The organism is Antarctobacter aquimaris (assembly GCF_900184945.1).
GTDB lineage: Bacteria > Pseudomonadota > Alphaproteobacteria > Rhodobacterales > Rhodobacteraceae > Maliponia > Maliponia aquimaris.
In genome coordinates, this window is the sequence record NZ_FXYF01000020.1 from 1 (window position 1) to 55,842 (window position 55,842).

At 68.5% G+C, this 55,842-nt stretch carries 51 protein-coding genes (1 of these 51 only partly in view); 29 read left to right on the plus strand and 22 right to left on the minus strand.

What is annotated here, in order from left to right; translation table 11 throughout:
* The first annotated feature begins 247 nt into the window (after positions 1 to 247).
* Positions 248 to 1,165: a dihydrodipicolinate synthase family protein gene (locus MAA8898_RS22830; RefSeq protein ID WP_094023338.1), complete on the plus strand. Its 918-nt coding sequence runs from the start codon at positions 248 to 250 to the stop codon at positions 1,163 to 1,165.
* 18 nt (positions 1,166 to 1,183) lie between these two features.
* On the opposite strand, the gene MAA8898_RS22835 is transcribed toward MAA8898_RS22830, so the two are convergent.
* Complete coding sequence (locus tag MAA8898_RS22835; protein ID WP_094023339.1) at positions 1,184 to 2,119, minus strand: LysR family transcriptional regulator; 936 nt, start codon at positions 2,117 to 2,119, stop codon at positions 1,184 to 1,186.
* Between the two features lie 114 nt (positions 2,120 to 2,233).
* Here MAA8898_RS22835 and MAA8898_RS22840 point away from each other — a divergent pair, with 114 nt between their 5' ends.
* Complete coding sequence (locus MAA8898_RS22840; RefSeq protein WP_094023340.1) at positions 2,234 to 2,686, plus strand: cupin domain-containing protein; 453 nt, start codon at positions 2,234 to 2,236, stop codon at positions 2,684 to 2,686.
* Complete coding sequence (locus MAA8898_RS22845; protein ID WP_094023341.1) at positions 2,683 to 3,489, plus strand: glutathione S-transferase family protein; 807 nt, start codon at positions 2,683 to 2,685, stop codon at positions 3,487 to 3,489. Before MAA8898_RS22840 ends, MAA8898_RS22845 begins: the two co-directional genes overlap by 4 nt.
* On the opposite strand, the gene MAA8898_RS22850 is transcribed toward MAA8898_RS22845, so the two are convergent.
* The 17 genes from MAA8898_RS22850 to MAA8898_RS22930 all read right to left on the minus strand — a co-directional run bounded on the left by MAA8898_RS22850 (position 3,475) and on the right by MAA8898_RS22930 (position 20,276).
* Positions 3,475 to 4,287: a methyltransferase domain-containing protein gene (locus MAA8898_RS22850; protein WP_176445289.1), complete on the minus strand. Its 813-nt coding sequence runs from the start codon at positions 4,285 to 4,287 to the stop codon at positions 3,475 to 3,477. The two genes, MAA8898_RS22845 and MAA8898_RS22850, sit on opposite strands and share 15 nt — an antisense overlap.
* A gap of 273 nt (positions 4,288 to 4,560) precedes the next feature.
* Positions 4,561 to 5,550, minus strand: a complete 990-nt coding sequence (locus MAA8898_RS22855) for an ABC transporter ATP-binding protein (protein ID WP_094023343.1) — start codon at positions 5,548 to 5,550, stop codon at positions 4,561 to 4,563.
* Complete coding sequence (locus tag MAA8898_RS22860; RefSeq protein ID WP_094023344.1) at positions 5,547 to 6,500, minus strand: ABC transporter ATP-binding protein; 954 nt, start codon at positions 6,498 to 6,500, stop codon at positions 5,547 to 5,549. The genes MAA8898_RS22855 and MAA8898_RS22860 overlap by 4 nt, the downstream gene beginning before the upstream one ends.
* Positions 6,497 to 7,432, minus strand: a complete 936-nt coding sequence (locus tag MAA8898_RS22865; protein WP_245853589.1) for an ABC transporter permease — start codon at positions 7,430 to 7,432, stop codon at positions 6,497 to 6,499. Before MAA8898_RS22865 ends, MAA8898_RS22860 begins: the two co-directional genes overlap by 4 nt.
* Positions 7,429 to 8,358, minus strand: a complete 930-nt coding sequence (locus MAA8898_RS22870; RefSeq protein ID WP_094023345.1) for an ABC transporter permease subunit — start codon at positions 8,356 to 8,358, stop codon at positions 7,429 to 7,431. The genes MAA8898_RS22865 and MAA8898_RS22870 overlap by 4 nt, the downstream gene beginning before the upstream one ends.
* A 63-nt stretch (positions 8,359 to 8,421) precedes the next feature.
* Positions 8,422 to 10,038, minus strand: a complete 1,617-nt coding sequence (locus tag MAA8898_RS22875) for a peptide ABC transporter substrate-binding protein (RefSeq protein WP_094023346.1) — start codon at positions 10,036 to 10,038, stop codon at positions 8,422 to 8,424.
* 150 nt (positions 10,039 to 10,188) lie between these two features.
* Complete coding sequence (locus tag MAA8898_RS22880) at positions 10,189 to 10,950, minus strand: hypothetical protein (protein WP_094023347.1); 762 nt, start codon at positions 10,948 to 10,950, stop codon at positions 10,189 to 10,191.
* On the minus strand, positions 10,947 to 11,294 hold the full coding sequence (locus tag MAA8898_RS22885) for a hypothetical protein (protein WP_094023348.1): 348 nt from the start codon (positions 11,292 to 11,294) through the stop codon (positions 10,947 to 10,949). Before MAA8898_RS22885 ends, MAA8898_RS22880 begins: the two co-directional genes overlap by 4 nt.
* Before the next feature lie 60 nt (positions 11,295 to 11,354).
* Positions 11,355 to 12,236, minus strand: coding sequence for a GTPase (locus MAA8898_RS22890; protein ID WP_094023349.1), 882 nt, complete (start codon positions 12,234 to 12,236; stop codon positions 11,355 to 11,357).
* Positions 12,233 to 14,242 (minus strand): dynamin family protein, encoded by a 2,010-nt coding sequence (locus MAA8898_RS22895; protein WP_176445290.1) that lies wholly within the window; start codon positions 14,240 to 14,242, stop codon positions 12,233 to 12,235. The genes MAA8898_RS22890 and MAA8898_RS22895 overlap by 4 nt, the downstream gene beginning before the upstream one ends.
* 41 nt (positions 14,243 to 14,283) lie before the next feature.
* Complete coding sequence (locus MAA8898_RS22900) at positions 14,284 to 15,426, minus strand: hypothetical protein (RefSeq protein ID WP_094023351.1); 1,143 nt, start codon at positions 15,424 to 15,426, stop codon at positions 14,284 to 14,286.
* Positions 15,423 to 16,331, minus strand: a complete 909-nt coding sequence (locus MAA8898_RS22905; RefSeq protein WP_176445291.1) for a PP2C family protein-serine/threonine phosphatase — start codon at positions 16,329 to 16,331, stop codon at positions 15,423 to 15,425. Before MAA8898_RS22905 ends, MAA8898_RS22900 begins: the two co-directional genes overlap by 4 nt.
* Positions 16,324 to 17,256: an FHA domain-containing protein gene (locus MAA8898_RS22910; protein ID WP_141194929.1), complete on the minus strand. Its 933-nt coding sequence runs from the start codon at positions 17,254 to 17,256 to the stop codon at positions 16,324 to 16,326. Before MAA8898_RS22910 ends, MAA8898_RS22905 begins: the two co-directional genes overlap by 8 nt.
* A gap of 16 nt (positions 17,257 to 17,272) precedes the next feature.
* A complete protein-coding gene (locus MAA8898_RS22915) occupies positions 17,273 to 18,580 on the minus strand; it encodes a serine/threonine-protein kinase (RefSeq protein WP_094023354.1) in 1,308 nt (435 codons plus the stop codon).
* 225 nt (positions 18,581 to 18,805) lie between these two features.
* Positions 18,806 to 19,105, minus strand: coding sequence for a hypothetical protein (locus tag MAA8898_RS22920; protein WP_141194930.1), 300 nt, complete (start codon positions 19,103 to 19,105; stop codon positions 18,806 to 18,808).
* A gap of 200 nt (positions 19,106 to 19,305) precedes the next feature.
* The gene (locus MAA8898_RS22925) at positions 19,306 to 19,914 is read right to left on the minus strand and encodes a DedA family protein (protein WP_094023356.1); all 609 of its coding nucleotides are present in this window, start codon (positions 19,912 to 19,914) and stop codon (positions 19,306 to 19,308) included.
* Positions 19,911 to 20,276 carry a hypothetical protein gene (locus MAA8898_RS22930; protein WP_094023357.1) on the minus strand — a complete coding sequence of 122 codons (366 nt, stop codon included), beginning with the start codon at positions 20,274 to 20,276 and terminating at the stop codon, positions 19,911 to 19,913. The genes MAA8898_RS22925 and MAA8898_RS22930 overlap by 4 nt, the downstream gene beginning before the upstream one ends.
* Before the next feature lie 176 nt (positions 20,277 to 20,452).
* Here MAA8898_RS22930 and MAA8898_RS22935 point away from each other — a divergent pair, with 176 nt between their 5' ends.
* Complete coding sequence (locus MAA8898_RS22935) at positions 20,453 to 22,117, plus strand: thiamine pyrophosphate-dependent enzyme (protein WP_094023358.1); 1,665 nt, start codon at positions 20,453 to 20,455, stop codon at positions 22,115 to 22,117.
* Positions 22,118 to 22,131: 14 nt separating this feature from the next.
* On the opposite strand, the gene MAA8898_RS22940 is transcribed toward MAA8898_RS22935, so the two are convergent.
* A complete protein-coding gene (locus tag MAA8898_RS22940) occupies positions 22,132 to 22,692 on the minus strand; it encodes a Hint domain-containing protein (protein ID WP_176445292.1) in 561 nt (186 codons plus the stop codon).
* Positions 22,693 to 22,865: 173 nt separating this feature from the next.
* The gene (locus MAA8898_RS22945; RefSeq protein ID WP_094023360.1) at positions 22,866 to 23,681 is read right to left on the minus strand and encodes an IclR family transcriptional regulator; all 816 of its coding nucleotides are present in this window, start codon (positions 23,679 to 23,681) and stop codon (positions 22,866 to 22,868) included.
* Positions 23,682 to 23,860: 179 nt separating this feature from the next.
* On the opposite strand from MAA8898_RS22945, the gene bhcA reads away from it, so the two are divergent.
* The 6 genes from bhcA (at position 23,861) to MAA8898_RS22975 (ending at position 31,293) form a co-directional block, all read left to right on the plus strand.
* Positions 23,861 to 25,051 (plus strand): L-aspartate--glyoxylate aminotransferase BhcA, encoded by a 1,191-nt coding sequence (gene bhcA, locus MAA8898_RS22950; RefSeq protein ID WP_094023361.1) that lies wholly within the window; start codon positions 23,861 to 23,863, stop codon positions 25,049 to 25,051.
* An 11-nt stretch (positions 25,052 to 25,062) separates the two neighbouring features.
* Positions 25,063 to 26,037: a beta-hydroxyaspartate dehydratase BhcB gene (gene bhcB, locus MAA8898_RS22955; protein ID WP_094023362.1), complete on the plus strand. Its 975-nt coding sequence runs from the start codon at positions 25,063 to 25,065 to the stop codon at positions 26,035 to 26,037.
* A 126-nt stretch (positions 26,038 to 26,163) separates the two neighbouring features.
* Positions 26,164 to 27,327 (plus strand): 3-hydroxy-D-aspartate aldolase BhcC, encoded by a 1,164-nt coding sequence (gene bhcC, locus MAA8898_RS22960; RefSeq protein WP_094023363.1) that lies wholly within the window; start codon positions 26,164 to 26,166, stop codon positions 27,325 to 27,327.
* 74 nt (positions 27,328 to 27,401) lie between these two features.
* Complete coding sequence (gene bhcD, locus MAA8898_RS22965; protein WP_094023364.1) at positions 27,402 to 28,394, plus strand: iminosuccinate reductase BhcD; 993 nt, start codon at positions 27,402 to 27,404, stop codon at positions 28,392 to 28,394.
* Positions 28,395 to 28,590: 196 nt separating this feature from the next.
* Positions 28,591 to 29,940, plus strand: coding sequence for a glutamine synthetase family protein (locus tag MAA8898_RS22970; protein ID WP_094023365.1), 1,350 nt, complete (start codon positions 28,591 to 28,593; stop codon positions 29,938 to 29,940).
* Between the two features lie 207 nt (positions 29,941 to 30,147).
* Positions 30,148 to 31,293, plus strand: a complete 1,146-nt coding sequence (locus MAA8898_RS22975) for an iron-containing alcohol dehydrogenase (protein ID WP_094023366.1) — start codon at positions 30,148 to 30,150, stop codon at positions 31,291 to 31,293.
* 313 nt (positions 31,294 to 31,606) lie between these two features.
* Here MAA8898_RS22975 and MAA8898_RS22980 read toward each other — a convergent pair whose 3' ends face one another.
* Positions 31,607 to 33,013, minus strand: a complete 1,407-nt coding sequence (locus MAA8898_RS22980; protein ID WP_094023367.1) for a helix-turn-helix domain-containing protein — start codon at positions 33,011 to 33,013, stop codon at positions 31,607 to 31,609.
* A 165-nt stretch (positions 33,014 to 33,178) separates the two neighbouring features.
* On the opposite strand from MAA8898_RS22980, the gene MAA8898_RS22985 reads away from it, so the two are divergent.
* From MAA8898_RS22985 to MAA8898_RS23010, 6 genes are all read left to right on the plus strand, one after another.
* Positions 33,179 to 34,162, plus strand: a complete 984-nt coding sequence (locus tag MAA8898_RS22985) for a Bug family tripartite tricarboxylate transporter substrate binding protein (protein WP_094023368.1) — start codon at positions 33,179 to 33,181, stop codon at positions 34,160 to 34,162.
* A 76-nt stretch (positions 34,163 to 34,238) separates the two neighbouring features.
* Positions 34,239 to 34,727, plus strand: a complete 489-nt coding sequence (locus MAA8898_RS22990) for a tripartite tricarboxylate transporter TctB family protein (protein WP_094023369.1) — start codon at positions 34,239 to 34,241, stop codon at positions 34,725 to 34,727.
* Positions 34,728 to 34,739: 12 nt separating this feature from the next.
* Positions 34,740 to 36,257: a tripartite tricarboxylate transporter permease gene (locus MAA8898_RS22995; protein ID WP_094023370.1), complete on the plus strand. Its 1,518-nt coding sequence runs from the start codon at positions 34,740 to 34,742 to the stop codon at positions 36,255 to 36,257.
* 33 nt (positions 36,258 to 36,290) lie between these two features.
* Entirely contained in the window at positions 36,291 to 37,814 is a 1,524-nt protein-coding gene (locus MAA8898_RS23000) for an acyl--CoA ligase (RefSeq protein ID WP_094023371.1), read from the plus strand.
* Positions 37,815 to 37,924: 110 nt separating this feature from the next.
* A complete protein-coding gene (locus MAA8898_RS23005) occupies positions 37,925 to 38,905 on the plus strand; it encodes a 2-dehydropantoate 2-reductase (protein WP_094023372.1) in 981 nt (326 codons plus the stop codon).
* Positions 38,898 to 39,878, plus strand: a complete 981-nt coding sequence (locus MAA8898_RS23010) for a 2-hydroxyacid dehydrogenase (RefSeq protein ID WP_094023373.1) — start codon at positions 38,898 to 38,900, stop codon at positions 39,876 to 39,878. Before MAA8898_RS23005 ends, MAA8898_RS23010 begins: the two co-directional genes overlap by 8 nt.
* Before the next feature lie 35 nt (positions 39,879 to 39,913).
* Here the strand turns inward: MAA8898_RS23010 and MAA8898_RS23015 are convergent, their stop codons facing one another.
* A complete protein-coding gene (locus MAA8898_RS23015; protein WP_094023374.1) occupies positions 39,914 to 40,945 on the minus strand; it encodes a Gfo/Idh/MocA family protein in 1,032 nt (343 codons plus the stop codon).
* A gap of 93 nt (positions 40,946 to 41,038) precedes the next feature.
* Here MAA8898_RS23015 and MAA8898_RS23020 point away from each other — a divergent pair, with 93 nt between their 5' ends.
* From MAA8898_RS23020 to boxB, 13 genes are all read left to right on the plus strand, one after another.
* On the plus strand, positions 41,039 to 41,329 hold the full coding sequence (locus MAA8898_RS23020) for a putative quinol monooxygenase (protein ID WP_094023375.1): 291 nt from the start codon (positions 41,039 to 41,041) through the stop codon (positions 41,327 to 41,329).
* Positions 41,326 to 42,138 (plus strand): N-acyl homoserine lactonase family protein, encoded by an 813-nt coding sequence (locus MAA8898_RS23025; RefSeq protein WP_094023376.1) that lies wholly within the window; start codon positions 41,326 to 41,328, stop codon positions 42,136 to 42,138. Before MAA8898_RS23020 ends, MAA8898_RS23025 begins: the two co-directional genes overlap by 4 nt.
* A gap of 170 nt (positions 42,139 to 42,308) precedes the next feature.
* Positions 42,309 to 43,301 carry an inositol 2-dehydrogenase gene (gene iolG, locus MAA8898_RS23030; RefSeq protein WP_094023399.1) on the plus strand — a complete coding sequence of 331 codons (993 nt, stop codon included), beginning with the start codon at positions 42,309 to 42,311 and terminating at the stop codon, positions 43,299 to 43,301.
* A 521-nt stretch (positions 43,302 to 43,822) separates the two neighbouring features.
* The gene (locus tag MAA8898_RS23035) at positions 43,823 to 44,878 is read left to right on the plus strand and encodes a TRAP transporter substrate-binding protein (RefSeq protein ID WP_094023377.1); all 1,056 of its coding nucleotides are present in this window, start codon (positions 43,823 to 43,825) and stop codon (positions 44,876 to 44,878) included.
* A gap of 66 nt (positions 44,879 to 44,944) precedes the next feature.
* Entirely contained in the window at positions 44,945 to 45,550 is a 606-nt protein-coding gene (locus tag MAA8898_RS23040; protein WP_176445293.1) for a TRAP transporter small permease, read from the plus strand.
* Positions 45,547 to 46,863 (plus strand): TRAP transporter large permease, encoded by a 1,317-nt coding sequence (locus MAA8898_RS23045; RefSeq protein ID WP_094023378.1) that lies wholly within the window; start codon positions 45,547 to 45,549, stop codon positions 46,861 to 46,863. Before MAA8898_RS23040 ends, MAA8898_RS23045 begins: the two co-directional genes overlap by 4 nt.
* 92 nt (positions 46,864 to 46,955) lie before the next feature.
* A complete protein-coding gene (locus MAA8898_RS23050; protein WP_094023379.1) occupies positions 46,956 to 47,717 on the plus strand; it encodes an SDR family NAD(P)-dependent oxidoreductase in 762 nt (253 codons plus the stop codon).
* A 9-nt stretch (positions 47,718 to 47,726) separates the two neighbouring features.
* Entirely contained in the window at positions 47,727 to 49,514 is a 1,788-nt protein-coding gene (locus MAA8898_RS23055) for a feruloyl-CoA synthase (RefSeq protein WP_094023380.1), read from the plus strand.
* A 191-nt stretch (positions 49,515 to 49,705) separates the two neighbouring features.
* Positions 49,706 to 51,247, plus strand: a complete 1,542-nt coding sequence (locus MAA8898_RS23060) for a benzoate-CoA ligase family protein (RefSeq protein ID WP_094023381.1) — start codon at positions 49,706 to 49,708, stop codon at positions 51,245 to 51,247.
* Positions 51,247 to 52,065, plus strand: coding sequence for an alpha/beta fold hydrolase (locus MAA8898_RS23065; protein ID WP_094023382.1), 819 nt, complete (start codon positions 51,247 to 51,249; stop codon positions 52,063 to 52,065). The genes MAA8898_RS23060 and MAA8898_RS23065 overlap by 1 nt, the downstream gene beginning before the upstream one ends.
* A gap of 6 nt (positions 52,066 to 52,071) precedes the next feature.
* Positions 52,072 to 52,497 (plus strand): DUF309 domain-containing protein, encoded by a 426-nt coding sequence (locus tag MAA8898_RS23070; RefSeq protein WP_094023383.1) that lies wholly within the window; start codon positions 52,072 to 52,074, stop codon positions 52,495 to 52,497.
* Between the two features lie 126 nt (positions 52,498 to 52,623).
* Complete coding sequence (boxC, locus tag MAA8898_RS23075; RefSeq protein ID WP_094023384.1) at positions 52,624 to 54,285, plus strand: 2,3-epoxybenzoyl-CoA dihydrolase; 1,662 nt, start codon at positions 52,624 to 52,626, stop codon at positions 54,283 to 54,285.
* Positions 54,286 to 54,416: 131 nt separating this feature from the next.
* Positions 54,417 to 55,842: the 5' portion of a benzoyl-CoA 2,3-epoxidase subunit BoxB gene (boxB, locus tag MAA8898_RS23080; protein WP_094023385.1), read on the plus strand. The gene runs 26 nt beyond the window's last position; 1,426 of the gene's 1,452 nt are visible here — the first part of the coding sequence; it begins with the start codon at positions 54,417 to 54,419; its stop codon lies beyond the right edge, outside the window.

Sequence of the window (55,842 nt, forward strand, 5' to 3'; positions counted from 1 at the left end):
GAAGACGCGATCGGTGGGGGGTCGAGAACCGCGGCGTCGCGCGCGAGCTCGCGCGCCCGGCGGACGGGGGGGCGCGCACCGCCCAGCGGGGGGGGGCGGGGGGCCCCCACCCGCGGGCCCCCCCCCCCCCCCCCCCCGCGGCCCCCCGGCGGGGCCGCCCCCCCCCGCCGAGGTCGACAGGCGGGCGCGGGACTGCGACATCCTGGGGCAGGCGGCGCGGCCGCAAGGTGCAAGAAAGGACATCACGATGAAGGATCGATTGACCGGGATACTCCCCGTGGCGCCGACGCCGTTTTACGCCGACGGTCGCGTCGACGAGGAAGGGATGCGCCGTGTGCTCGATTGCATGATCGACCAGGGCTCGGACGCGATCTGTATCCTTGCCAACTACTCCGAACAGTTCGTGCTGTCGGACGCCGAGCGTGCCTTGTTGACCCGTTTGTGCCTGGAACACGTCGCCGGAAGGGTGCCGGTGATCGTCACGATCAGCCATTTCTACACCGGGATCGTGGTCGCCCGCGCGCGCGAGGCGCAGGCGATGGGCGCGGCGATGCTGATGATGATGCCGCCCTACCATGGCGTCGGGCTGGTGCCGCCCGAGGCGCGGATCGTCGAGCATTTCCAGGCGGTGTCGGACGCGGTGACGATCCCGATCATGGTGCAGGACGCGCCGTTGTCGGGCGTGACGCTGCCGGTGCCCGTGCTGGCGCGCATGGCGCGCGAGATCGAGAATGTCAGCTACTTCAAGATCGAGACGCCCTTTGCCGCCGACAAGCTGGCGGCGCTGATCGCGGCCGGGGGCGCGGACATCATCGGGCCGTTTGACGGCGAGGAGGCGGTCACGCTGCTGGCGGACCTCGATGCGGGCTGCACCGGCACCATGAGTTCGGCCCTGTTTCCCGAACAGATCCGCCCCATCGTGACGGACTACCTGGCCGGCAACGCGCAGGCCGCGCTGGCGCAATGGGCGCGCTGCCTGCCGCTGATCAACCACGAGAACCGCCAGTGCGGGCTGCGCGCGACCAAGGCGGTGATGATGGCGGGCGGGGTGATCGGCTCGGACCACGTGCGCCATCCGCTGAGTCCCCTGTCCGACCGGACGCGGGCGCGGCTGTTGCAGCTGGCGGGGGATCTCGATGTGATCGCGCTGCGCTGGGGCAACTGACTGGCGCCGCCCGCGGGGTCACGCCCCCGGCGCCTCCAGCTCTTGCAGCAGGGCAAAGACCTGGGTCCGCATCCAGCGGGCGAGGGGGGCAGAGTCCGCGCGGCGGTGCCAGATGCCGACGATCTGCGCCGGGGGCAGCGGCATTGGCGGGGTGAAGACCCGCAGGCCCAGGCTGGCCGCCACCGCGCGCGCCAGTTGCAGCGGCACCAGCGCGATCAACTCGCTGGCAGCGACCACCCGGCAGACGCCGGAAAACACCGGCACCGTCATCGCCACCCGCCGGGCGCGCCCGACGCGCGCGAGGGCCGCGTCGCCCATGGCGCTGAGGTTGCCCTCGGGCGAGAACAGCACGTGGGAGAGGGCGCAGAAGGTGTCCATCGGCATCGTGCTGCCCTCCTCCAACCCGTCCAGCGCAGGGTGACCGGCCCGCGCGATCACCACGAAGGGGGATCGGAACAGCGGCTGATGGGCGATCCAGCCGGGCAGGGGCGTGTCCGGGATCAGCGCCAGGTCCGCCGGGTAGTGCTCGAGACTGGCGACGTAGTCCTGCGGCACCAGGTCCACCAGTTGCGCGCGCAGGCCCGGTGCCTCGCGGCTCAGCAGCGCGCCCAGCCGGGGCATCAGCAGTTCGGCAAAGAAATCGCTTCCTGCGATGCGAAACGAACCCTCCGCCGTGGCGGGGTCAAAGGCCTGCGGCGGCGCAAGCAGCGCCTCGATCCGCGCCAGTTCATCAGCCAGCCCGTCGCGCAGCGTCTCGGCGTGGGAGGTCGGCACCAGCCGGTTGCCCTGCCGCACGAACAGCGGATCGCACAGCGCGTGCCGCAGCCGCCCCTGCGCGCCCGACACCGCCGGCTGCGACAGGCCCAGACGTGCCCCGGCCTTGACCGTCGATCCGTCGCGGAACAGCGCATCCAGCACGCGCAGCAGGTTCAGGTCGAAGGTGGCGAAATTCATCTGGCCGATAGCCTTTATCCCAAACGGCGATTTGAACGATACCCTGATGCCCTGCTAGGCTGGATGTCAACGAAGGCGCCTTCGGCCCCCCGTGACCCGCTGAGGACCGACACCATGAAAGACCTTGCCTCCCAGACCGGCACGCTGGCGTGGGATGGCACGCTTTACCGCACCCTGCTGCGCTCCGAGGACAGCGGCGGCGCCCTGTCCATCGTCGACAGCCTGTCCCCTGTCGGCAGCGGCCCGCCGCGCCATGTCCACCATGCCGAGGACGAGACATTCGTCATGCTCTCGGGCACCTGCAAGCTGTGGATCGCCGGGCAGGAGCGGCTGGCCGGGCCGGGCGACAGCGTCTTTGTCCCGCGCGGCACCGAGCACAGTTTTGTCGTCGTCGGCACCGAGCCCAGCCGACACCTGGTGATCCTGACGCCGGGTGGCTTCGAAGGCTTCTTTGCCGAAATGGCGGCGGGCCAGCTCCGCATCCCGCAGGACATGGCGACCATCGGCGCGGCCGCCGCGCGCCACAACCTCAGCTTTACCGGACCACCACTGGAGCCGCAGTCATGACCGATACGCCGACCGTCTACCATATCCCCGTCTGCCCCTTTTCCCAGCGGCTGGAGATCCTGCTGGCCCTGCGGGACCAGCAGGACGCCGTCCGCTTCGAGGTGGTCGACATCACCCGCCCGCGCGATCCCGCACTTCTGGCCAAGACACGCGGCACCACGGCGCTGCCGGTGCTGGAGACGCCGGGCGGGGTCATCCTCAAGGAAAGCCTGGTGATCCTGCGCTACCTCGACGAGGTACTGCCGGGGCCGCGCCTGCGCCGCGCCGATCCGCTGGAACACGCGGTGGAATCCATGCTGATCGTCAAGGAAGGCCCGTTCACGATGGCCGGCTATCTCTGGGTCATGAACCAGGATCCCGACGCACGCGGGGCGCACCGCGACAAGATGCTGGCGCTCTACCGCGACCTTGACGGTTTCCTGCGCGCGGAGGGCGCCGGGGGGCCGTGGCTGTTCGACGAATTCGGCCTGGCCGAGGCGGTTTTCACGCCGATCTTCATGCGGTTCTGGTTTCTCGGGTATTACGAGGGGTTCGACCTGCCCTCCGACGATGCCTATGCCCGGGTGCGGGACTGGCGGGCCGCCTGCATGGCGCATCCCGCCGCGCAGCAGGTGACGGAGGAGCAGATCGTCAAGCTTTACCACGATTACGCGCTGGGTGCGGGCAACGGCGCGTTGGTGCCGGGACGCAGCGTGTCGAGCTTTGCCTTCGATCCGCCCTGGCAGGACCGGCCCTGGCCGCCGCGCGACAAATACGCCGGGACGGCGACCGACGCGGCGCTGGGGTTGCTACGCCTCGGTTAGGGCAGGTTTGAGGGCGATGGCGCTGATGAAGAGGATCGCGCCGTAGAACGTCCCGTTGGCCACCCGCAGCGCGGTCTCGGCCTTGAACCCCGAGGCAAGCTCGCCTCCGCATTCGCCCGCGCGTTCCGCCGCGTCCACGCTCCGGGCCATGAGCGACTCGATATAGTCGGGCCGGTCGGTCTGCACAAAGCCGTGCGCGGTGCTGCGCAGCCCCTCGAACCCGGCGTCTGCCAGAAGGCGGGGAAGCCGGCGCATGATGTACGGATCGTGGATCAGGTTGCGCTGGGCGGCTTGCATGACCGCCTGCAACGGGTCCCTGTCGAACAGCGCCACGGTGTTGGTCGCATAGTCCCCGTCAAAGATCGCCAGGGTGCCGCCCGGTCGCAGCACGCGAAACGCTTCGGCCAGCGCGGCCTCGGGCGCGTCGAGGTGCGAATAGACCGTATGCGCCACCACCACGTCAAAACCCGCGTCGGCCTGTCCGGTGGCGACAGCATCGCCAGGAACGAAATTGACGCCGTCGCGGTGCGCGAACCGCTGGCGGGCGCGGGCGAGCAGGCCCGGAGACGGATCCACCGCTGTCACCTTCGCCGGACCGGCGGCCTCAAGCAGCAGTTCGGTGCTGGCGCCGTTGCCGCAGCCGATCTCGAGGAACTCGGCCCCGTGCGGCAGCGCGCCCATGTAGCGGGCGCAGATGTCCCGCATGGCGGGGTCGTTGGCGCGGGCATCCATCGACGTGGCGATGGCGTCCAGCATCGTGTCGGGCTGGTCGGAAATTGTCAGGTAGAGGTCGGGCATGGCCTGTCCTTTCCGCCTCAGGATAGAGGCAAATGCCACGTCTGTCAGGAAAACACCCGTTGCGCCGGTAGGGCGAAGCCGTGCCCGCCGGGTCCGCAACGCCGGCACTGGGGAAGGACAGCACATGCCCGCGATGACCGAGCGTTCACTCGGTGGCCGATCCTGCGGTTTGGGATGCCGATCCTGCGGCTTGGGATGTTCCTGGCCCCATAAGCCGCCCGCGCGACTGAGTCCGCTGCGCGCGGCCCCGCTTGCTCTGACCTTTCGGGAACCTCAGGCCGGCTCTGTCGCGTTTTCCAGCAGGCAGGCGACCTTGCGCCCGTCCCGCGTCACCAGCGGCGGGCGGATCGTGGCGCAGTCCGGTATCCGCTTGGGGCAGCGCGACTGGAACAGGCAGCCCGCGGGCAGGTCCATCGGGCTGGGCAGGTCGCCGGTCAGCAGTTGCGGCACAGCCTTGCGGCGCGGATCGGGTACCGGCACCGCCGACAGCAGCGCCTGCGTGTAGGGGTGGCGCGGTGTCGCCACCAGGTCAGCCGCCGGGGCCATCTCCATCATGCCGCCGACATACATCACCAGGATGTCGTCCGAGATGTGGCGGACCACGCTCAGGTCATGCGCGACAAAGATCAGCGTCAGCTCCATCTCGGCCTGCAAGGCCCGCAACAGGTTGATCACCTGCGCCTGGATCGACACGTCCAGCGCCGACACCGGCTCGTCGCACAGCAGGATCTGCGGCCGCGACACCAGCGCGCGGGCGATGCCGATGCGCTGGCACTGGCCGCCGGAAAACTCGTGCGGAAAGCGGTTCATGTTGGCCCGCGCGATGCCCACGCGATCCAGCATGGCCTTGACCGCCTCGCGCCGTTGCTCGGCACCCAGGTCAGGGCGGAAGTAAAGCAGCGGTTCGGCCACGATCTCGCGAATGGTCATGCGCGGGTTGAGCGAGGCCATCGGGTCCTGAAAGATCATCTGCATCCGGCGGCGCAGGCGTTGCAGGTCGGCGCGGCTGCGGTAGTTCACCTGCTGCCCGTCCAGCGTGACTGTCCCCGAGGAATGCGGCCCCAGCCCGGCGATGGCGCGGATCAGGGTGGACTTGCCGCAGCCGGACTCGCCCACGATGCCCAGCACCCGGCCCGGCATCAGGTCAAAGCTGACGCCGTTGACCGCCCGCAGCAGGCGCGGCGGCGACCAGGGAAAGCGTTTGCCCCGGTGCACGGGAAAGGTGACGTGCAGATCGTCTACCGAGAGGATGGGCGTGGTCATGTCAGCTCCTCCACCGGGCGCAGGCAGGCGCGGCCACCGACGAGTTCGGGCAGGGTGGTGTGGCAGGCGTCGACCGCATCGGCGCAGCGCGGCGCAAAGGGGCAGGCCCTGGGCGCGGCGGTCTGGCTGGGCGGGCTGCCGGGGATCGCCGCCAGGTCCGTGCCGCCGTCGGTGATGCGCGGCACCGCGCGCAGCAGGCCCCGCGTGTAGGGGTGCCCCGGCGCATCGAACAGCTGCAACGTGGGTGCGGCCTCCATGATGCGCCCGCCGTAGAGCACCACGGTGTCGTCGCAAAAGCCTGCCACCACGCCCAGGTCGTGGGTGATCAGCAGGATCGCGGTGCCCATGTCGCGCTGGATCTCGTCCAGCAGCGCCATGATCTGCGCCTGCACGGTGACGTCCAGCGCGGTGGTCGGCTCGTCCGCCAGGATCAGCCGCGGCTTGCAGATCAGCGCCATGGCGATGACGATCCGCTGCCGCATCCCGCCGGAAAACTCGTGCGGGTAGGCGTGCAGGCGATTGCGTGCATCGGGGATGCGCACCGCGTCCATCACCTCCAGCGCGCGGCGGCGCGACTCCGTGCGGCTGGTCCCCTCGTGTAGTTCCACCACCTCGCCCAGCTGGCGTTCGATGGTCATGTAGGGATTGAGCGAGCTCATCGGGTCCTGGAAGATCAGCGCGATCTCCCTGGCGCGGATGCGGTTCAGCTGCGACTGCGGCAGGCCGATCAGGTTGCGCCCGCCGTAGAGGACCTGGCCCTCGGTCTCGGCGTTGCGGGCCAGCAGCCCCATGATGGCCAGCGCGATCTGGCTCTTGCCCGATCCGCTCTCGCCGACCATGGCCAGTTTCTGCCCCTCGGCCACGTCAAAGCTGACGTCGTTGACAGCGTGTACCTTGCCGTCGCCGGTGCGGAAGCGGATCTTCAGGTTCTGGACGGACAGCAGGGTCATCGCCGGTCCTTCGGGTCGAGGGCGTCGCGCAAACCGTCGCCGATGTAGTAGAGCGAGACCTGCGCGATGACGAAGAAGGCCGCCGGAAAGGCCAGCTGCCACAGCGTGCCGAATGTCATGGTCTTGGCCCCTTCGGAGATCAGCGCGCCCCAGCTGGTGTTCGGCTCCTGGATGCCGACGCCGAGGAAGGACACCAGGCTTTCGGCCATGATCACCTCGGGGATGACGATGGAGGTGTAGATCACGATCACCCACAGGATGTTGGGCGCCAGGTGCTTGAAGATGATGGCGAGGTCGGACATCCCCAGCATCCGCGCGGCATCCACGAATTCGCGGTTCTTCAGCATCATGACCTGGCCGCGCACGATCAACAGGCCCGAAGTCCAGTTCACGATGATGATGACCAGGATCATCTGCGACAGCGAGCGGCCAAAGAAGGCCTGCCAGACCACGAAGAAGATGATGTAGGGGATCGAGATCCAGATGGTGTAAAAGCCCATCACGATCTGGTCGAACTTGCCGCCGAAATAGCCCGCCAGCGCGCCGATGGTGGCGCCCAGCAGCACCGCGATGGGCCCGGCGACAAAGCCCACCATCAGCGAGGTGCGCGAGCCCTGCACGACGCGGGCGTAAAGGTCGCGGCCCAGTTCGTCGACGCCGAACCAGTGGCCGTTTTCCAGGCTGGGGCCGCCCTCGGTCTTGATCAGGCCCAGCAGGTTCCAGTCGATCTCCTCGTAGCTCCAGCGCGCAAAGGCGTGGCCGAAGACCGCGAACAGCACGAGGCCGACCAGCATGAAGACCGAAAAGACCGCCAGCCGGTGGCCCAGGAAACGGCGCCCGGCGTCGGCCCAGAAGGACCGCGAGACGACCATCTCTCCGGCCACGGTCTCGGCGAACTCGGGCGAATTCAGGCGTTTGCGGGCGCTGGTCACAGGTTGCTCCTCACCTTGGGGTCGATCCAGGCGTACATCAGGTCCAGCATCAGGTTCAGCGTGAAGGTCAGCAGGCTGTAGAGGATCGCGAGACCCAGCAGCATGGCGTAGTCGCGGCTGTAGGCGCCGTCGATGAAGTCCTGGCCGATGCCGCCGGTGGAAAAGAACACGTCGATGAAGACGGACCCGGTGATCATGTAGACGAACACCGGCCCCATGTAGGTCAGCGTCGGCAGCAGCGCCGGTTTCAGCGCGTGGCGCCAGATGATGGTGCGCTGCGGCAGGCCCTTGGCGCGGGCGGTCAGGATGAAGGGGGCGTTCAGCACCTCCAGCATCGAGCCGCGCGTCAGCCGCGCGACGCCCGCCATGTAGGAGGTGCCCAGGGCTATGGCCGGCATGACGATGTACTGCCATTGCCCGCCGTTCCAGCCGCCGCCCGGCAGCAGCCCCCAGGACAGGGTGAACAGCAGCACCAGGATCGGCGCCAGCACGAAGTTGGGAAAGATCTGGCTGAAGATGGCGAGGCCCGTCATCGCGTAGTCCCAGAAGCTGTTCTGCTTCAGCGCGGCGATGATGCCCAGCGCGATGCCCAGCACCAGGACAAAGACCGCCGACCAGAACCCATAGGTCAGCGTCACCGGAAAACCCTGCGCGATCACGTCGTTCACCGTGCGGTCCTTCTGCGCGAAGGAGGGGCCGAAGTCGAAGTGAAAGACGATGTTCTTGATGTAGGTCCAGAGCTGCACGTACAGCGGATCGTCCATGCCGTAGCGTTCCAGCACGTTCTGCATGACGGCGGGCGGCAGCGGTTTTTCCGAGGTGAACGGCCCGCCGGGGGCGAGTCGCATCAGGTAGAAAGAGAAGATGATCAGCACCAGCAGCGTCGGGATCACCGCCAGCAGGCGGCGCAGGGTGTAGTTGAACATGACAACCTCGCAAAGCCCTCCGCCCGAGCGGGGCGGAGGGCCTGTCGGTTCGGGAAACCGGGGTTACTCGGCGACCTTGTAGAGGTCCTTGGCGTACCAGGTCTGCTCGACGTTATCGACCGGCCAGCCCTTGATCGAGCTGTCCAGCATCATGTTGGTCGAGTAGTGGTAGATCGGGATCACCGGCATCTCGTCGGCGAGGATCTGCTCGACCTCCGAGTAGAGCGGGTTGGTGTTCTGCGAGGATTTCGCCTGGGCCATCAGCTCGTCCACGCGGGCATCGTTGAACTTGCCGTCGTTGTAGCCCGACTGCGAGGTCAGGAGGTCGAGGAAGGTGGAGGCCTCGTTGTAGTCGCCGCACCATGCACCGCGGGCCAGTTCAAAGTTCTGGTTGCCGCGGGTTTCCAGGAACACTTTCCATTCCTGGTTCTCCAGCGTCACCTCGATACCCAGCTTCTGCTTCCACATCTGGCTGGCCACGATGGCGATCTGCTGGTGCGCGTCGGAGGTGTTGTAGAGGTAGGTGAAGGACAGCGGCGTGCCGCCCGGACCATAGCCCGCCTCGGCCAGCAATTCCTTGGCCTTGGCGTCGCGCTCGGCCTGGGTCATGTTGGCATAGGCCACCTCGGGGATCTCGAAGCCGTCGGTCGCACCGGGGGTGAAGGTATAGGCCGGGAACTGGCCACCCTGCAACACCCGCTCGACGATCACGTCGCGGTCCAGCGCATAGGACAGCGCCTGGCGCACACGCGCGTCCTGGAACGGCTCGGGGCCGCTCTTGAGGTTGAAGGTCATGTAGTAGTTGCACAGGCGGGGCAGGGCATAGGCCTCGTCAGGGAACTCTTCCTTCAGGGTGGGGTACTGGCCGGTCGGGATCTCGGTCTTTTCGACCTCGCCCGCGCGCCAGCGGGTCAGGGCCTGCGCGTCGTCGCCGATGACCAGCGTCACGACCCTGTCGAGCACGGTCTTGTCGTTGTCCCAGTAGTTCACGTTGCGCTCGCGCACGGAACGTTCCTTGGGCACGTGCTCGGTCAGGACATAGGCGCCGTTCGACACGATGTTGCCGGGGCGGGTCCATTCGGCGCCATGCGCTTCGATCGCCCATTTCGGCGCCGGGAAGGTGGTGGCGTGGCTGACCATCTTGGCGAAATAGGGCAGCGGCTGGCTCAGCTTGACCACCAGCGTGTGGTCGTCGGGGGCCGAAACGCCCAGGTCGGTGATCGGCTTTTCGCCGGCGATGATCGCCGCGCCGTTCTCGATCGACATCAGCTCCATGTACCAGGCGTAGGGCGAGGCCAGCGCCGGGTCGACCGCGCGCTGCCAGGCGTAGACGAAATCGCCCGCCGTCACCGGCTTGCCGTCCGACCACTTGGCATCGTCGCGCAGGGTAAAGGTGTAGGTCATGTTGTCGTCGCTGACCGAATGGCTCAGCGCGACGCCGGGGACGATCTCGCCCTCGGCGTTCTGGTTGTAGAGCCCCTCGAACAGGTCGCGCACGACCTCGGAGCCGTTCACGTCCTCGACCACCTGAGGGTCGAAAGACGAGAATTCGTCAAGCACGCGGTAGGTAAAGACCTGCTCGCCTGCCAGTTGCGTGCCCTCGGGCACGTCGGCGGCAAAGGCTGCCGTCATCAGCGTGGAAGACAGCAGGATCGGGATAAGAAGTGAGCGATGTTTCATGAGACTCCCCTTTGTTCGGTTTCGGTCTGCGCGCTTTGTTGTTTTACGTTCAGCGTGCCCGAGATGGGAAGCCATGCAAAGCCTTTTCTGGGAAAGCGCAAGCCCGCCGTAAGGTCAGCCTGTTGCGACCCGTACAATCGGAGCGTGCGCCTACTCGGCGAGCGGGACCAGGCTGTGCGGCATCCCGGCCCAGAACCCGGCGAGATCCGCTGCGGTGCCCGCCTCGAACACCAGCGCGCGGGGGCCGCCCGCGGTGCGCGTCAGGCCCAGCGTGACCGCGCCTGCATCCAGAAACAGCATCTCGTCCGCTTGCAGCGATGCCGCCGGACCGTCCGGCTGCGCCAGCACCGCCGACAGTGTTTCCAGAAAGGCGTCCGTCAGCGCCGGGGCAGGGTGCAGCACCTGCGGGGCCGCGTCCGGGGTCAGGATCGCCAGCAGCATGTCCTCGGCCGCCTGCTGGAACCAGTCCAGCGGGTCGGGGACCACCGTCGTGAAAGGGGCGATTCCCAGCCGCGACAGCAGCAGGTCCGCGGGGAGTCCCGAGTGCAGGGGATCGGGCGGCGTGTCGGGCCGCGCGTGACGCACCTCCAGCACCTGGCCGCCGGGAAGGACGGCCCGCAGCCCATCGGCCAGCGCGTCGAGGTCCGCCGGGGTCAACGGACGCCCGCTGAGGCGGTCCAACGGTGGCGGGGCGTGCAGCAGGCGCAGCAGGTTGCCGCCCGCCGCTTCGGCCACCAGACAGGGCTGGTCGTCGGCGCGGACGGTCAGACGGCGCGGCGCGATGCAGCCGCGCAGGGCATGGGCCACAAGGCCCGCAGCCTCTTCGGGTGAGGCGGGGCAGGACAGCGGCGGGCGCGTGCCGTGCCCGGCGGCGCGGGCCAGCAGCGCGGCAAGCTCGGCTCGATCGCTCATGCCCCGGACTCCGCCTCAGTCCACAGTGCCTCAGCCGCGGCGATGGTGTCGGCGAGGTCCGAACCGGGGGCCACCAGGCAACACAGCGCCTCGTCCCCGCCGGCGGGCGCGCGCAGAAAGACCCGCGTGCCCGGCGCACCGGCAACACAGGCCAGCCGCGCCTGCAGTGGCGGACCGAGGTCGAACAGCGTGGCCGCCTCGGCGCAGAGCGCGTCAAGACGTTCCTGCCCCGGCCGGATCGCGGCATCGGAGGCCAGCACCGTGCCGGCCGTCACATCGACAAGCGCAACCAGCTCGCAGTCGGGACAGCGGGCGCGGAAACGGGCGAGGGCATCGGGTGTCATGGGGTCGGGCCTCCATGACAGGTAATGCCCCGGATCGGGTTAAGACCGCCTTACCGCGGGCTAATGCGGTCGCGCTTCGGCGCGCGCTGTCTCGCCGTCCGGTCGCGCGCGGGTGATGCGGCGCGGCACGATCTTGCCGGGGCGCGCCGCCGGAGCGGGCAGGGCGGCCGGCGCTGCCACGGGTTCCGGCGGTCGTAACGCGGCGGGCTCCGGCGGTCGCGATGCGGCGGGGCGCGGCGCGGGCGGCGGCGCCTCCAGCCCGTCCAGCGCGTGGCAGAGGAACTGCACCAGTGCCGCGGCGCCGCTGTCGGCCAGCGCCGCGTCATCGTCGCGCGCGGCCAGCGCCTGGGTCAGCGCGATCGGCAGCACCTCGCGGAACAGCGGCCCGGCCTCGGCCTTGACCCGCGCCAGCACGCGGGCGCGGTCACGCTCGGTCTGCAACTTGTCCCAGCGGGTGATCAGCAGCAGGCTCTTGGTCCAGAGCTGCGGCGGCACCTGTTCCCACAGCGCGGCCTCGGACTGGCGCCAGGCCTGGTTGGCGGGGGTGCACCAGATCACCAGGTCGACCTGCGGCAGATACTCCTGCCAGAAGTCCGGCACCATGTTCGGGTCCGAGGTGCCGGGCATGTCGATCAACTCGCAGGCGTGCAGCAGGTCCGCCTCCAGCGTGACCGAGATCATCCGCGTGTCGCCCGGGCGCACGCCGCGCCAGTCGTCCAGCGGCAGGGGCATCGCGTCGCCCTCGGCGGTGATCCTCTGCGCCTGCGGTGCGCCGGCGCGATACCAGACCGGCGGCAGCTGCGTCGCCGTGACCTGCACGGGCGAACTGTCCTGACCCAGCAGCAGGTTGGCCAGCGTGCTCTTGCCGGCGCTGAACTCGCCCATCAGGGCGATGCGGGGGGTGCGGTTCGGCGATGTCTCGGGGACGATGTGGGATGTCATGGCGCGGACCTCAGGGTGCGTTGCGGAGCGGGTGGACGCGGGCGGGCGGTGGCGGCCTCGCTGGCCAGGCCCAGCACGATGTCGCGCTGGTTCTGGACAAAGGCGGAGAGCGTGCCGCGCACCTCCTGCGCAAAGGGCAGGGCGCAGTCGCGTTCCAGCGCGGCGACGATGGGCAGGGTTTCCTCGTGGATCAGGTGGGCAAAGCCCTCGGCAAAGGCCTGGTAACCGCGCTGGCGGCGCCAGAAACGCGACCACCAGCTGCCGCGCAGGTCCAGCGCGATGGTCTGGCCCAGCCCCACCGGCGCGGGCGCCTGCGGCAGCGGCGGCGGGGCGATGGGATGCGCGCCCTCGGGCAGGCCGAAGGCGTGCTGGTAGAGCGCGCCGATGTCCGCCGCCGCCGCCTGCATGACCTCGGCCCCCGCCTTGCCCGCGCCCTGAGCAAAGACGGTGTAGGCGGTGCGCAACAGCATCCGCAGGCCGGAGGGGTCATAAGTCCAGACGTCGCCCTCTCCGAACTGTTCGAGGTGCTTGACCAGCGATCCGGTCGCCCGCCCCAGAAAGGCGCGGCGGGCATTGTCGGCACGCCCCGAAAAGGCTTCGTGCACCTTGGCCAGCCGCGATTCCAGCGCGGCGCAGGCGCGGTCCTCGATCTGGTCCAACTGCTGCGCGATCTCCTGCGGGGTCAGGCGCGCCTGGCGGACCCGCAGCGGCCCTTCCTGCCGCGCCACGCCCTGCGCGGCAAGACCCGCGCGCAGGTTGCCGATGGCGACCGACAGGCTGTCTTCCAGCCGCGCGCCGGCACTCTGCTCGATCCGCTCGGCGATGGCCTGGCCCAGGGCGGGCAGTCCCGAGAGATGCCAGACGATCTCTTGCGGCGGCAGGTGCGCCAGCCCGCCGTCGACATGCGCCTCGGCCCAGCCGACCAGCGCCTGCGCGCTGTCCGGGCCCAGCGAGTCGAAGGTGCCGGCCACCGCGTGCTGCGCCCAGTGGCCGCTGCCAAAGATCAGTTGCGCGTCCTGTGGTCCGTCAAAGGTCTTGAGCGTTTCGGTGATGCTGGCGCGGATCTCGGGGACCGCCGCCACCGGTTCTGCCAACTCGTCGATGCGATTGACAAAGATGATGACGTCGCGCGCCTTGACGTTCGAGATCAACCGGATCAGCCCGAGGTCGACCGAGGACAGCGCCTGCTGGGCCGACAGGACCACCACGCACAGCCGGCTGCCGCGCAGCGCGTTGATGGTGATCTGCTCGCGGATCATGAAGGTGTCGTTCACCCCCGGCGTGTCGCGCAGGCACAGGCCCAGCGGCAGGTCCGGTCCGGGGAACCACAGTTCGGCCGCGCGGGTGATGTCGGCAAAGCGGCCCTGTTCGCGGCTGCTGCCCGCCTCTTCCCAGAAATCGTCGCCCAGGCAGACGTAGCGCTGGATCAGCTCCTCGTCAAAGCTGTCGTAGTCGTGCGTCTGGCCCAGCAGCATCTGGAACTTGCGCCCCAGCCGCGCCTTGGACTTTTCCCGCATGGCGTCCAGCTGCGCACGGACCTTCTCCAGCTCGTCCTCGGCCCCGGCGCGGGCGGCGATCTCGCCCACGCGGCCGCCCTGGCGGATCAGGTGATCCCATTCCTCGTTGGTGAAGAACCGAAAGGCGGCGCGGCGGTCGGCCGGGCGGCCGCGCGGCTGGAGGTGCAGCGAGGTCACGACCGAGGTCCAGGGGTTCACGTCGGCCGGCAGCAGGCCGGACCAGCCGCACATCGCGTTGACCAGCGTGGTCTTGCCCGCCTTGACCTGGCCGATCAGCGTCACGCTGGGATCGAACTCGCGGATCTGGCGGCGCAGGTCGCGCGCCTGGTGCGCGATCGAGGCCTCGTCCGACTGGGCGATCTCGATCAGCTGCTTGTCCAGCAGGGCCAGGCGCCCGGCCAGCGGCTCCAGCCCGCCAAAGGCGCAAAGCGCCGCGCCGTCCGCCTGCGTGGCGGGGTCCGTCCTGTGCTGCCTGTCGTGCGTTGTCATCATGCTGTTCCCTGGTGTTCCTGTTGTGCTCCCGCGCCTCCTCACGCGGCGAGCCTCTCCTCGATGCCCGTCCTGACCTGCACCAGCAGCCGCGCCGCGTCCGTGACCTGCCCCGCGCCGCCCTCGATGCGCAGCAGCAGCGCCAGGTCACGCGCTTCGGCCACGTCGTCACCCAGGTCGGGCCAGCGGTCCGAGAGGTGCGAAAGATCGGCGCAGCGCCCGGCCAGGGTCTCGAAGACCTCTTCGAAGGCGCTCAGCAGCCTGTCCGGATCGTCCGCCGCCAGGGCCAGTTCCTGCCGCAGGTCCTCGGCCGCGCGGCGCAGCAGGTGCAGGAGGCGGCCGAGTTCGGCGCGCGCTTCCGGATCTGCTTCGGGTCTGCTGGCGGCGGCCAGCGGCACGACCTGCGGCGGCGGGGTCGGCTCCTTTGCCGGTTCGGCATGCGTGGCGGCGGCATGGCGTGCCAGGAACAACTGCGCTCCGTGCAGGTCCTGGGTCGCCGCTTCGTCGATGATATCGGCGAGGTGGGCCCTGAGCTTGTCCATGCCGCCCGGTTCCGCCGGGTCGATCCGAAAGGCGGTGTCAAAGCCGTCGTCGGTCGCGCGCAGGCGGGGCGGGGCCTCTGACCCGGTCAGCAGCAGGACGGCGTGGTTGCGCAGGCTGTCCGGCGCGGCGTGCCAGACCTGCCGTTCGGCCGGGTGCCAGGCGCGGCTGCACCACAGCAGGATATCGACCCGCGGCGCGGCCCAGCGCAGCCCGGCGGCCAGGTCCTGCGCCGAGTCGTCGGTGGCCAGCAGCAACAGCCGCCGCCCCGCCAGCCCCGGCGCGGGTGAGGTCAGGCGCAGGTAGACGGGCCGCTGCCGCAGCAGCGCCGCCGTCGGCGCGCCATCGACCACCAGCAGGCTGCTGTCCGCCAGCGTGGCCCTCAGACCGGGCCGGTCGCCTGGCAGGACCTCCAGCGTCGGCACGTCAAGCCGGGGGTCGGCCAGCGTGTCGCCGGCGAGTGCGTTCAGAAGCGCGCGCTTGCCCGCGCCGGGCAGGCCGACAAGGCCGATCCGGACCGGCGCGCGCAGCTTGTCGATCAGCGTCGTGCAGGTCGCGGCGGCGCGCGGCGACAGCGCGTCCCCGGCGCCCAGGGCCTGCAACCGGTCCAGGGTTTCGGTGCGGAGCGAAGGCAGCGAGGTCATAACCGCGTCCCCCGCGTCATGGCGCGCAGCCCGTCGCCCCAGGCCCCGGCCGCGCGGCCCAGGAGGCCGCGCAGCGGCAGGGCAAGGGCCGACAGCCGGGCGGTCAGCGGCGGGGCAGAGGGGGGGGCGGCGCTGACCCGGATCACCACGACCGACACATTGTCCTGATCCGGCGCGGCCTTGGCCCCGACGGCCGCCACCAGCGCGCGGGCGATCGCGGCGCTGCCGTGGCCGGCGTGACGCGCGACCAGTTTGGCGATCTCGGCCGACCGCAGCACGTTCAGCCCATCGCTGGCCAGCAGCACCGTGTCCTCCGCCCGCAGGGCCAGCGCCTGATCGGGGCAGTCGATGCGCGGGATCTGCCGCCCGGTGACGGCCGAGGTCAGGCAATGGCGGTGCGGATGGCTGCGCGCGGCGGACTGGTCCATCGCGCCCTGTGCCACCATCAGGTCCAGTTGCGCGGCCATCGAGTGCAGCTGGTTCAGTTGTTTCACGCTGCCGCCCCGGCACAGGTAGAGCAGGCTGTCACCGACCGAGAGCCAGCGCAGCCGACCTTCGTCCAGAACCACCGACACCAGCGTGCCGCCGGTATCGTCGCTGATGCAGCCGGCGCCGATGTGCTGGTGCAGGCGGGTGTTGGCGCTGTCCAGCGCGGCGCGGAACAGCGCGTCGCCGCCGCGCTGCGTCAGCGGCTGGCGTGCGGCGGACAGGAACAGCTCGCCGAACATCTCGCTGACCAGGATGCGGCTGGCCAGGTCGCCGTCGTCGTGCCCGCCCATGCCGTCCGACAGCACGGCGATGCCGGGACCTTCGCCGCCGGGGACATGCGCGATCAGCGCGTCCTCCTGGCGCTGGCGGTCGCCGATGTGCTGGGCCGTCGCGGCCTCGGCGACCAGCTCAGGCATCGTCGTCCCCGGCATCCGCGGCCCATGAAAAGCCACCGGTGCAGAAGGCGACAAAGCGCAACACGGTCTTGCCGATGCGGATGGTGTCGCCGTCGTTCAGGTCTTCGGTCGACAGCAGCGGCCGGTCGTTCAGCCGCACGATGTTGGCCTTGCCGCCATGGCCGACATAGGCGCGGTTGTCCTCGTCGTCGTAGGCGATGCAGAGGTGCCGCTCGCGCGAGATGGTGGCATCGCCGAAATCCAGCGACACGGTCTGGCCGGGGTCGCGCCCCACGGTCGACAGGCCCGCCGTCAGGGTGAACGACGCGCCGCGGCCCGGTCCGTCGACCACCACCAGCCAGCCGATCGGAAACCAGGGGTCCGATCCGGCGGCGGCCGAGGTTGCGGGCGCGGTGTCGAACAGGTCCTGGCCCGAGGCTTCGGCGTGAAAGCCCAGCAGCCGCGTCTTGACCCGCTGCGAGGCGGGGCGGGCAGGCTGCGAGGTGGCGCGCGGCGCGCTCATGGCGGCGGCGCTGCGCGCCAGCGCCGAAGCGGGGGCCTCGGGGGCCGGGGCGGTCGCGGGGTCTTCGGGGTCGATGTCCCAGATCCGCGGCGTGCCGGACGCGGCGGGCGGGGTGGCATCGGGTTCGTCGGACAGGTCCAGCAGCCCGCCGATGTCGTCGATCTCGGGTGCGTCCTGTTCCGGCGGCAGCCATTCCTGGCGCGGGCTGGGCCTGGGCCGTTCGGGGCGCGGTACGTGGTTGCGCGCGGCGCGGGCCGTTTCGAGGTCGCTGTGGCGGGGCGGGGTTTGCCGCTCCTGCGCCAGGCGGTCCTGCAACCGCTCCCAATCGTCCAGCGGTTCGGGGGCGTCCCTGTCGCCGGTGTCTTCGACAAGCGGACCCGAGACCGGCCGCCGTCGCGCGATGAGATCCTTGATGCCCCGCATGGTCTGGTGCCTCCGGTCAAGCGTTGGATTGCATGGATCGCCGTGCGCCGCGTCCCGACCAGGGCAGCAGCGCCGACAGCGAGAAGCGCCGCGTGCGCCGCGGTGCCGGTTCGGGGTCGTCGTCGAGATCGGGCGCGGCCTCGGCGGCTTCGGCGGCCTCGGTCTTGGCGGCATCGCGCCATTGCGCCGGGTCCTCGTTCAGGATGGCCCAGTACTCGCGTTCCTTGGCGCGCTTTTCGGCCTCCGGGTCGACGACCCGGGCCGGGCTGCGCCGGGCGTCGGGCCGGGCGGCATCGGCGGCGATGGCCTCGTGGTTGCTGGCCACCATCTCGGCGATCTTCATCTCGATCTCGCTGTCCACCGGCGCGCCCTGCGGCTGGAACGTGACCGAGGGCAGCCGCCCGGAGAGCGCCGCCAGCCAGTCGTCCGCGCTTTGCAGGCGATCCTTGGCGAACAGGTTCAGGCAGGTGTCGATGGCGCGCAACAGGCGGGCGTCATGTTCCGGATACCGCCCCGACAGCGGGCGAAAGGGATCGGGCTTCTGCTCGGCCACCGAGGCCAGGCGCAGGCTGCTGTGCGGCGGCGGGCGGCCCTCGATCAGGTGCACGAAGGTGGCGGCCAGCGCGTAAAGGTCGCTGGAGCGCGATTGCGCGCTGCCGGCGATATAGAATTCCTGCGGCGAGTAGCCGTCCTTGACCGTGTGGACACGCGACAGCACGCGGCTGGCCTGGCTGGCGCTCTGCCGCGCGGCGCCGAAGTCGATCAGCACAGGGGTGCCCAGCGTGTCCAGCAGGATGTTGTCGGGTGAGATGTCGCGATGCAGGATGCCGTTGCGGTGCACGTAGCTGAGCGCCTGCAACAGCAGCACCGCCAGTTCGCGGATCGCGGCCGGGTCCAGCGCGCCGGGGGATTGGTCGAGCAGGTCGAAGAGATCGGTGCCCTCGACGAAATCCAGCGCCATGTAGGCGGTCCCGTTGGCCTGAAAGATCTGGTGCACGCCGACGATGTTGGGGTGCTGAAGCTTGGCCAGCGCGCGCGCCTCTTTCTGGAACAGGTCGACGGCGCGGGTGAAATCCACGTCGAAGGCCTGCGACCGCAGGCGGACCGTCTCGCCGGAGCGGCAGCAGATCGCGTTGGGAAAGCATTCCTTGATCACCACCTTGCGGCCCAGGCTGTCGCGGGCGAGGTAAGTGATCCCGAATCCGCCGGAATTCAGGTATTTGTCGATCACGTATTGGCCATTGCACAGCGTGGTGCCGGGCGGCAGGCCATCACCGGTGACCCGCGCGGACTCGGCGGGCGGCATGGTCGACTGGTGTGTCATGTGCGGACCCTCCTTTCCATTCAGGCGGCGGACGGGCAGGGGCGGCGATGCGCCGGACCCGCGGCGTCCCGGGGTTCAGATGGCATGCGAATGTCGGCTGACGGGCGGTTGAATGAAGGCCAAAATACGTCGCTTTTAGACGATATATTTCAAGGGTTTGTCAAATTGAGCGCAGTTCGCCGCAGAGGCCGCGCCTGCCCCTCGGGACGGTGTGTCCGGGCGTGGTCAGCCCGTACCGGGCCGATCTTTGGCGCGTGCGTCCAGCCGCGCGAGCGCGTCGCGCAGCAGGTCCACGCGCACACGGTACTGGTGATCGGGCTTCACCGTCGCCGGCGTGTCGAGACCGAGCAACCCGAAGACCTGGTGCAAGTGTCGCCCCGACAGCTGCGTGTACTCCGGGTCCTGCCCGGTCAGCGCGTTGACCAACCGCCCGCCGATCCAATGAGCGCGCCTTGCCGCGTTCCCGGCCTCGTTGATCCGGACCTTGAGCACCTGCGTCAGCGCGGCGTCGTCGAGCGGGGGCAAGTCAGAGGCGCGGCGGGCCGGCGCAAGCAGGGACGCCAGGCGATCGGCACGGCCTCGGGGCCTGTTCGGGCCCTCACCGGTTTCGGGGTCCGGGAATGGCCGCCCTTTGCGCGCCATGTCGACCTCTCGGGATACCTGTGGAGTCCCCTGCGAGGATACACCGGGGCAGGGCGTTTGCCCAACTCCCTTTCCTTCTGCCGTCAGGGTCGGCCTGCGCCGCGCCCGCGCCGCAGTTTGAGCGCGATCAGGATGACCAGGATCAGCGCAGCCCCGGCAGAGGCGAACAGCCCCGACCAGTCGGTCACCAGCGCGGTCAACTCGTCCAGCCGCGTACCGAAGGCAAAGCCCAGCGTGATATAGGCGGTGACCCAGATCGTCTCGCCCGCCACGTCCCACAGGGTAAAGCGCCAGCGCTCCAGCCGGGCCGCCCCGGCGATCAGGTTGACCCAGGGGCCCAGCGGCGCGAACAGCCAGGTGGACAGGAACACGCCCAGCCCGCCCCAGCGGCGCACGGTCTCCTCCGCGCGGGCGATCAGTCCTGCGCGGCCGCTGCGCCGGGCGATGGCGGCGATCAGCGGCGGACCGCCCCAGCGGCCGAGGTGAAAGCCGGTCTGGTCCCCCGCCACGGCGGCCAGCCACGCGGTGCCCAGCACCTGCCAGAACACCAGGTCGCCGGCGGCGGAAAAGGCGCCCGCCGCCAGCATCACCACCGCCGTCGGGATGGGAAACGCGAGGCACGACAGAAAGGCCGAGGCCGCCACCACCCAGAGGCCATAGGTCGAGACGAGGGCGAACAGCGTCTCGGTCATGGGTGGGCCTCGCGGTGCGCGGCGATGGCGGCGTCCAGCGCGGCGATCAGGTCATCGAGCGGCACGCCACGTTCATCGGCCAGCTGTTGCAGCGTCACCCGGCGCCCCGATCCGTCACGCGGCAGCGCCAGCGTCTGGCCCACCAGCTCGGGCGGGACGTGCCAGGACATGGCCACGAAACGCGGGCTCATCCAGCCGGCCAGGGGCACGTCGCGGTGTTCCGGATCGCCCCAGTAGAGCGCCCCGAGCGCCAGCCGGACCGCGAAAAAGCCCACCAGCACCAGCGCCGCCACCAGGCCCAGCGTCAGCACCGGCGCCTCCTGCCAGAGGCGTTTCACGAACGACGGTTTGCGCGCGGCCATCTTCCTGTCCTCCTGCAACTGCCCATGGCTTGCGCGAAGCGGCGGTCAAAGGCAATCCCGGGTGCGGGAAAAGGCGATCCGCACGCAGCCGGTTTCCTCTGCCGCGCAGGAGGGGTACATATCGCCAAACGCCCCCCGTGGGCCCGTACTTTCGACCCCTACAGAGGACCGCAGACATGACACGCACCGGCGGACAGCTTCTTGTCGATTGCCTCGTCGCGCTGGGCGCGACCAAGAGTTTCGGCGTGCCCGGCGAAAGCTACCTTGCCGTGCTGGACGCGCTGCACGACACCGCCGGCCAGCTGGATTTCGTGCTGTGCCGCAACGAGGGCGGTGCCGCCTTCATGGCCGCCGCCTGGGGCAAGCTGACGCGCTCTCCGGGCATCTGCCTCGTCACCCGGGGGCCGGGGGTGACCAATGCCTCGATCGGCATCCACACCGCGATGCAGGACAGCGCGCCGATGATCGTCTTTGTCGGCCAGGTCGGCACCGACATGAAGGGGCGCGAGGCGTTCCAGGAAATCGACTACCGCGCGGTCTTTGGCAGCATGGCGAAATGGGCGGTCGAGATCGACCAGGTGGACCGCATCCCCGAGATCCTCGCCCGCGCGTGGAAGACGGCGCTGACCGGCCGCCCCGGCCCGGTGGTCATCGCGCTGCCCGAGGACATGCTGACCGATGTGACCGGGGTCGCGCCGCTGTCCGGCCCCGCCGACATCCGCGAACCGGCGCCCGACGCCGCAACCATGGAGGATGTCGCGCGCCTGCTGGCGGGATCGGAGCGGCCGCTGATCCTGATGGGCGGCTGCAACTGGACCGAGGCGGGGCAGGCCGCGCTGCAAGCCTTTGCCGAAGGCTCGGACATCCCGGTGGTCGCGGCGTTCCGTTTCCAGGACCAGTTCGACAACTTCTCGCCGGTCTTCGCAGGCGAGGCCGGGGTGGGCATGCCGCCGCACGCCCGCCGCCTGCTGACAGAGGCCGACACCGTGCTGGCGCTCAACATCCGCTTTGGCGAGATGACAACCGACGCCTACACGCTGTTCGACGTGCCCGAGCCGCGCCAGAAGATCATCCATGTCCATGCTTCGGACGGCGAGATCGGCAAGATCTACAGCCCCGCGCTGGGGGTGCAGGCCGGGCCGAACGCCTTTGCCGCCGCGCTGTCCCCGGTGCAGGCCGGCTGGGCGGACTGGCGGGCAAAGGCGCGGGCGGACTACCTGGCCAGCCTTGTCGCCCCGCCGCAGCCCTCGCCGGTGGACATGGCGGCCGTGATGGCGCACCTCGGTACGCAGGTGCCCGACGACGTGGTGCTGACCAACGGCGCGGGCAACTTCACCGTCTGGCCGAACAAGTTCTTTCAGTTCGGACCCAAGGCGCGGCTGCTGGCACCGCAATCCGGCGCCATGGGTTACGGCCTGCCCGCCGCCATCGCCGCCAAGGTGGCAGACCCCGCGCGCTGCGTGATCTGCTTTGCCGGGGACGGCGATTTCCAGATGAACCTGCAAGAGCTGGCCACCGCCCGGCAGGCGGGCGCGCAACCCATCGTGCTGGTGCTGAACAACGGCATCTACGGCACCATTCGCGCCCACCAGGAACGCAATTACCCCGCGCGCGTTTCCGGCACCACGATGGAAAGTCCCGATTTCGCGATGCTGGCGCAGGCCTACGGCTATCACGGCGAACGGGTCGAGACGACCGAGGATTTCCCGGCCGCCTTTGCCCGCGCCATGGCGTCAAAGTCCGGAGCCGTGCTGGACCTGGTGATCTCGGCCGAGGCGCTGACCCCGCGCGTCACCCTCAGCCAGATGCGCGCCGCGGCGCAGGCCAGGGCCAAGGGCTGAGGATCAACTGCCGCTCAGGGTCCGGCCAGCAGGCGCAGCACCGCGCGCAGGTCATCGCCTTGCAACACGGGGCGGGCGGGGCTGTCCTGCCGGTCCGGACCGCCCAGCAGGCTGTCGCACCAGGTGCCTTCGCAGAGGATCAGCTCGTGCCGGTCCAGCCGGACCTGGACCAGCGGCAGGGGCGGAGCGGCGCAGAGCGCGACCCCCGACAGGCAGGTCAGGTGGCGCGCGTCCACCAGGACCTCCGGCTGGCCAAAGGTCGCGCTCAGACGTTCGCCGCCGATCAGCAGGCGTTGACCGGGGGCCACCCAGAGACAGCGTTCCGGCATCCCGCGGCCCAGCGCGCCCTTGCGCAGCCGCACCGCGCGGCCCGACCCGGACAGCAGCGGCGCGGCGCGGCCGGTCCAGTCCACCGGCTGATAGCCGTTGTCGCGGGTCAGAACCCGATCGCCGGGGCGCAGCGCCTCGGCCGCCACCTCGCCGCGCAGGGTCTTGACCCGTGTGCCGCGCAACACGCCGATTTCCGCCGCCGGGACGGCGCGCACCAGCGACGCGCCGGTGTCGGCGTCGTCCACGGCTTCGGTGCGGAGTGTCTGAAATTCCCCGCGAAGGGCGCCTCGATCCATCATTGCCCCGGTTCAGTCTGCGAATTGCCGTTACAGACTGGAGACAATGCGTGGAGAAATCCTGCACGCCGCCCCGAAAAACACCGCGGATTCGACCCGGATTTTAACGAATTCGCAGCGGGTCAGGCGGACGCGCCGCCCGACAGTTCGGTGATCTCGCGCGCGGCCTGCGCCACGCGGCGGCCCAGGTCGTGGATCCGCTCGCCGTTGAAGCGCGCCGTCGGGCCGGAGACCGAGATGCCGGCGCAGGGCTCGCCCCGGTCGTTCAGGATCGCCGCGCCGATGCAGGACATGCCCGCATGGCGTTCCTCGCGGTCATGCGACCAGCCGCGCGCCGCGATGGCGTGCAGGTCGCTGGTCAGCCCCGACAGGGTGACATGGGTCTGCGCGGTGAAGGGCGTCAGCGGCATGTCCTCCAGCAGCGCTTGCAGTCGCTGCGGGCGCATCGCGGCCAGGATCGCCTTGCCGGTGCCGCTGGCGTGCATCGAGGTCCGCGTGCCGGGCGGAAAGAAGGCGCGGATCGGGTTCGGCGTCTCGACCTGGCCGACAAACACCACCTCGGTCCCGTCGGGCACGGCCAGGTTCGCGGTCTCGCCGGATTCGGCCATCAGGCGGCGCATCACGGGGCGGCCGACCTCGATCACGCTGTTGCGCTTCAGAAAGGCGGCGCCGGTGCGATAGGCCTCGATCCCGATGGCCCATTCCTGCCGCTCCTCGTCAAAGCTGACAAAGCGGTGCGCCTGAAGCGTGGTCAGGATGCGGTGCGTGGTGGCGGTGGGAATGTCGATCTCGCGCGAAAGATCGCTCAGCGTGTTGCTCTGGTCGCGCGCCAGCGCCACCAGCACGCCCAGCGCGCGGTCCAGCGCCTGCATCGTCCCGGCCGAGCTTTCCTTGAACTGCGATTTCGGCCGTCCGCGCGGGCGCTTGGGCGTGTCCATCCGCGAATCCCCCTTTGAAAAAGTTTTTCTCTGCATCTGCGAAGGTGAGAAGTGAGAAACTGAAACCCTATCGGAATCAGCCATTTGAGCCCATATTCCCAAAAATGAAAAATGGTTTCAAGAAAATTGCGTGGCGGGGCCGCTTGCGCCATATTGAGCAGCAACAAGGAGACCTCATCATGACAGATCAGAATCCGGTTTTCATCCCCGGCCCGACCAACATGCCCGACCGTCTGCGCCGGGCAATTCAGGTCCAGACCCAGGACCACCGCGCACCGGACTTCGTCAACACGTTTGCGCCCGTGCTCGAGGGAACAAAGAAGGTCTTTGGCACCACCGAGGGCAAGGTCGTGACCTTTCCCGCCTCCGGCACCGGCGGCTGGGAGGCGGCGGTCTGCAACACGCTCAGCCCGGGCGACAAGGTGCTGGTCGGCCGCTATGGCGTCTTCAGCCACCGCTGGATCGACCTGTGCCAGCGCCATGGCCTGGATGTCCAGATCGTCGATTGCGCCTGGGGCGAGGGCGCGCCGGCGGCGCGCTTTGAAGAGATCCTGAGCGCCGACAAGGGACACCAGATCCGCGCTGTCCTGACCACCCACAACGAGACCGCGACCGGCGTCCGTTCGGACATCGCCGCCGTGCGCCGCGCGATGGACGCGGCCAGCCACCCGGCCATGCTGTTCGTCGACTGCGTCAGCTCGCTCGCCTCGATGCCGTTCGAATTCGACGGCTGGGGCGTCGACATCGCGGTTTCGGGCTCGCAGAAGGGCTTCATGCTGCCGACCGGCATGGCGATCCTCGGCGTGTCGCCCAAGGCGATCGCGGCGATGGAAACGGCCAGGCTGCCGCGCACCTTCTTCGACTTTCGCGACATGATGAAGGCCAACGCCACCGGCGCCTTTCCCTATACGCCGCCGCTGCAGCTGATCTACGGGCTGCGCGAAAGCCTGGACATGCTGTTCGAGGAGGGGCTGGAAAACGTCTATGCCCGCCACCACCGCCTTGCCGAAGGCGTGCGCCGCGCCGTCGACGCCTGGGGCCTCAAGCTGGTCGCCAAGTCGCCCGATCTCTACTCGGACACGGTCAGCGCGATCTACGTCCCCGAGGGCTTTGACTCCAACGCCCTTACGGACCATGCTTATCGTGCCTACAAGGTGTCCTTTGGCATCGGCCTGGGCCAGATGAACGGCAAGGCCTTCCGCATCGGCCACCTGGGCAGCCTGACCGACGTCATGGTGCTGTCGGGTCTCGCCACGGTCGAGATGGCGATGGCGGACCTGAACTACCCGATCACGCTGGGCAGCGGCGTCGCCGCTGCGCAGGACTACTTCCGCCACAGCAACGCGCTTGCGTTGAAATCCGCCGCCTGAGGAGGGACGCCATGCTGGATGCCATGACCCTGGCCGAAGCGCTGACCATCGACGACATGCGGGCGGCCCACGCCCGCATCAAGCCGCACATCAACCGCACGCCGATCCTGCAATCGCAGTACCTGAACGAGCTGACCGGCGCGCAGCTGTTCTTCAAGTGCGAGAACTTCCAGGAAGCCGGCGCCTTCAAGGTGCGCGGCGCCTGCAACGCCGTCTTCGGCCTGACGGACGAGGCGGCGCAGCGCGGCGTCTGCACGCACAGTTCGGGCAACCACGCGCTGTCGCTGTCCTACGCGGCAGGGCGCCGGGGCATCCCGTGCAACGTGGTCATGCCGCGCACCGCGCCGCAGGCCAAGAAGGACGCGGTGCGCCGCTACGGCGGCATCATCACCGAATGCGAGCCTTCGACCACCTCGCGCGAGGCGGTGTTTGCCGAGGTGCAGGCCAGGACGGGGGGCGAGTTTGTCCACCCCTACAACGACCCGCGCGTGATCTGCGGCCAGGCGACCTGTTCGGCCGAGATGCTCGAGCAAACCGACGGGCTGGACATCGTCGTCGCCCCCATCGGCGGCGGCGGCATGATCTCGGGCACCTGCCTGACCCTGTCGAACCTATCTCCAGAAACGAAGATCATCGCCGCCGAGCCGGAACAGGCCGACGACGCCTACCGCAGCTTCAAGGCCGGGCGCATCATCGCCGACGACGCGCCCGAGACCATTGCCGACGGTCTCAAGGTGCCGCTGAAGGAGAACACCTGGTATTTCGTGCGCAACTACGTGAACGATATCCAGACCGCGTCGGAGCAGGAGATCATCGACGCGATGAAGATCACCTGGAAGCACCTGCGCATCGTGATGGAGCCCTCCTGCGCCGTGCCGCTGGCGGTCATCCTCAAGAACCCCGAGACCTACCGCGGCAAGCGCGTGGGCGTCGTGGTGACCGGTGGCAACGTCGACCTCGACAAGCTGCCCTGGCTGGCGAGATGACGATTGTTTTCCCATCGGAAACTTGTTTCCGATGGGAAACTTCGCCATATCACCCTCACGGCTCAAGGCGCACAGAATCGTAGGGCGGGGCATGCCCCGTCGTCCCAAGGACAAGGGAGACCCAAAATGAAAGACCTGACCAATTTCGACGATTTCGAAGTCGGCTATGACATCCCCGCCGTTCCCGGCATGGACGAGGCGGACATCCAGACCCCCTGCCTGGTGCTCGATCTCGACGCGCTCGAACGCAACATCAAGAAGATGGGCGACTACGCCCGCGCGCACGGGATGCGCCACCGCGTGCACGGCAAGATGCACAAGTCGGTGGACGTGGCCCAGTTGCAGATAGACCTGGGCGGCGCCTGCGGCGTCTGCTGCCAGAAGGTCTCCGAGGCGGAAGTCTTCGCTCGCGGCGGCATCAAGGACGTGCTGGTCTCGAACCAGGTCCGCGACCCGGCCAAGATCGACCGGCTGGCGCGGATGCCCAAGCTGGGCGCGCGCACCCTCTGCTGCGTCGACGACCTTGCCAACGTGGCCGACCTGTCGGCCGCCGCGGTCAAGCACGGCACCCAGATCGAATGCCTGGTGGAAATCGACTGCGGGGCAGGGCGCTGTGGCGTGACCACCACGCCCGCGGTGATCGAGATCGCCAAGGCGATCGAGGCGGCGCCGGGGCTGAAATTTGCCGGCATCCAGGCCTACCAGGGCGCGATGCAGCACCTCGACTCCTACGACGAGCGCAAGGCCAAGATCGGCGTGGCCGTGGCCATGGTCAAGGACGCGGTGGACGGGCTGAAGGCCGAGGGCATCGACTGCGACATCGTCGGCGGCGGCGGAACCGGGTCGTACTATTTCGAGTCCACCTCGGGTGTCTACAATGAGCTCCAGTGCGGCTCCTACGCCTTCATGGACGCGGATTACGGCCGCATCCTGGACAAGGACGGCAAGCGCATCGACCAGGGCGAATGGGAGAACGCGCTGTTCATCCTGACCTCGGTCATGTCCCACGCCAAGGCCGACAAGGCCATCGTCGATGCCGGCCTCAAGGCGCAGTCGGTGGACTCCGGCCTGCCGTTGATCTTTGGCCGGGACGACGTGACATACGTCAAGTGCTCGGACGAGCATGGCGTCGTGGCTGACCCGCAAGGCGTGCTCAAGGTCAACGACAAGCTGCGCCTGGTGCCGGGCCACTGCGATCCCACCTGCAACGTGCACGACTGGTACGTCGGCGTGCGCGGCGGCAAGGTCGAAAGCGTCTGGCCGGTCTCGGCCCGTGGCAAGGCCTACTGAGACCCGAACGCGGCAAGGATGACGGGACGCCGGGCCTGACCCGGCGTCTCCTGCTGACAGAAGGAATGCGAAGGATGAAGGACATGCCCCCGACAGAGGGCCTCGTGATCGTGGGCGAGGCGGAATGCGCGCGGCTGGTGGGCCGCAAGGATGCCTTTGACGCGGTCGAGGCGGTGTTCGCCGCCATGGCGCGCGGCGATGCCTACAACTTTCCGGTGATCCGCGAGGCGATCGGCTACGCCGACGCGCTCTACGGCTTCAAGTCGGGCTTCGACAAGGCGGGAAAGGTGCTGGGCCTGAAGTCCGGCGGCTACTGGCCGGGCAACATGGCCAAGGGGCTGACCAACCACCAGTCCACCGTTTTCCTGTTCGACCCGGATACCGGCCAGCTGGCGGCACTGGTCGGCGGCAATTACCTGACGGCGGTACGCACGGCGGCCTCGTCTGCGGTCTCCATCGCGCATCTCGCGCGCAAGGACGCCAAGGTGCTGGGCATGGTGGGCGCGGGGCACCAGTCCGCCTTCCAGCTGCGCGCCGCCGCCGAACAGCGCGATTTCGAGAAGGTCGTCGCCTGGAACCCGCATCCCGACATGCTGCCGAAACTGGGCGCCGTGGCCGAGGAACTGGGCCTGCCCTTCGAGGCGGTGACGCAGGAGGAACTGGGCGCGCAGGCGGATGTCATCATCACCATCACCTCGGCCTTTGAGCCGCTGTTGATGAAGGACTGGATCAAGCCGGGCACGCATCTCGCCTGCATGGGAACCGACACCAAGGGCAAGCAGGAGGTCGACGCCGCGCTGTTGGCCGCGGCCACCGTCTTTACCGACGAGGTCGCGCAGTCGATCAGCATCGGCGAGGCGCAGCACGCCATTGCTTCGGGCGCGATCACCGCCGAGGCGATCACCCCGCTGGGCAAGGTGATCAACGGTGACCATCCGGGCCGGAGCTCGGACGACGAGATCACGCTGTTCGACGGCACCGGCGTGGGCTTGCAGGATCTGGCGGTTGCCTCGGTCGCCGCCCGCCTGGCTGCCGAAGCGGGCACGGCGCAGCGCGTCGTTCTCTGAGCGCTCCACTGGGCGGCAAGGGGGCGGCGGCCCCCGTCCAAGCCCCGGGACAAACCGGAGGCGATCCGCCGCGCCGCGCTTGCTCCCGCGCGGTTTTGGCAATACCTCGGGATGAAAGGGCGCTGTCGGGGCGGATCCCCTGACCGGGACTGCACGGGCAAAAGGACCGCGCCGCATCACGCAAGGACCGCCGACCATGACCTTCGATGACCTCAAGGCACAGATCGCCGCCGGCGGCATCGACACGGTGCTGGTCTGCCTCGTCGACATGCAGGGCCGCCTGATGGGCAAACGGTTCCACGCCGAGGCCTTTCTGGACATCGTCGGGGGTGAAACGCACTGCTGCAACTACCTGCTGGCCACCGACATCGCCATGGCCACGCCGGACGGCTACGCCACCACCTCCTGGTCGCGTGGCTACGGCGACTACATCCTGCGGCCGGACCTGACCACGCTGCGCCCGGTGCCCTGGCTCGACGGCACCGCCATGGTGCTCTGCGACATCCTCGATCACGACACCCACGCGCCGGTGCCGCAGTCGCCGCGTGAGATCCTCAAGCGCCAGATCGCCCGCGCCGACGCGATGGGGCTGACCCCGGTCATGGCGACCGAGCTGGAATTCTTCCTGTTCCGCGGCACCGCCGACGAGATCGCCCGCGGCGGCTTTCGGCTGGACACCTATTCGACCTACAACGCGGATTACCACATCTTCCAGACCTCCAAGGAAGAGCCGGTCATGCGGCCGATCCGCAACCACCTGCGCGCCATGGGCGTCCCCGTGGAGGGGTCCAAGGGCGAGGCCGAGGCCGGGCAGGCCGAGCTGAACATCCGCTACGCGGGCGCGCTTGCCGCCGCCGACCACCACACGCTGGCCAAGCACGCGGTCAAGGAAATCGCCTGGCAGAAGGGCTGCGCCGCCAGCTTTCTGGCCAAGTGGCACGCGGACCGCGTCGGCAGCGCCGCCCATGTCCACCAGTCGCTGTGGAAGGACGGCGTGAACGCCTTTCACGACCCGGTCCGCCCGCTGGGCAAGTCCCGCCTGCTGGACCACTACATCGCCGGCCTGCTGAAATACGCCGCCGAGACCACGTATTTCGTGGCGCCCTACGTCAACAGCTACAAGCGTTTCGCCCGAGGCACCTTTGCGCCGACGCAGATCGTCTGGTCGATCGACAACCGCACGGCGGCCTTTCGGCTGTGCGGGGCGGACACCAAATCGGTGCGCATCGAGTGCCGCGTGCCGGGCGCCGACATGAACCCCTACCTGGCGTTGGCCGCCACACTGGCCGCCGGCCTCAAGGGCATCGAGGACCGGCTGGAGCTGCCCGCCCCCTTCACCGGCGACGCCTACGACGACGACGACTCGCACCACATCCCGCGCACCCTGCGTGATGCGCGCGAGGCGCTGCTGCGGTCTGCCATGCTGCGCGAGGCGATGGGCGACGCGGTGGTCGACCACTATGCCCGCGCCGCCGCCTGGGAGCTGGCAGAGTTCAACCGCGTGGTCACGGACTACGAGATCGCCCGCGGCTTTGAGCAGGCCTGACCGGATGCCCGGCGCCGCCAGGGCCTTCGCCGCGCCCCTGCGGGCCAGAGGGTCGGCGATCCGCGTCCTTTGCCTGCCCTTGCGGGAAACGCAGGCGCTTCTTCTTTTCCGAAGCCCCTCCGGGGGTAATGGCCCCGGACATGATCCGGGACCAGAGGGGGCGGCGCCCCTTCTTGCCGCCGCAAACCGCAGCGAAAGACCTTAGCCATGAGCCATGCCGCCAACTGGTCCTACCCCACCGCCATCCGCTTTGGCGCCGGCCGCATCGCCGAGATCGCCGAGGCCTGCGCGAGCGCCGGCATCGCGAAACCGCTGCTGGTCACCGATCGCGGCCTGGCCGATTTGCCGATCACCACGCGCACGCTCGACCTGATGCAGGCCGCCGGGCTTGGCCGGGCGCTCTTTTCCCAGGTCGACCCGAACCCCAACGAGGCGAACCTCAAGGCCGGGCTCGCGGTCTTCCGCGCGGGCGGGCACGATGGGGTGATCGCCTTTGGCGGCGGTTCGGGGCTGGACCTGGGCAAGATGGTCGCCTTCATGGCCGGGCAGACCCGCCCGGTCTGGGATTTCGAGGATGTCGGCGACTGGTGGACCCGCGCCGACGCCGCCGCAATCCGGCCGACCATCGCGGTGCCGACCACCGCCGGCACCGGGTCCGAGGTCGGCCGCGCCTCGGTGCTGACCAATGCTGCCACGCATGAGAAGAAGATCATCTTCCACCCCAAGGTGCTGCCCTCGGTGGTGATCGCCGACCCGGAGCTGACCGTGGGCATGCCCAGGGCGATCACCGCGGGCACCGGCATGGACGCCTTTGCCCATTGTCTCGAGGCCTACTCATCGCCCATCTACCACCCGATGAGCCAGGGCATCGCGCTGGAGGGGATGCGGCTGGTCAAGGAGAACCTGCCGCGCGCCTTTGAGGCGCCGGATGACCTGGACGCACGGGCCAACATGATGTCGGCGGCGATGATGGGGGCGGTGGCCTTTCAGAAGGGGCTGGGGGCGATCCATGCGCTGAGCCATCCGATCGGCGCGCTCTACGGCACGCACCACGGCACGACCAACGCGGTGGTGATGCAGGCGGTGCTGCGGTTCAACCGCCCTGCGGTCGAGGCGCGGCTGGCGCAGGCGGCGGCCTACCTGGGGATCGCGGGCGGCTTTGACGGGTTTTATGCCTTTGTTGGCGAGATCAACGCGCGGCTGGGCATCCCCGGGACGCTGGCGGAGATGGGCGTGACGGCGCCGGACAAGGCGGCGATCCTCGACGGCGCGCTGAAGGACCCCAGCTGCGGCGGCAACCCGATCGAGATGACCCGCGAGAACACCGCGGCGCTGATCGACGCGCTGATGTAGACGAGGGGGCGGGTCGGGACTCGGGCCTTTCGGCCCATCGCCCGCCCGCCAGCCCTCGGCCGGGCCCTTGCCGGGGCGTGGCGCGGGTTGGATGGCGGGGCGGGGCTCAAGGCTCACCCGCAAACAGGCCCGCCTGTTTCCCGTACCCACCTCTCGCCTTTGCTGCCTGACCCGGACCGTCCCCCGAGGCAAGGGCAAGCCGCGCGTGCCGCGCGGTGCGTGCCGCACCCTTGCCACGGGCGCCGCTCCGGGTCCTGTCGGCCGCAGGCGAGAGGCGGCTCCGGGAAACAGGCTGACAGGGGGCTTCTTGAGCCTAGCTTTCGTAGCGGGTGCGGCCGCGGCGGTGGCTGTCGACCTTCAGCGTCATGTGCAGCGGTTGGTGGGCGCGCTGGGCGCATTTCTGGCGTGGGCAGGTGTGGCAGTTCAGCCCGACCTGGGCGTAGAGCGCCGGGTCCTTGGCGTTGAGCGAGCGGGCATAGGTGATTTCCTCGGCGTGGCGGGCGTCGCAGCCCAGCGCCACTACCAGCCTTCGGTCCTGCGTGGTGCGCGAGAACACCGGCCGGTCCGAGGTGCGCGACAGGGTGAAATAGCGCGCGCCGTCCGGCAGCTCGACGAATTGCGGCTGGATCACGCTGGGCTGGTGAAAGGCGCCGTGGATGTTCCAGACCGGGCAGCCGCCGCCCTGGTCGGCCAGCTGCGCGCCGGTGGCGTTGAACCGCTTGGTCACGTTGCCGGCGCGGTCCACCCGCAAAAAGAAGAAGGGGATGCCGCGGTCGGCCGGGTCTTGCAAGGTGGTCAGCCGGTGGCAGACCTGTTCGAAGCTGACGCCGAAGGCGGCGGCGAGGCGGTCGAGGTCGTAGCCCGATTCGCGCGCGAGTGCCAGGAAGGGCGCGTAGGGCAGCAGGATCGCGGCGGCGACGTAGTTCAGCAGCTCCACCTCCAGCCGCTTGCGCCCGGTGTCGCTGCGCAGCCCGGCGCTGGCGACGAGGCCCTGCACCACCTCGCCGGCCTCGATCTGCGCCACCACATGGGCCAGCTGGAAGTTGCGGTTGGGCTGGTCGAGCGCCTCGGACAGGTGGACCTCGGCGGCTTTTTCGTCGAATTCCATCAACGCGTCGGGCATCTCGGTCAGGCGGCGCAGGTCGGACTGGATGCCGTGGGTCACGCGCAGGTGGCGTTTCAGCAGGGCGTACATGTCGTCCTGCGTGCCGCCCAGCCGTTCGCGGCTGATCTGCGCCATCTCCTCGAGCGCGGGAAAGTGATTCTGCCGGGTGCGGAAGAAATCGTAGATCTCGCGTTCGGGGGCGGCGCGCAGCACCTCGCCGCTGGCCCCGGCGGCGACGCTGCGTTGCAGGTGGTCGGCCAGCGTGCGGTAGTCGCGGTGCAGTTCCAGGAATCGGTCCACCAGCCGCGGCGCGTGGTCGAGGGCGGCGCGCAGTTCGGTCAGGTCGGGCAGGTCGCCGGTAAAGACCGGGTCCTTGACCGCCGCGCGCAGCTCGGTCAGGCGGGTCGCCTCATTGCCCTGCACCAGCGATTTGGCGTCGACGCCATAGGCCTCTGACAGCGCCATCAGCACCTGCACCGACAGGCTGCGCTGGTTGTTTTCCAGCAGGTTGACATAGGCCGCACTGACGCCCAGCCGCTTGGCCATCTCGGCCTGGGTGTGATTGTGCAGGCCCCGCAACTGGCGCAGTTTCGGGCCGATCAGGGTCTTGGTCATGTTTACAACATTACAATTGCGGGAGTTGTTGCAGCAAGCTGAAACACGTTAACCCGGTTTGATGTGAAATAAAATTACCTTCCCGGTATGAACTGCGCATGGATGCGCCCTTTCCGGCCGGCATGGCGGAGCGGGCGAAAGCAGACATCACTTGGGAGGACTAACATGACTTACAAGATCACGCGCCGTCTGGCCATTGCCGCGGCCGCCTCTGCCGCTCTGCTGGGATCGACCGCCGCCGCGCTGGCCGAAGGGTGGAAACCGGTCAAGCCGGTGGAGATGGTGATCATGGCCGGCACCGGCGGTGGCGCCGACCAGATCGCCCGCCTGTTCCAGTCGATCATCCAGAAGGAACGGCTGTCCAGCATGCCGATCCTGCCCGTGAACAAGGGCGGCGGATCGGGCGCCGAGGCGCTGCGCTACCTCAAGGACAAGGAAGGCGATGCCCATGTCATCATGGCGACGCTGAACAGCTACTACACCACGCCGCTGCGCACCGACATCGGCGTCGATATCGCCGAGTTCACCCCGCTGGCGCGCATGGCCATGGACACCTTCGTGCTGTGGGTGAACGCGGACAGCGACATCCACACGCTGGAGGACTACGTCGCCGCCGTCCAGGCCTCGGGCGGCAGCTGGAAGATGGGCGGCACCGGCACCGGGCAGGAGGACAGCCTGGTCACCGCGATGCTGGACAAGGAATTCGGGCTCAAGCACGTCTACGTGCCCTTCGCCGGCGGTGGCGAGGTGGCCAAGAACCTCGTCGGCAACCACATCGACGCCACGGTGAACAACCCGGCCGAGCAGATGGGGTTCTACAAGGCGGGCAAGGTGCGCCCGATCGTGGCCTTCACGCCGGAGCGGCTGGAGGTGTTCCCGGACGTGCCGACCGCGCGTGAGCTTGGCCACGACATCGTCTACTGGATGCAGCGGTCCTTTGTCGGACCCAAGGACATGCCGGCCGAGGCGGTGGCCTATTACACCGACATGCTGATGAAGCTGTCCGAGACCGAGGAATGGACGGCCTACACCGCCGAGCAGGCGCTGGTGGCCGACATGATCACCGGCGAGGCCTTGCAGGCCTATTTCCTGGAGGAGCGCACCAAGCATGACGCCATCCTGAAAGAGATCGAGGGCGGCGCGTCCTGATCGCTGACACCCTGGACACAGGGCCGGGCGGGCGTGACCTCGCCCGGCCTTCAATCGCGCGCAGAGGGGAAACGGAATGCTGACCGCCGACCGCATCATCGCTGGCGCCATCATGGCGCTGTCTGTCTATTTCATGTGGCATGCCACGGTCCTGCCCATCGGGTGGAACGGGGCGACCGGCGGGCCAGGGGGCGGGTCCTTTCCGTTCTGGCTGTCGCTTGTCATGTTCCTGAGCGCGGGCGGCATCCTGGCCCGCACCTTCGCCGCCGAAGCGCGGGCCAGCTTTTTCTTCGACACCAGCATGCTGCGGCCGATCCTGCAGGTGGTGGCGGCGCTGGCCGTGACCATCGCGCTGATCCCGGTCGCGGGCGCCTACGTCGCGCTGCCGCTGTTCCTGTTCTGGTATCTGCGGATCTTCGGCCGGCACGGCTGGGTGCTGGTGCTCAGCCTGGTGATCCTGACCCCCGTCGTGGTCTTTTTCTTCTTCGAGGTCACGCTGCGGATCCTGCTGCCGAAAGGCTATACCGAGCCGCTGTTCTACCCGCTTTACGCGATGTTCTTCTGAGGGGCGATTTCCATGGATTTCCTGACACTGCTGGCGGACGGCTTTGCCACATCGCTGTCGCCTCTGAACCTGCTGATCGTGATCCTCGGCGTGACCGTTGGCCTGTTCATCGGCGCGATGCCGGGGCTGGGTTCGGTCAACGGGGTGGCGATCGTGCTGCCGCTGACCTTCATCGTGCCGCCGTCCTCGGCGATCATCCTGCTGGCGGCGATCTACTACGGGGCGATGTACGGCGGGGCGATTTCGTCGATCCTGCTGGGCATCCCCGGCGCCTCGACCGCGGTGGCCACCACCTTTGACGGCCGCCCCATGGCGCAGCAGGGCAAGGCCGGGCTGGCGCTGATCGCGGCGGCGGTGGCCTCCTTTGTCGGCGGCACCATCTCGGTCATCCTGTTCACGCTGTTCGCGGCCCCGCTGGCGGATGTCGCGCTGGCCTTCGGCCCGGCCGAGGAATTCGCGCTGGTGCTGCTGGCCTTCACCACCTTCGTGGGGCTGGGCGGCGACGATGTGCTCAAGACGCTGGTGATGATCTGCCTGGGCCTCGTGCTGTCGACCGTGGGCCTCGACCTGATCTCGGGGCAGCCGCGGCTGATCTTTGGCGACCTGCCGGGGTTTTACGCCGGGATCTCCTTCCTGGTGCTGGCGATCGGCGTCTACGGCATCGGCGAGGTGCTCTACACCATCGAAACCTCGAAATCCGCGCCCCAGGTGACCCCGGCCCGGATCACCTTTGCCGAGCTGCGCGCCGGCCTGCGCGAGATGAACCGCCTGTGGAAGACCATGAGCCTTGGCTCCTTCCTCGGCTTCTTCGTCGGAATGCTGCCCGCAGCGGGGGCCACGCCGGCCTCGCTCATGGCCTATGGCATCGCGCGGCAGACCTCGAAAAAGCCCGACAGCTTTGGCAAGGGCAACATCGAAGGCGTCGCCGCGCCGGAGACCGCGAACAACGCCGCATCGACCGGCTCGCTCTTGCCGATGCTGACGCTGGGCATCCCAGGGTCACCCACCACGGCGCTGCTGCTGGGCGGCATGGTGATGTGGGGCCTGGTGCCCGGGCCGATGCTGTTCATCGAACAGCCGGACTTTGTCTGGGGCCTGATCTCGTCGCTCTACACCGCGAATGTCGCCGCCGTGCTGATCAACATCGCGCTGATCCCACTGTTTGTCTGGGCGCTGCGGATGCCGTTCACCGTGCTCTGCGCCATGGTCGTCGTGCTGTGCATCGTGGGGGGCTATGCTCCGAACCAGAGCATGCATGACGTGTGGCTTATTGCCGGGTTCGGCGTTGCGGGTTATCTGTTGCGCAAGGCGGACTATCCGCTGGCGCCGCTGGTCCTGGCGCTGGTGCTTGGTCCGTTGATGGAAAAGAGCTTCCGTCAGACACTGATCGCGGAGCAGGGCAACGTGATGGCTTTCATCGAACGCCCGCTTTCGGGCGCCTTCATCGCCCTCGCAGCCGTCTTCTTCGTGCTGCCGATGATCAAGTTCCTGCGGAAGGGCGGCCGGCGCAGCGTCGCGCCGGCAGAGTGAACGACATGACGACTGACAGGAAGGAAGACATCCATGGGGACGACACTCAAGCAGCTCCTCGCCACACATCCGGCTTCGGCCCCGGCGATCGGCGCGCCGTCCAAGACCTGGCTGAGCTATGGCGGGCTGCGGTCGCTGTCGGACGAGATCCGCGGCCAGCTGCGCGCGGCGGGAGTCGGCCCGACGGACCGGGTGGCCATCGTCCTGCCGAATGGCGCGAGCATGGCGACGGCCTTCGTGACCATTGCGCAATCGGCCACGACAGCACCCCTCAACCCTTCGTACCGCGAGGATGAATATGCCTTCTACCTCGAGGACCTGAAGGCCAGGGCCATCGTGCTCGAGGCGGGCTACGACGGCCCGGCGCTGGCGGCGGCCAACCGTTTTGGCCTGACGGTCCTGCGCCTGCACGAGGACGCGGAGGTGGCGGGCCAGTTCCGGCTCGACCCGGAGGGCGCGACAACGGTGGCGCAGGACGGCGAGCCGGGGCCGGACGACGTGGCGCTGATCCTGCACACCTCGGGCACCACTTCGCGGCCCAAGATCGTGCCGCTGTTGCAGTCCAACGTGGCAGCCTCGGCGCAGCACATCGCCGCGTCGCTGGCGCTGACGCCCGAGGACCGCTGCATGAACGTCATGCCGCTGTTCCACATCCACGGGCTGCTGGCCGCGGTGTCCGGCTCGCTGTCGGCGGGGGCGTCGGTCTGGTGCGCGCCGGGCTTCAACGCGCTGTCCTTCTTCGCCCAGATGAAGGAGGCACACCCGACCTGGTACACCGCCGTGCCGACGATGCACCAGGCGATCCTGACCCGTGCCGGGCGCAACGCCGAAGTGATCAAGGAGGTGCGGCTGCGCTTCCTGCGGTCGTCCTCGGCCTCCTTGCCCGCGCAGGTCATGGAGCAACTGGTGGAGACCTTCGGCGCACCGGTGGTCGAGGCCTATGGCATGACCGAGGCGGCACACCAGATGTGCTGCAACCCGCTGGATCGGCAAAAGCCGGGATCGGTGGGCGTCGCGGCCGGCCCCGAGGTGCGCATCGCCCACGAGACCGAGAACCGGCTGATCGACGGCACCGGCGAGGTGGTCATCTCCGGCCCCAACGTGACGCCGGGCTACGAGGCCAACCCCGAGGCCAACGCCAAGAACTTCTTCGATGAGGACGGCAAGCGCTGGTTCCGCACGGGCGACCAGGGCGCACTGGACGAGGACGGCTTCCTGCACCTGACCGGGCGCCTGAAGGAGATCATCAACCGCGGCGGCGAAAAGGTGTCGCCGCTGGAGGTGGACGGCGTGCTGATGGATCACCCGGCGGTGGCGCAGGTGGTGACCTTTGCCCTGCCGCATCCCAAGCTGGGCGAGGAGGTGGCCGCAGCCGTGGTCCTGCGCGACGGCATGGCTGCGACCGAACGCGAGATCCGCGATTTCGCCGCCGAGCGCATGGCCGACTTCAAGGTGCCGCGCAAGGTGGTGATCCTGGACGAGATCCCCAAGGGCGCGACGGGCAAGATGCAGCGCATCGGCATGGCCGAAAAGCTGGGCCTGGTGGCCAACGCCTGAGCCTTTGCTCCGGTGCCTGCCTTGCGTGGCGGGCGCCGGAAGTTGGGTATTTTTTTCAGAGAAGAAGCAGGGGGCGCGCGCAGAACTTCGGGCGTGCGCGAGGGGACGGAATGAAGATCTGCATTTTCGGCGCCGGCGCCATCGGCGGCTACATGGGTGTCAAGCTGGCGCAGGCGGGGGCCGAGGTGAGCCTGGTGGCGCGCGGCCCGCACCTCAAGGCGATGAAGGAACACGGCCTGCGCCTGATCGAGGAAGACGGCGAGGTGACGGTGCCGGTGACGGCGGCCGAGGATCCCGCCGAACTGGGCCCGCAGGACTATGTCATCGTCACGCTCAAGGCGCATTCGGTGCCGCCGGTGGTGCCGAAAATGGCGCCGCTGATCGGTGAGCACACCACCATCGTCAGCGGCGTGAACGGCGTGCCGTGGTGGTATTTCCACAAGATTGGCGGCCCTCTGGAGGGCACGCGGCTGGCCTCGGTCGATCCGGGCGATGCGCAGTGGAACGGCTTTGGCCCCGACCGGGTGCTGGGCTGCGTGGTCTACCCGGCGGCCGAAGTGACCGAACCGGGAGTGATCAAGCACATCGAGGGAAACCGTTTCTCGCTGGGCGAGCCGGACGGGTCGAAGTCCGAGCGCGCCGTGGCGCTGAGCCAGGCGCTGAGCGCGGCCGGGCTGAAGGCGCCGGTGCGGCCGCGCCTGCGGGACGAGATCTGGGTCAAGCTCTGGGGCAACCTTTCGTTCAACCCGATCTCGGCCTTGACGCATGCGACGCTGGACGTGCTGTGCACCGACCCGGGCACGCGGGCGGTGGCGCGCGGCATGATGCTGGAGGCGCAGGAGATCGCGGAAAAGCTGGGGGTCAAGTTCCCGATCGACGTGGAAAAGCGGATCGACGGCGGGGCGGCGGTCGGCGCGCACCGCACGTCGATGTGGCAGGACCTCGACATGGGCCGGCCGATGGAGATCGACGCGCTGGTGGGTTCGGTGCAGGAGCTGGGCCGGCTGACGGAGACGCCGACGCCGACGATTGACACGGTGCTGGCGCTGGTGACGCTGCGGGCCCGAATGGCGGGGCTGTACCATGGCTGAGAACGCGCGGCCGCGGGTGCTGGTGACGCGGCGCTGGCCCGCGGCGGTGGAAGACAAGCTGTCCGAGCTTTACGACGCGGAGTTCAACAGCGAAGACGTGCCGATGACGGTCGAGGATTTCCGCGCCGCGCTGGTGGCCTTCGACGCGGTTCTGCCGACGGTGACCGACCGGATGGGGCCGGAGGTCTTTGACGGGCTGGTGCCGCGTACGAAGATCCTGGGCAACTACGGCGTCGGGTTCAGCCACATCGACACAGCGGCCGCATCGCGGCTGGGGATCGTGGTCACCAACACGCCCGACGTGCTGAGTGACTGCACCGCCGACATCGCCATGACGCTGTTGCTGATGGTGGCGCGGCGCGCGGGCGAGGGCGAGCGCGAGTTGCGCGCCGGCGCGTGGACCGGCTGGCGGCCGACGCACCTGGTGGGGACCAAGGTCACGGGCAAGGTGCTGGGCATCGTCGGCTTTGGCCGCATCGGGCAGGAGATGGCGCGGCGTGCGCATCATGGTTTTGGCATGACGATCCTGGTGCAGAACCGCTCCAAAGTGGCGCAGGAGGTGCTGGACCAGGTCGGCGCGGTGCAGGTGGACAGCGTCGAGGCGCTGATGGAGGCGTCGGATTTCGTGTCGCTGCATTGCCCTGGCGGGGCGGCCAACCGCCACCTGGTCAATGCCGACAGGCTGGCGCGGATGAAGCCGGGAGGTTTCCTGATCAACACAGCGCGGGGCGAGGTTGTGGATGAGGCGGCCCTGGCCGCGGCCCTGACCGAGGGGCGGATCGGCGGCGCGGGGCTGGACGTGTTCGACGGCGAACCGCGCGTGGCGCCCGAGTTGATGGCGGCGCCGAACCTGGTGATGCTGCCGCATCTGGGCAGCGCGACGCGTGAAACGCGCGAGGCCATGGGGTTTCGCGTGCTGGACAACCTCGCGGCCTTCTTTGCCGGGGAGGCGCCGCCCGACCGGGTGGCCTGAGCGGGGATGCGCGGGCGGTGGGGTGAAACCCCACCCTACGGCAGGGTGTCGAGGGCGATCTTGCGGCCCTCGGCGGCGGAGGCGTAGACAGCCTGCTCGATGTCGATCACCGGCAGGTAGGCGCGGGCGGTGTTCTCGGGTTCTGTGCCGCCGTGCAGGCAGGCGACGACGTGGCTTTGCAGGGCATGGACACAGTCGCCGCCAAAGGTGCCGCTGCGGTCCGGCGGCAGGATCGTCTCCGAGGTCAGCGCGCCGAAGCGGCGCAGGTGCAGCGCGCCGTCGCCGGTCAGGGTGATGGTGCCCTGCGTGCCTTCGGCGAGCGCCTCGCCCATGGTGCAGCGGGTGTTCTCGGCAGCATGGTCGAGATGGCGGTTGCCGTCGAACAGCGCGCGCGCGCCGCTGGCGAAATCGAACAGGATCACGCCGGCATCCTCGCCCGCGATGACCGGGTTCAGGCGGCGCAGGTCGGCATAGACGGCTGTCGGCGGCCCAAGCAGGTAGCGAAAACTGTCGATCCAGTGCACCGCCGTCTCATGCACCAGGAAACGCGGCATCTGCTGGAAATAGGGTTGGCGGTCGAGGTAGGCGCGTGGACCCTGGCCATCGCCGGGGCGCAGGCGAAACGTAACCTGCTGTACGGTTCCGATCTCACCCGCGTCGAGGCGGGTCTTCAGCGTCCTGTACCACGGCTGGAAGCGGAAATTCTCGTGGATCACCAGCAGGGCGCCGGCGGCTTCGGCCTCTTCGGTGAGGGCGCGTGCCTCCTCGGGCGAGGTGGCAAACGGTTTCTGGCAGATGATCGCGCGCACCCCTTCGCTCAGCGCGGTGCGGATCGCGGCGGCCTGCGCCACGGGGGGCAGGATCACGTCCAGCAGGTCCGGCCGTTCGGCGCGCAGCATCGTGGCGAGGTCGTCGTAGGCGGCGGCCCCGGTGGCGCGGGCCTTGTCGATGTCGCGGTCGCAGGCGGCGACCAGCATGGCCTCCGGGATGCGCCGCCAGGCGTCATAGTGGAACCGGCTGAAATAGCCCGCGCCCAGCCCGGCGACCCTGATCCGATCTGTTGCCATGCCATGCCTCCCGTCGTCTGTGCCTGAACCATAGACCGGGGCGCGCGGGCTGCCTACAGTGACGGCAGACAGGGCCAGTGGGAGGGCGCAGGGATGTTCGCGGTGGTGGTCAGTTTCGAAATCAAACCCGAGGTGCGAGAGGCTTTCCTGGACCTGATCCGGCAGAACGCCCATGCCTCCGTGCGGGATGAGCCGGGCTGCCGGCAGTTCGACGTCTGCGCCGATCCGGCGCGCCCGACAGAGGTTTTTCTCTACGAGATCTACGACGACGCGGCCGCCTTCGAGGTGCATATGACCACCCCTCATTTCATCGACTTCGACCGGGCGAGCGCGCCGCTGGTGGCGTCAAAGTCGGTGATGACCTACGGCGAGGTGTACCGATGAGTACGTGGGAAGTGCACGCCGTCCGCTACGCCGACCGCGCGGCGCGGCGGCGCAAGGACAGCTTCATCTTTGACGACAACCACGATGTGCCGCACCCGATGGACTATTTCATCTGGCTGCTGCGGCGCGGGGCCGAGGTGATCCTGGTGGACACCGGCTATGACGTCGAGGAGGGCAGGGCGCGGTCGCGGCCGATCCGGCTGGACCCGGTCGAGGCGCTGCGCCCGCTGGGCATCGCGCCCGAGGCGGTGACGCAGCTGATCGTCACGCATCTGCATTACGACCACGCGGGCGGGCTGCACCTGTTTCCCAACGCCACGCTGCACATGCAGGCCGCCGAGATGGCCTATGCCACCGGCCCCTGCATGTGCCACGACACGCTGCGCATGCCCTTTACCGCCGCGCATGTCTGCGAGGCGGTAAAGCGGCTCTATTCCGGCAAGGTGGTGTTTCACGATGGCGACGCCGAGATCGCCGAGGGCGTGACGGTGCACAAGGTCGGCGGGCATTCCCGCGGCCTTCAGGCGGTGCGGGTGCGCACGCAGGCGGGCTGGATGGTGCTGGCCTCGGACGCGACGCATTACTACGAGAATTTCTGGCTGCGCAAACCCTTTCCCATCGTGGTCGACCTTCAGGACATGCTGGACGGCTTTGGCCTGCTGGAACGGCTGGCCTCGCGGCGCGAACTGGTGGTGCCGGGGCACGATCCGCTGGTGCGGCGGCTGTTCCCGGCGGGGGTGACCGGGCACATCACCCGGCTGGACCCCGGCCCGCAGGAGGCGATCACGCCTGCGCTGTTCGGGCCGTGAGACGCTTTGACATCCTGACGAGGCGACGCGGAGGGCGGCCTCGCAGGAAAGATAGAAAATCGCTCAGGGCGGGGGCGGGTGGCTTGCCCGGGGACGCGGGCGCGCGGCATATCGCGGGGGACCGCGCGGGCGAAGGCCGCGCCGCGACGGCCCTTTTTCGGGAGAGAGACATGACACTTGGATTTGCCATCCTGGGCGCCGGCCGCATCGGCCAGGCCCATGCCCGCGCGATTTCGTCCACGCCGGGGGCGCGGTTCGTCGCGCTGGCCGAGCCGTTCCAGAAGGCGGCCGACGACATGGCCGCGCGCTACGGCTGCGCGCTGCGCAGCATCGACGAGATCGCCGCCAGCGACGACATCGACGCCGTCGCCATCTGCACACCGACCGACACCCATGCCGACCTGATCGAGAAATTCGCCAAGGCGGGCAAGGCGATCTTTTGCGAAAAGCCGGTCGACCTGTCGGCCGAACGCGTCCGGCAGGCGCTGAAGACGGTCGAGGCGACCGGGGCCAAGCTGATGGTCGGCTTCAACCGCCGCTTTGACCCGGACTTCATGTCGGTCAAGGCCGCGATCGACGAAGGCCACATCGGCAAGGTCGAGATGGTGGTCATCACCTCGCGCGACCCCGGCCCGCCGCCGGCCGCCTACATCAAGGTTTCGGGCGGGATCTTTCGCGACATGACCATCCACGACTTCGACATGGCCCGCTGGCTGCTGGGCGAAGAGCCGGTGACCGTCATGGCGCAGGGCTCGGTCCTGGTGGACCCCGAGATCGGCGCGCTGGGCGACTATGACAGCGTCAATGTCATCCTGAAGACCGCCAGCGGCAAGCAGGCGGTCATCACCAACTCGCGCCGCGCCACCTATGGCTATGACCAGCGGATCGAGGTGCATGGCTCGGACGGCATGGCCGCCGCCGCCAACCGGCACGAAAGCACGGTCGAAGTCTCGGGCGGCAAGGGCTATACCCGTCCGCCGCTGCTGAACTTCTTCATGGATCGTTACGCCGCCGCCTACGCCAACGAGATCGCCGCCTTCGTCAAGGCGGTCAACACCGGCGGCGCGCTGCCGACCACCGGGCTGGACGGGCTCAAGGCGCTGGAACTGGCCGACGCGGCGCTGGAATCGGCACGGACCGGCAAGGCCGTCACGCTGGCCTGAGACGGCGGGCGCGCCTCACGACACGCGCGCCCCCATCTCCGGATTTTGTTTCCTTGTGGAAGGGTTCTGGACAAGGTGTCTGGAACCTGCTCCCATGTCCGGGCCGGTTGCGGGCGATGGAAAAAACCGTGCCGCCATTCTAAAACCGACCGCGCGGGCGGGAAATATGTTGCGATATAGTGCAGGTCGTGCAATTTTCTGCAAAAGCCCGGCGCGCGCGGGCTGCATTCTGGAGGGGAGGTCAGAATGGAGATTCGCACAGGGGCTTTGGGCAGTGTGGCGGTGCACCGTGCCGCAGCAGCCCGGCACGTCCCGCAAGACGCCGCGCGGCGGCTGGCCCCGGGCCTGCAACCCGTCGATGCGGAGAACAGGCCAATGCCCGCGATACCCCATGCTGTCGATCGCCGCGCGCAGTGCGCCGTCCGTGACGGGCGCCGTCCGATGCCGCTCGATCCGAGATAACCGCCCCGCACGCGACCGCGACCGGGGCGCAACAAGGTCATCCAGGGAGGAACCACACCATGACCACACGCAGAACCCTTCTGGGCATTGCCGGGGCCGCGATGGCCGCGATGATGACCACCACCGCCGCCATGGCGCAGGAGGTCACGCTGACCCTGCACCAGTTCCTGCCGGCGCAGGCCAACGTGCCCAAGCACGTCCTCGACGTCTGGGCGGACAAGGTCGAAGCCGACTCCGAGGGACGCATCAAGATCGAGCGCTATCCCTCGATGCAGCTGGGTGGCACCCCGCCCGAGCTGATCGACCAGGCCATCGACGGCATCGCCGACGTGGTGTGGACGGTGGTGGGCTACACGCCCGGCCGCTTCCCCACGACGGAGGTCTTTGAACTGCCCTTCATGGTGTCGGACGCCCGCGCGGCCTCTTACGCCTACTGGAAGATGTTCGACGAGCACATGAAGGACGGCGAATTCGCCGATGTCCACATCATCGGCACCTGGGTTCATGGACCGGGCATGTTCCATACCAACAAGCCGGTGAGCCGTCCTTCCGACCTGGAAGGCATGAAGATCCGCGGCGGATCCCGCCTCGTGAACGAACTGCTGACCCGCGTCGGCGCCGAGCCGATCGGCATGCCGGTGCCCGCGATCCCCGAGGCGCTGTCCAAGGGCGTGATCGACGGCACGACCATCCCGTGGGAGGTCACGACCGCGCTGAAGGTGCCGGAACTTGTGTCGAACCACACCGAGTTCGACGGTCCCGCGCTGTACAACCTGACCTTTGTGCTGGCCATGAACAAGGACCGCTACGACAGCCTGCCGGACGACCTGCGCAAGGTGATCGACGACAACTCGGGGCAGGCCTTCTCGATCTTCGCGGGCGGCACGCAGGCGGATTATGATGCCCCGGCGCGCCAGGTCGCGGTGGACCGTGGCAACAACATCGTCACCGTGTCCGAGGAGGACGCCGCCGAGTGGGGCGAGATCGTGCAGCCGATCTACGAGACCTGGATCGCCGACATGCAGTCCAAGGGCATCGACGGCCAGGCGCTGATCGACGAGGCCAAGGCGCTGATGGCGGAATACACGCCGGACATGGACACCTTTGCCAAGTAAGGCTGGGAACCGGGGGCCGCGCGGCACGGCGCGGCCCCTTTCTGCACAGCAGAGGGGACGGCGGCGATGATGGCTTTGCACCGCATCGTTTTCAACGTGGCGCGCCTGACGGCGCTGATCGGCGGGCTGGTGCTGCTGGCGCTGATCCTGATCACCTGCCTGTCGATCCTGGGCCGCGCCGCCAACTCGGCGCTGCACGCGATGGTGGCGGCGGGCTTTCTGCCCGGACTGGCGCAGGGGGTGCTGGATGCGGGCCTGGGGGCGGTGCGCGGCGACTACGAACTGGTCGAGGCCGGCATGGCCTTTGCGATCTTCGCCTTCCTGCCGTTCTGCCAGGTGACCATGGGTCATGCCTCGGTCGATGTCTTCACCAACCGCCTGCCACGCCGGGTCAACCAGTTTCTCGACGTGCTGATCGCGCTGGCCATGGCCGTGGCGATGGTGGTGATCGCGGTGCAGCTGAACGAGGGGATGGCGCGCAAGATGCCCAACGGCTTTGGCGCGGTGCAGACCTCGCTGCTGCTGGAGTTCCCGGTCTGGTGGGCCTACGCGGCCAGCCTGTTCGGCGCGGTACTGGCGGCGGCGGTCAGCATCTACATGGTGATCCTGCGGCTGTATGAATTCCTGACCGGGCGCCTTGTCGCGCCGAACGCGCTGGGAGCGAACCATTGAGCAACCTCGAAATCGGCATCTGGTCGTTTCCCGCGCTCTTGCTGCTGATCTTCCTGCGGGTGCCGATTGGCCTGGCGATGTTCGGCACCGGTTTCCTGGGCTTCTACTTTGTCATGGGCAGCACGCGGCTGCCGCTGGCGCAGCTCAAGGACCTGACCTATTCGACCTTTTCGAACTACTCGCTGTCGATCGTGCCGATGTTCCTGCTGATGGGCTATTTCGCCACGCTGGGCGGCATGAGCCAGTCGCTGTTCAAGGCCGCCGAAAGCTGGCTGGGCCACCGGCGCGGCGGGGTGGCCATGGCCGCCATCGGCGCCTGCGCCGGGTTCGGCGCGATCTGCGGCTCGTCGCTGGCGACGGCGGCCACCATGAGCCGCGTCGCCCTGCCGGAGCTCAAGCGCTACGGCTACGCGGGCGGGTTTTCCACCGCCACGCTGGCGGCGGGCGGCACGCTGGGCATCCTGATCCCGCCCTCGGTCGTGCTGGTGATCTATGCCATCCTGACCGAACAGAACATCGCCAAGCTGTTCCTCGCGGCCTTCATCCCCGGCATCATCGCCGCCATCGGCTACATGATCGCCATCTCGATCTATGTCCGGGTGCACCCCGGCGCCGCCGGCGTGCGCGAACCCGTGCCCATGGCCGGCCGCCTGCGCGCGCTGGTTGACGTCTGGCCAGTGCTGCTGGTGTTCGTGGCAGTGGTGGGCGGCATCTACGGCGGCATCTTTACCCCGACCGAAGGGGCTGCGGTGGGGGCGCTGGGCACCGGGATCATCGCGCTGGTCAGCGGCGGACTGACCTTTCGCACCCTGCTGGACAGCTTTGCCGACACCGCGCGGTCCTCGGCGATGATCTTCTTCATCGTCTTCGGCGCGGCCTTCTACAACCTGTTCCTGGCCCGCACGCAGGTGCCGCAGCAGCTGTCGGCCTGGGTGGTCGAGCTCGGCCTGGCGCCGATTGCCGTGCTGGCGGTGATCCTGGTGATCTACCTGCTGCTGGGCTGCTTCATGGACAGCCTGTCGATGATCCTGCTGACGATCCCGATCTTCTTTCCGGTGATCTCGGCGCTGGATTTCGGCCTGTCGCCGGAACACGTGGCGATCTGGTTCGGCATCCTGGTGCTGATCGTGGTCGAGGTCGGGCTGATCACGCCGCCGGTGGGGATGAACCTGTTCGTGATCAACGCGATGGACCCGGAGACACCGATGGGCGAGACGTATCGCGCGGTGCTGTATTATGTCGCGTCGGACCTGGTGCGGGTGGTGCTGCTGGTGGCCTTTCCGGCGATCACATTGTTTCTGATACCGGGTTAAAGGGGGCGCTGCCCCCCTGTCGACCTGCGGTCGACTCCCCCCGGGAGTATTTGGACAGAGAAGAAACCCGGCCTGACGGGGAGGAGAGAAACATGGACATCACGGGGCTCGTGGCGGTGGTTTCGGGGGGCGCGAGCGGTCTGGGGGCGGCGACGGCGCGGCGGCTGGCGTCCGAGGGCGCGCGCGTGGGCATCCTCGATTTCGACGGTGAGCGCGCCGCGGCGGTGGCCGCGGAAATCGGCGGCCACGCGGTCAGGACGGATGTGGGCGACGAGGCATCGGTCGCGGCGGCCATGGCCGAGATCGTGGAGCGGCTGGGCCCGCCGCGTGTGGCGGTCAGCTGCGCCGGCATCGGCCTGGCCGCGCGGATCGTCGGGCGCGACGGGGCGCTGTCGACCGGCCTGTTCGAAAAGACCATTCGGGTGAACCTGATGGGCACCTATTTCGTCATGTCCCACGCCGCGCGCGAGATGATGGCGCTGGACCCGCTGGAAACCGGTGAGCGCGGGGTGATCGTCAACACCGCCTCCATCGCCTGGCAGGACGGGCAGGTGGGGCAGGCGGCCTATGCGGCCTCCAAGGGCGCGATTGCCGCCATGTGCCTGCCCGCCGCGCGCGAGATGGCGAAACAGGGTGTACGGGTCATGGCGATCGCGCCGGGGCTGTTCAACACGCCGATGATGGAGGGGCTGCCGGAGGAAACGACCGCCGGGATCGTCGCCAACATCCCCTTTCCGCACCGGCTGGGCGATCCGGCGGAATATGCGCAGATGGTCAGCCAGATCGTCGCCAACCCCTATCTCAACGGCACCACCATCCGCCTGGACGCGGCGGTGCGCCTGCCGCAGCGCTGAGGGCGGGTCATGACCGCGTACCGCCGACACGCCGTCCACCGCGAGGACCGTGCCGACGGCAGCATCCTGCTGCGCTCGGGCCACGAGATGAGCGCGCCCGCGCGCTGTACCGGCGACTGGCTGGAGCATTGGGCGGATGCCACGCCGGACGCGGTCTTTCTGGCAGAACGCTCGGGCGCGGGCTGGCGCGAGGTGCGCTACGCCGAGGCGCGCGAGATCGTGCGCCTGCTGGCGGCGGCGCTGCTGGAACGGGGGCTGGGACCGCAAACGCCGATCCTGATCCTGTCGGGCAACGGGGTGGATCATGGGATTCTGACGTTGGCGGCGCAGCATGTCGGCGTGCCCACGGTGCCGCTGGCCGAGCAATACGCGCTGATCCCCGGCGCCTGGCCGCAGCTGGAGCATTGCGCGCGGCTGGTGCGCCCGGGACTGGTCTTTGCCGACGACGGCGCGCGCTTTGCGGCGGCCCTTGGCCATGACCTCTTTGACGGGGTCGAAAGGGTGGTGGCGCGCAACGCGCAACCGGGGCAGACGCCGCTGGACCAGTTGCTGATGCGCTCGGACGCGGCGGCGGTGGCCACGGTCTTTGCCGCGGTCGGGCCGGAGACGGTGGCGAAATACCTGATGACCTCGGGGTCGACCTCGCACCCCAAGGCGGTGATCACGACGCAGGGCATGATGTGCGCCAACCAGGCGCAGATCGCCGACGCGCTGCCGTTCCTGAAGGTCCGGCCGCCGCGCATCGTCGACTGGCTGCCGTGGAACCATGTCTTTGGCGGGTCGCACAACTTCAACATGATGCTCGCCAACGGCGGCGCGCTCTACATCGACGGCGGCAAGCCGATCCCGGCGAAGATTTCCGAGACCTTCGAGAACAACCGCCTGGTGAACGGCACGCTGGCCTTCAACGTGCCCGTGGGCTTTGCCATGCTGCGCGACGCCATGAAGAGCGACGTGGACCTGCGGCGGCGGTATTTCGAGGACCTCGACATGCTGTTCTACGCCGGCGCCTCGCTGCCGCAGGATGTCTGGGCCGATCTCGAGGACATGGCGCGCGAGGTGCGCGGCGCGGTGCCGCTGATGAATTCGTCCTGGGGCCTGACCGAGACCGCGCCCGCCTGCCTGATCCAGCACGAACCGACCACCATGTCGGGCATCATCGGCGTGCCGATGACCGGGGTCGAGGTCAAGCTGATCCCGGATGGTGAGATGCGCTGCGAGATCCGGGTGCGGGGGCCGAACGTCATGCCCGGCTACCTCGACGATCCCCAAAAGACGGCGGCGGCCTTCGATGACGAGGGGTTCTTTCTCACCGGGGACGCGGTGCGTTTTGTCGATCCTCAGGACCTGGCGAAGGGAATGCGCTTTGACGGGCGCATCTCGGAGGACTTCAAGCTGATGACCGGCACCTGGGTGCGGGCGGCCTCGCTGCGGCTGGAACTGCTGGCGGAACTGGCCCCCCTGGCGCAGGACATCGTGCTGTGCGGGGCGGACCGGGCAGAGATCGGGGTGCTGGTCTTTCCCGCACCGGCGGCGGTGTCGATGGGGACCGCGTCGGGGGGCGTGCTGGAGGGCCCGGCCCTGCGGGAGGCGCTGGCCGAACGGCTGCGCCTGCGGTCGGGGCACGGTTCCTCGACTCGGGTGGCACGGGCGCTGGTGCTGGCCGAACCGCCCTCGCTGGGTAATGGCGAAATAACCGCCAAGGGCAATCTCAACTACCGCAAGGTGCTGACGCGGCGGGCCGATCTGCTGGCGCGGCTTTACGCGGAGGACGATCCTGCGGTGATCCGGCCCTGAGCGGATTCTGCATTATAGTGCGCCATCAAGGGCTGGCGTGCGTGGCATCGTAAGCAAACTTGCGTCACGCGATGTTTTTTGCATGATAGTGCATGTCAGAGTCACCTTGGGCCATGAGCCCGGAAAGCCGGGCCGGGCAACGGCGGCGGGGGGCTCAAGCGTTCGGGGCGTCCCGGGCGAGGGGAGGAACCATGACGGACAACCAGAACGCCGCGCTCTACTTTGTCGATCGCCACCTGGGCGAAGGGCGCGGCGCCAAACCGGCCTTTCGCGAGGTGGCCGGCAAAAAGCGTACGGTGACGTACGGCGACCTGGCCGAGGGCAGCGACCGTGTCGCCGGGGCTCTGGCGCGGGCCGACATCCGGCCCGAGGAGCGGGTGGCCTGCATCGTTCTGGACCAGGTCGAGTATCCGCAGCTGTTCTGGGGCGCGCTCAAGGCGCATGTGGTGCCGATCGCGCTGAACACGCTGCTGACGACCGAGGCCTATGACTTCATCCTGCGCGACAGCCGGGCGGTCTGCCTGTTCGTCTCTGCCGAACTGCTCGATACGGTGCTGCCCGCCGCCAAGGACAGCGCCACCCTGCGCCGCATCGTGGTGATCGGCGGCGCCGCGCCGGAGGGGGCTCAGACCTGGGACGACTTCATGGCGGGGGTCGAGCCGCAGGGCGCGCGCCAGGTGGGCGAGGATGAATGCGCCTTCTGGCTCTATTCCTCCGGCTCGACCGGGTTGCCCAAGGGGGTGCGCCACGTCCACGGCGCGCTGCGGGCGACCGCGGACACCTACGGCGCGCAGGTGCTGGGCATCCGCGAGGACGACACCGTGTTCTCGGTGGCCAAGATCTTCTTTGCCTACGGTCTTGGCAACGCCATGACCTTTCCCCTGTCGGTGGGCGCGACCACGGTGCTGTTCAACGGCCGGCCGACGCCGGAGATCGCCGCGCGCATCATCGGTGAGGAACAGCCCACCATCTTTTGTGGGGTGCCGACGCTCTATGCCGCGACGGTGCATTGGCTGGAAAAGCACGGCGTGCCCGCGCATCGCCTGCGCTGCTGCATCTCCGCGGGCGAGGCGCTGCCCGAGGAGGTCGGCAACGCCTGGCGCCGGCTCTGGGGCGTCGACATCCTCGATGGTGTCGGGTCGACCGAGATGCTGCACATCTTCCTGTCGAACCGCCCCGGCGATGTGGTCTACGGCACCTCCGGCCTGCCGGTGCCGGGGTACGAGCTGCGCTGCGTCGACGAGGAGGGCCGGCAGATCGCCCCCGGCGGGGTGGGCGAACTCTTGGTGCGCGGCGCCTCGGCGGCGGATGGCTACTGGAACAAGCGGTCCAAGAGCCGCGCGACCTTCGAGGGCGAATGGACCCGCACCGGCGACAAGTACGAGATCACCGAGGCGGGCCGTTACGTCTACTGCGGGCGCACCGACGACATGTTCAAGGTGTCCGGCATCTGGGTGTCGCCCTTCGAGGTGGAGCAGGCGCTGATCGCGCATCCGGCGGTGCTGGAGGCGGCGGTGGTGCCCCGGCGCGATGCCGAGGGGCTGGAAAAGCCGCAGGCCTTTGTCGTGCTCAAGGAGGGTGGGAACGCCGAGGCGCTCAAGGCCGAGCTGAATGACTTCGTCAAGGCCAAGGTTGGGGCGTGGAAATACCCGCGCTGGATCGAGGTGGTCGAGGACCTGCCCAAGACGGCGACGGGCAAGATCCAGCGCTTCAAACTGCGGGAGACGGAGTGATGGACTGGTCGAACGGCGCAAAGGGCTTTGTGACGGCGGGCGGCAAGCGGCTGGAGGCGCAGTGCTTTGGCCCCGCGCCGGAAGACGCACCGACGATCGTGCTGCTGCACGAGGGGCTGGGATGCCTCGCGCTGTGGCGGGAATTCCCGCAGCGGCTGGCCGAGCTCACGGGCTGGGGCGTCTTCGTCTACTCGCGCGCGGGCTACGGACAGTCCGATCTGGACGAGCTGCCGCGCCCGCTGGACTACATGACGCGCGAGGCGGCCGAGGTGCTGCCGGAGGTGCTGGACGGTTTCGGTTTTCGGCGTGGCGTGTTGATGGGCCATTCCGACGGGGCGACCATCGCCGCGATCTACGGCGGCTCGATCCCCGATCACCGGGTGCGCGGGCTGATCCTGATGGCACCGCATGTCTTCACCGAGGATGTGGGGCTGGCGCAGATCGCCGCCGCCAGGGACGCTTTTGCCGGGGGCGCGTTGCGCGAGAAGATGGCGAAGTATCATCGCGACCCGGAACACACCTTTCGCGGCTGGAACGACGCCTGGCTCGACCCGGGGTTCAAGGCCTGGAACGTGGCCGACGTGATCGACTACCTGCGCGTGCCGGTGCTGGCGATCCAGGGGCGTCACGACGAATACGGCACGCTGGCGCAGATCGAGGAGATCGAGACACGCAGTTACGCCCCGGTCGACACGCTGATCCTGGATGACTGCCGCCACGCGCCGCAGATCGACCAGCCCGAGGCGGCCCTGGGCGCGGTACAGGAGTTCCTGGCGCGGCTGGAACGCATCGAGGCGGCCGGGATCGCGGCGGCCTGACCCCGGATGCTGGACCTTCCGCGCAACGCCTACCTGCCGGGACTGACCCCGCGCCCTGCCGAGGGGGCCTATGACGCGCTCAAGGCGGTCCGTGATCCGCTGCCCGACAGCCCCGCCTGGCACGCCGGTCTGCGGTTCTTCGAGGCCGGGTACTACTGGGAGGCGCACGAGGTCTGGGAGGTCGTCTGGATGACCGCGCGCGCCAATTCGGCCGAGCGCGCGCTGGTGCAGGGCATGATCCAGCTGGCCAACGCCGGGCTGAAACGGCGGATGGGGCGCGAAAGGGCGGCGCTGCGGCTGGACACCCTGGCCGGGGCGATTCTGGCCGAGGCGCTGGCGCGCGGTGGGGCCGAGGTGATGCGCCTCACGCCCGAGGGCATCGCGGCGGCGCAACGGGCGGTACAAGATCAAGAGTTGCATTATAATGCATAAATGGTTTGCGCAGAGCTTTCGGAAAGTCCCCGAAATACACCTTCCTCATGTACTTTTAGGTCGAAATAGGATAGACCTGCATTTCGTGAGCATTATAATGCAGTCACGCGGGGGAGACAGGACGCCATGACCAAACGCATCGATTTCCAGGTGGACCCTTCCGGCTATCGCCACTGGCGGATCGACTACGATGGTCCGGTGGCCAATCTCTACATGGACGTGGACGAGAACGGCGGCCTGTTCGACGGCTACCTGCTCAAGATGAATTCCTACGACCTGGGCGTCGACATCGAACTGGCCGACGTGGTGCAGCGGATGCGCTTTGAACACCCCGAGGTGAAGGTGGTGGTGATGCAGTCCGGCAAGGACCGCATCTTTTGCGCCGGGGCCAACATCCGGATGCTGGGCGGCGCCGCGCACAGCCACAAGGTCAACTTCTGCAAGTTCACCAACGAGACACGCAACACCTTCGAGGCGGCCGAGGAAGACTCGGGCCAGAAATACATCGCCGCGATCAAGGGCTCCTGCGCCGGTGGCGGCTATGAGCTGGCGCTGGCCTGCAACCACATCATGCTGACCGACGACAGCACCTCGAACGTGGCGCTGCCCGAGGTGCCGCTGCTGGCGGTGCTGCCGGGCACCGGCGGGCTGACCCGCGTGACGGACAAGCGCAAGGTGCGGCGCGACCTTGCCGACGTCTTCTGCTCGACTGAGGAAGGCGTGCGCGGCAAGCGCGCCGTCGACTGGCGGCTGGTGGACGAGGTGGTGCCGAACTCCAAGTTCGACGAGACGGCGCAGGCGCGCGCCCGCGAATTCGCCGCCGCGTCGACGAAACCGGACGTGGCACAGGGGATCACCCTGACGCCACTGGACCGGACCTTTCACGAGGATGGCTCGGTCACCTATTCGACGCTGGAGGTGGTGGCTGACCGTAAGGCGCGCACGGTGACTTTGACGCTGAAGGGTCCGGAAGAGGACGCGCCCTCCGACATGGCGGCTTTCACCGCGCAGGGCGCGCGGGCCTGGATGCTGCGCCTCGCGCGCGAGCTGGACGACGCCATCCTGCACCTGCGCCTGAACGAGCCGGAGCTGGGCCTGATGGTGTTCCGCGCGCAGGGCGATCCGGAGGTGCTGGCCGGACACGAGCAGTTGCTGATGGACAACGCCGGGCACTGGCTGGCTGCCGAGGTGCTGCAATACTGGAAGCGGGTGCTGAAGCGGATCGACGTCACCTCGCGCAGCATGGTGGCGCTGGTCGAGCATGGGTCGTGCTTTGCCGGCATCTTGGCCGAGATCCTGTTCGCCGTGGACCGCAGCTACATGATGGAAGACGAATTCGAGGGCGACAACCGGCCGATGGCCACGGTCACGCTGAGCGCCGCGAACTTCGGACCGATGAAGATGGCCAACGGGCTGACCCGGCTGGAGACGCGGTTCCTGGGCGATGCCGAGGCGCTGGAGAACGCCCGCGAAAAGGTGGGCGAGGCGCTGGAGGCCGAGGCCGCCGAGGAGGCGGGCCTGGTGACCATGATCCTCGACGACATCGACTGGGAGGACGAGATCCGCATCTTTCTCGAGGAACGCGCCAGCTTCAGCCCGGACGCCATGACCGGGATGGAGGCCAACCTGCGCTTTGCCGGTCCAGAGACGATGGAGACGCGGATATTCGGCCGGCTGACCGCCTGGCAGAACTGGATCTTCAACCGCCCCAACGCGGTGGGCAAGGACGGCGCGCTGCAACGCTACGGCACCGGTGTGCGCGGCGATTACAGCATGGAGCGCGTGTAGGACACGACACGGAGCGCGTTAAAGGCGCGCGGCACGGTGGGTTGAAAACCCACCCTACGGGTCTCGGCGCCGCCGGTCCTGAACGCAGATGTAGGGTGGGTTTCCAACCCACCGCCCAAGGAGGAAACCCGATGCCCGACCTGATCAACGTCAGCTACGACACCCAGATCCCCAACAACGTGGGCCTGTCGTCGGACAAGAAGGTGCTCAAGGCGCTGGAGCGCTGGCACCCCGGCTACATCAACTGGTGGAACGACCTGATCCCGCGGAATTTCCAGGAATCGATGGTCTACCTGCGCACCGCCGTGTCGGTGGACCCCAAGGGCTGGGCCAAGTTCGACTACGTCAAGATGCCGGAATACCGCTGGGGCGTGCTGCTGGCGCCGCAGGTCGAGGACCGGCGCATCCCCTGCGGCGAACACGCCGGCCAGCCGGCCTGGCAGGAGGTTCCCGGCGAATATCGCAACCTGATGAAGCGCCTGATCGTCATCCAGGGCGACACCGAGCCGGGCTCGGTCGAGCAGCAGCGTTATTTGGGCCTGACCGCGCCGTCGCTCTACGACATGCGCAACCTGTTCCAGGTCAACGTCGAGGAGGGCCGCCACCTCTGGGCAATGGTCTACCTGCTGTTCAAGTACTTCGGCAAGGATGGCCGCGAAGAGGCGGATGACCTCTTGCGCCGTTCGTCGGGCAGCGAGGAGGCGCCGCGCATGCTGGGCGCCTTCAACGAGGAGACGCCGGACTGGCTGTCGTTCTTCATGTTCACCTATTTCACCGACCGCGACGGCAAGATGCAGCTGGAGAGCCTGGCCCAGTCGGGCTTTGACCCGCTCAGCCGCACCTGCCGTTTCATGCTGACCGAGGAAGCGCACCACATGTTCGTGGGTGAGACTGGCGTGGGCCGCACCATCCAGGCGACCTGCGAGGCGATGGTCAAGGCGGGCATTTCCGACCCCACCGACATCGACAAGATCCGCAACCTGGGCGTGATCGACCTGCCGACCATCCAGAAAAAGCTGAACCTGCACTACACCCTGTCGCTGGACCTGTTCGGGCAGGAGGTGTCGACCAATGCCGCCAATGCCTTCAACGCGGGGATCAAGGGCCGCTACATGGAGACCCGGATCGACGACGACCACCGCCTGACCGGCGACACCTACAAGGTGCTGGACATCGTCGACGGCAAGCTGGTCGAACTGGAGGTGCCGGCGCTGACCGCGATCAACATGCGGCTGCGCGATGACTACATCCGCGACGCCTCTGGCGGGGTCGGCCGTTGGAACAAGCTGATCGAGAAGGCCGGCGTGCAGTTCGAGCTGAAGCTGCCGCACCAGGCCTTCAACCGCAAGATCGGCGTGTTTTCCGGCAAGAACTTTGACCCCGAGGGCAATCTCGTGTCGGGGGACGACTATGACAAGGGCCTGCCCAACTGGCTGCCGACCCATGCCGACGGCGATTTCATCCAGTCGCTGATGAAGCCCTGCTTCGAGCCCGGAAAATACGCCAGCTGGATCGCGCCGCCCAAGGTGGGGATCGACAACAAGCCGGGCGACTTCG

What these genes read in the sequence shown, in the direction of transcription:
- MAA8898_RS22830 (WP_094023338.1), top strand. Translation starts at nt 248, where the DNA reads ATGAAGGATCGATTGACCGGGATACTCCCCGTGGCGCCGACGCCGTTT.
- MAA8898_RS22835 (WP_094023339.1), bottom strand. Translation starts at nt 2,119, where the DNA reads ATGAATTTCGCCACCTTCGACCTGAACCTGCTGCGCGTGCTGGATGCG.
- MAA8898_RS22840 (WP_094023340.1), top strand. Translation starts at nt 2,234, where the DNA reads ATGAAAGACCTTGCCTCCCAGACCGGCACGCTGGCGTGGGATGGCACG.
- MAA8898_RS22845 (WP_094023341.1), top strand. Translation starts at nt 2,683, where the DNA reads ATGACCGATACGCCGACCGTCTACCATATCCCCGTCTGCCCCTTTTCC.
- MAA8898_RS22850 (WP_176445289.1), bottom strand. Translation starts at nt 4,287, where the DNA reads ATGCCCGACCTCTACCTGACAATTTCCGACCAGCCCGACACGATGCTG.
- MAA8898_RS22855 (WP_094023343.1), bottom strand. Translation starts at nt 5,550, where the DNA reads ATGACCACGCCCATCCTCTCGGTAGACGATCTGCACGTCACCTTTCCC.
- MAA8898_RS22860 (WP_094023344.1), bottom strand. Translation starts at nt 6,500, where the DNA reads ATGACCCTGCTGTCCGTCCAGAACCTGAAGATCCGCTTCCGCACCGGC.
- MAA8898_RS22870 (WP_094023345.1), bottom strand. Translation starts at nt 8,358, where the DNA reads ATGTTCAACTACACCCTGCGCCGCCTGCTGGCGGTGATCCCGACGCTG.
- MAA8898_RS22875 (WP_094023346.1), bottom strand. Translation starts at nt 10,038, where the DNA reads ATGAAACATCGCTCACTTCTTATCCCGATCCTGCTGTCTTCCACGCTG.
- MAA8898_RS22880 (WP_094023347.1), bottom strand. Translation starts at nt 10,950, where the DNA reads ATGAGCGATCGAGCCGAGCTTGCCGCGCTGCTGGCCCGCGCCGCCGGG.
- MAA8898_RS22885 (WP_094023348.1), bottom strand. Translation starts at nt 11,294, where the DNA reads ATGACACCCGATGCCCTCGCCCGTTTCCGCGCCCGCTGTCCCGACTGC.
- MAA8898_RS22890 (WP_094023349.1), bottom strand. Translation starts at nt 12,236, where the DNA reads ATGACATCCCACATCGTCCCCGAGACATCGCCGAACCGCACCCCCCGC.
- MAA8898_RS22895 (WP_176445290.1), bottom strand. Translation starts at nt 14,242, where the DNA reads ATGACAACGCACGACAGGCAGCACAGGACGGACCCCGCCACGCAGGCG.
- MAA8898_RS22900 (WP_094023351.1), bottom strand. Translation starts at nt 15,426, where the DNA reads ATGACCTCGCTGCCTTCGCTCCGCACCGAAACCCTGGACCGGTTGCAG.
- MAA8898_RS22905 (WP_176445291.1), bottom strand. Translation starts at nt 16,331, where the DNA reads ATGCCTGAGCTGGTCGCCGAGGCCGCGACGGCCCAGCACATCGGCGAC.
- MAA8898_RS22910 (WP_141194929.1), bottom strand. Translation starts at nt 17,256, where the DNA reads ATGCGGGGCATCAAGGATCTCATCGCGCGACGGCGGCCGGTCTCGGGT.
- MAA8898_RS22915 (WP_094023354.1), bottom strand. Translation starts at nt 18,580, where the DNA reads ATGACACACCAGTCGACCATGCCGCCCGCCGAGTCCGCGCGGGTCACC.
- MAA8898_RS22925 (WP_094023356.1), bottom strand. Translation starts at nt 19,914, where the DNA reads ATGACCGAGACGCTGTTCGCCCTCGTCTCGACCTATGGCCTCTGGGTG.
- MAA8898_RS22930 (WP_094023357.1), bottom strand. Translation starts at nt 20,276, where the DNA reads ATGGCCGCGCGCAAACCGTCGTTCGTGAAACGCCTCTGGCAGGAGGCG.
- MAA8898_RS22935 (WP_094023358.1), top strand. Translation starts at nt 20,453, where the DNA reads ATGACACGCACCGGCGGACAGCTTCTTGTCGATTGCCTCGTCGCGCTG.
- MAA8898_RS22945 (WP_094023360.1), bottom strand. Translation starts at nt 23,681, where the DNA reads ATGGACACGCCCAAGCGCCCGCGCGGACGGCCGAAATCGCAGTTCAAG.
- bhcA (WP_094023361.1), top strand. Translation starts at nt 23,861, where the DNA reads ATGACAGATCAGAATCCGGTTTTCATCCCCGGCCCGACCAACATGCCC.
- bhcB (WP_094023362.1), top strand. Translation starts at nt 25,063, where the DNA reads ATGCTGGATGCCATGACCCTGGCCGAAGCGCTGACCATCGACGACATG.
- bhcC (WP_094023363.1), top strand. Translation starts at nt 26,164, where the DNA reads ATGAAAGACCTGACCAATTTCGACGATTTCGAAGTCGGCTATGACATC.
- bhcD (WP_094023364.1), top strand. Translation starts at nt 27,402, where the DNA reads ATGAAGGACATGCCCCCGACAGAGGGCCTCGTGATCGTGGGCGAGGCG.
- MAA8898_RS22970 (WP_094023365.1), top strand. Translation starts at nt 28,591, where the DNA reads ATGACCTTCGATGACCTCAAGGCACAGATCGCCGCCGGCGGCATCGAC.
- MAA8898_RS22975 (WP_094023366.1), top strand. Translation starts at nt 30,148, where the DNA reads ATGAGCCATGCCGCCAACTGGTCCTACCCCACCGCCATCCGCTTTGGC.
- MAA8898_RS22980 (WP_094023367.1), bottom strand. Translation starts at nt 33,013, where the DNA reads ATGACCAAGACCCTGATCGGCCCGAAACTGCGCCAGTTGCGGGGCCTG.
- MAA8898_RS22985 (WP_094023368.1), top strand. Translation starts at nt 33,179, where the DNA reads ATGACTTACAAGATCACGCGCCGTCTGGCCATTGCCGCGGCCGCCTCT.
- MAA8898_RS22990 (WP_094023369.1), top strand. Translation starts at nt 34,239, where the DNA reads ATGCTGACCGCCGACCGCATCATCGCTGGCGCCATCATGGCGCTGTCT.
- MAA8898_RS22995 (WP_094023370.1), top strand. Translation starts at nt 34,740, where the DNA reads ATGGATTTCCTGACACTGCTGGCGGACGGCTTTGCCACATCGCTGTCG.
- MAA8898_RS23000 (WP_094023371.1), top strand. Translation starts at nt 36,291, where the DNA reads ATGGGGACGACACTCAAGCAGCTCCTCGCCACACATCCGGCTTCGGCC.
- MAA8898_RS23005 (WP_094023372.1), top strand. Translation starts at nt 37,925, where the DNA reads ATGAAGATCTGCATTTTCGGCGCCGGCGCCATCGGCGGCTACATGGGT.
- MAA8898_RS23010 (WP_094023373.1), top strand. Translation starts at nt 38,898, where the DNA reads ATGGCTGAGAACGCGCGGCCGCGGGTGCTGGTGACGCGGCGCTGGCCC.
- MAA8898_RS23015 (WP_094023374.1), bottom strand. Translation starts at nt 40,945, where the DNA reads ATGGCAACAGATCGGATCAGGGTCGCCGGGCTGGGCGCGGGCTATTTC.
- MAA8898_RS23020 (WP_094023375.1), top strand. Translation starts at nt 41,039, where the DNA reads ATGTTCGCGGTGGTGGTCAGTTTCGAAATCAAACCCGAGGTGCGAGAG.
- MAA8898_RS23025 (WP_094023376.1), top strand. Translation starts at nt 41,326, where the DNA reads ATGAGTACGTGGGAAGTGCACGCCGTCCGCTACGCCGACCGCGCGGCG.
- iolG (WP_094023399.1), top strand. Translation starts at nt 42,309, where the DNA reads ATGACACTTGGATTTGCCATCCTGGGCGCCGGCCGCATCGGCCAGGCC.
- MAA8898_RS23035 (WP_094023377.1), top strand. Translation starts at nt 43,823, where the DNA reads ATGACCACACGCAGAACCCTTCTGGGCATTGCCGGGGCCGCGATGGCC.
- MAA8898_RS23040 (WP_176445293.1), top strand. Translation starts at nt 44,945, where the DNA reads ATGATGGCTTTGCACCGCATCGTTTTCAACGTGGCGCGCCTGACGGCG.
- MAA8898_RS23050 (WP_094023379.1), top strand. Translation starts at nt 46,956, where the DNA reads ATGGACATCACGGGGCTCGTGGCGGTGGTTTCGGGGGGCGCGAGCGGT.
- MAA8898_RS23055 (WP_094023380.1), top strand. Translation starts at nt 47,727, where the DNA reads ATGACCGCGTACCGCCGACACGCCGTCCACCGCGAGGACCGTGCCGAC.
- MAA8898_RS23060 (WP_094023381.1), top strand. Translation starts at nt 49,706, where the DNA reads ATGACGGACAACCAGAACGCCGCGCTCTACTTTGTCGATCGCCACCTG.
- MAA8898_RS23065 (WP_094023382.1), top strand. Translation starts at nt 51,247, where the DNA reads ATGGACTGGTCGAACGGCGCAAAGGGCTTTGTGACGGCGGGCGGCAAG.
- MAA8898_RS23070 (WP_094023383.1), top strand. Translation starts at nt 52,072, where the DNA reads ATGCTGGACCTTCCGCGCAACGCCTACCTGCCGGGACTGACCCCGCGC.
- boxC (WP_094023384.1), top strand. Translation starts at nt 52,624, where the DNA reads ATGACCAAACGCATCGATTTCCAGGTGGACCCTTCCGGCTATCGCCAC.